Origin of the sequence: Micromonospora sp. NBRC 101691 (assembly GCF_030269285.1) — a bacterium.
GTDB classification, from domain to species: Bacteria; Actinomycetota; Actinomycetes; order Mycobacteriales; family Micromonosporaceae; genus Micromonospora; species Micromonospora echinospora.
This window is the reverse complement of the sequence record NZ_BSTB01000026.1, coordinates 55,912-100,306: the sequence shown is the minus strand read 5'-3', so window position 1 is coordinate 100,306 and position 44,395 is coordinate 55,912. Positions and strand designations below refer to the sequence as shown.

Genomic DNA, 44,395 nt, shown 5'->3' with positions numbered 1-44,395 from the left:
GGGGGGGGGGGGGGGGGGGGGGGGGGGGGGGGGGGGGGGGGGGGGGGGGGGGGGGGGGGGGGGGGGGGGGGGGGGGGGGGGGGGGGGGGGGAGGAGGAGGGTGGGGGCGACGGTGGTGGGGCGGTCGCTGACCTGTCCGTCCCCGAGCTCGACCACCCGCCAGACACCGTCGTCGCGTCGGGCCAGGTCGACCGTGACGAAGGGCAGCCCGAGGGCGGCCACCAGCGGTGCGACGGTGGTCAGGTCGGGCTCGGTGGCGGGCAGGTGGTCCGGGGTGTCCGGGTGCGGGCCGACGAGCACGCAGCGGCCGTCGCGCCACCAGGTTCGTACCTCCGCCGAGGTGAACCGCTCGAAGCGGCGTAGCACGAAGCCGCCGACGAAGTCGTCCTCGCGCAGTTCGCGGAACCGTCGGGCCACCCGCCAGGCGGCCTCGGTGTCGGCCAGGTCGGGGATGAAGGCCGCCTCGTCCCAGTGGTGCTTCATCGACTTGCAGTAGTCGCGGAGCACGGCCGGGCCGTCGCCCAGCTCGGTGCGGGCCCGGTCGAAGGCCGCACGCCCGTCACCTGAGGTCCAGGTCGTCGCCGGCGTCACCGCCGCCAGGTCCGGGTACCAGCCGGGCAGTTCGTGCGCCCGGCGGTACTGCCCGCTGCCGGTGCGCAGGAAGACCCTCCGGGCGGCCAGCGCTTCCGCGAAGGCCGCGTACCGCTCGGCGCGGAGCATCCAGCCCCGGTAGACCGCCTCGCCCTCACCGGTCAGGCGCCGCAGTGCGGCGTCCGTGTCGCCCCGGGTGAGCGCGTCGTGGTCCACCGCCACGACCGGTACCCCGGCCTCCCGGGCCGCCGTCGCCTCCGGCGCGAAGTGCTGGTCGGGGCGGTGCGGACGAAGCGGATCGGCGGGCACCAGCAGCAGCATCCCGCCATCCTCGCCGAGCCCCGCCGCTCCGGTCAGGCCGGTCAGCTCGGGGCCTTGACCTGACCGTCGTAGGCGATGCTGCGCCACAGGTCGAACTGGCGGTCGTTGCCGACCAGGGGGTTGCCGGCCAGGGCGACGGCGGCGTGCACCTCCTCGTCGTTGCGCAGTTGCCGGAAGTAGCCGGGACCGACCAGGGCGATGCCCCGGCCGGGCGACTGGATCAGCTTCATGTCGTCCTTCCACAGGTCGAGGGGTGGGTTACCGGTGAGCTGACGGGCCACGTCGGCGCGCATCGAGTCGAGGTCGATGAAGGAAGGGTCGATCTTCCCGCTGGTGCTGGTCTCCCGGTGACCCCGGGCGTGGCTGGCGTCCCGGCCGAGCCGGCGCAGTACGGCGGCGGTGGCGAGCACCGAGGCGGAGTACTGGGCGGGGGTCATGGCCTGGTTGACCCCGTTGTAGTCGATCTCCCAGCCGATGAGCATCGTGTTGCCGTCCCCGGCCGGGATGGGTCCACTGCCCCGGCTGGTGCCGGCGTGGTTGGCCCGCCCGTCGGAGATGACGTGGAAGACACCGTGGTAGTCGACCAACGCCTGACAGAGCGGCCCGGGCAGGTCGGAACGGCCGTTGACGCAGATGTTCAGCGCGGGGTGCGGGTTGCTGGCGCTGGAGGTGGCGGCGGTGTGGTGCCAGAGCACGCCGATCGGGTTGAACGAACTGCCGGCGACCCGCCCGAGCCAGTTGCCGTGCTCGACCACGCGGACCCCGGCGGAGCGGAGCACGTCGGCGAGCCAGGGAATGGTCGCCATCAGGCCGCGCCCGCCAGGACGGTTCCGCCGGTGGGTGCCGGTCGGCAGCGGCAGCCGGACGGAGCGGGACGGGCGGCTGCGGATCGTTCGGCAGACATGCCGGCGATCGTAGTCGATCAATGCCTCGACGGAGCGGGTGTCAGTCGGGCCGCGCGGGGTCGGAACGGAGGTGGGCGGTCCGGCGGGTCAGGTCGGAACGGTGTTCGACCACGATCACCCACGTGCTGTCGTGCGTCCGTCGGTGCGGTCTGGGTCACCTGGTCGGAGGGGCGTGCCGGTGATCGAACGACCGACGTAGGCTCGCAGGTGTGAGTGTGAGCCGGGAGATCGACGACATCCTGCAGCGCGGCGCGGACGGCGGGCGGATCACGCCCGAGGAGGCGCTGCTGCTCTACACCGAGGCGCCGTTCCACGCCCTCGGTGAGGCGGCCGACGCGGTGCGGCGGCGGCGGTACCCGGACAACATCGTCACGTACCTCATCGACCGCAACATCAACTACACCAACGTCTGCGTCACCGCGTGCAAGTTCTGCGCGTTCTACCGCGCGCCGAAGCACAAGGAGGGCTGGACCCACCCGACCGAGGAGATCCTGCGCCGCTGCGGCGAGGCGGTCGAGCTGGGCGCGACGCAGGTGATGCTCCAGGGCGGCCACCACCCCGACTACGGCGTGGAGTACTACGAGGAGTTGTTCTCCTCGGTCAAGAAGGCGTACCCGAACCTTGCGATCCACTCGATCGGGCCGAGCGAGATCCTGCACATGGCGAAGGTCTCCGGGGTGAGCCTGGACGAGGCGATCGCGCGGATCAAGGCCGCCGGGCTGGACTCGATCGCCGGGGCCGGCGCGGAGATGCTGCCGGAGCGCCCACGGCGGGCGATCGCACCGCTGAAGGAGTCCGGCGAGCGTTGGCTGGAGGTCATGGAGCTGGCCCACCGGCAGGGGGTCGAGTCGACCGCCACCATGATGATGGGCACCGGCGAGACCGTCGCCGAGCGGATCGAGCACCTGCGGATGATCCGTGACGTCCAGGACCGGACGAAGGGCTTCCGCGCCTTCATCCCGTGGACGTACCAGCCGGAGAACAACCACCTGAAGGGGCGCACCCAGGCGACGACCCTGGAGTACCTGCGCCTGGTCGCGGTGGCCCGGCTCTTCTTCGAGACCGTGCCGCACCTCCAGGCGTCCTGGCTGACCACCGGCAAGGACGTCGGTCAGCTCGCCCTGCACATGGGCGTGGACGACCTCGGCTCGATCATGCTGGAGGAGAACGTCATCTCCTCGGCCGGCGCCCGGCACCGCTCCAACCTGCACGAGCTGATCGCGATGATCCGCTCGGCCCACCGGATCCCGGCCCAGCGGGACACCCTCTACCGGCACCTGGCGGTGCACCGTACGCCGGCCGAGGACCCGACCGACGACCGTGTCGTGTCGCACTTCTCGTCGATTGCGATTCCGGGTGGCGGGGTCGGCCGTTCACTGCCTTTGGTGGATGCCCGGTAAACGGTCGGTAATCATCGTCATTATTGCGGGATCGACCGAACGGGCAATGGTTGTCCGGCGGGCGGGCCGATCGCGGTAACCATTGGGGCCAGTGTCACCTGCGATTCCGCCCAGCAAGCGCATCAATTCGGACAATCCTTAAGTGGTTCTTAGCCGAGCAGCTCACTGCGGGTCTCCCCAGGGGGTGGCGGGGGCGACCGTGGGCCGCTAACGTCCCGTTCGGCGGTGCCGGGTGGACGTCGCGCCCGGGCGCATTCTTTCCCGTCTTCCATAGGGGAACACCTCGATGATCTTCCGTAACCGAGCGTTGGCGGCGCGGGTCGGCACTGCCGCACTGCTGGCCTCTGGCGTGTTCACCGCGCTCGGCGTTCCGGCCCACGCCGCCGGCACCGAGACCGACCTCTCCCTCGACGTGGTCGGCACCCGGGTCGCTGCCGGCAGCGAGGGGAAGGTCGCCTTCGCCAAGGTCACCAACCGGGGCGAGAACACTCCGCGAGACCTGTCGATCGACGCGGACTTCTCGGGGTTGGACACCAGCAAGGCCGTCCCCGTTTCGGCCATCCCGGGCTGCGACCCGAACGTGGGCGGCTGGAACTGCAAGGTGCCGACGGAACTGCTGCCGGGTCCGGGCGAGACGGTCGAGCTTCCGGTGGTGCTCTTCAAGCAGGACGGCTTCGAGGGCACGTACAAGGGGTCGGTCACCTTCGCCATCGGCTCCACCGACGACACCGACGCCAGCAACAACACCAAGGTCGCCACGATCGAGCTCACCGACGAGAGCGGCCCGGACCTGCTCGTGCTCGCCGGTGACGTGAAGCAGGCGGTGGAGGTCGACGAGAACGGCGAGCTGTCCGTGGTCGGCGACCTGCACGCCGGCGAGACCGGCGTGCTCCAGTACTTCGTGGTCAACCAGGGTGACCGGGCGGCCGGGGGCCTCACCGTCACGGTCAAGCTCCCCAAGGGCGTGACCTTCACCGAGGCGGAGCCGGACTGCGAGTACAACGCCGCCGACACCGAGGCCGTCTGCACCTACCGCCAGCTTCCGCTGGTCCCGATCGACGAGGACACCGACGAGAGCGACGACGTCTTCTCCGCCGGTGACTTCCACCACCTGCTCTCGGTCGACGCGGACGTGAAGGCCGGCAGCCTCACCGGCGGCAGCGTGAGCGTCGAGCCGATCGTGGCGACGCAGCCGCTGCGGGGTTCCGCCCGGGAGGCCACCAAGCTGCCGGAGAACGTCACCGGCCTCCAGGGCGCCGACGTGGACGCCAGCGACAACACCGACGGCTACGCGGTCGTCGTGGCCGCCGAGGGCGGTTCCGGTGGCGGCGACGGCGGCCTGCCGGTGACCGGCCCGCAGGCCGGCCTGATCGGCGGGATCGGCGGTGCCGTGCTGCTCGCCGGTGGTGCCATGTTCCTGGCCGCCCGTCGTCGCCGGGTGGTCCTGGTGACCCCGGGCGACGAGACGTCGACCGTCTGACGGTCGTCCTCAACCGGCCCGTGCGGGCCGTCTACATAACGCACCGCGACGGGGGCGGGATGGGTGACCGTCCCGCCCCCGTCGTTTCCAGACGCGGTCCGACCCGGGCCGTTTCCACCTCACGCTCGCAACTCCGAGGGACCGCATGAACCTGTTCACCCGCGCGGCGCTGGCCCGAACCGGCGCCGTGACCCTGCTCACGGCCGGGATGGTCGCGGTCGGCATGCCGGCCCAGGCGGCCGACCAGGTCGACCTGGCGCTCATCCCGCTCAGCGGCCAGCTCGCCAAGGGCGTCTCCGAGGCCAAGGCCAAGCCCTTCAAGTTCACCGTGGACAACACCCGTAGCACGGCGGACGCCCGCAACGTCACCGTCACGGTGGACGCCCGGAAGGTCAAGCAGAAGAAGGTCGGCTTCTTCGTCCCGGACGGCTGCCAGCAGCAGGAGAAGGCCGTCTACTCGTGCGTCCTCGGCGACCTCACCGCCGGGACCAGTGAGGACTTCGGCATCCCGCTGTTCAGCACCGGTGCGCGTGGTGCCGCCGGCACGCTGGTGGTCACCATCACCTCCACGACCGCCGAGGCGGACCCGGAGGACAACACCGTCGAGGTCGACCTCACCGTCACCAAGCCCGGCTACGACCTGGTCACCTGGGCCCAGGACGTCTACGCCGACGTCGAGGTCGACGGTGACGAGGAGACCGGCCTGCGTCCGGTCCGCCCGGGTGAGACCGCCCCGCTGGACTGGGCCGTCTACAACGGGGGCAGCCGGCGGGCGACCGGGCTGTTCTACGGCATCACCCTGCCGGCCGGGGTCAGCTTCGCCGAGCTGCCGGAGAACTGCGTCCAGGAGGACTTCCTCGGGTTCGCCCAGGCGTTCTGCGACGACCCGGCGGTGGTGCTGAAGCCGGGTGAGTTCTACACGGACAGCATCCGGGTGACGGTGGCCAAGGAGGTCACCGAGCCGGTGCTGCGGATCGGCAACATCTTCGCCGCCGGCCTGGACCGGGCCGTCGAGGGCGAACCGGAGAGCGAGCCGCAGGTCGCCGGACCGGCCCAGCGCCGGACGTTCGACGAGGTCGACGAGATCGACAACAGCGCGCTCTTCGACGTCTTCGTCGACCTGACCACCCCGACGCCGGGCCCGAGCGCCTCGCCGTCCGTCTCGCCGAGCGTCCCGCCGGCGGCCGGTGGCGGTAGCGGTGGCGGCGACGGCGGGCTGCCGGTGACCGGTGTCCAGGCTGGTCTGATCGGTGGCGTCGGCGGCACCGTCCTGCTGGTCGGGGGCGCGCTGCTGGTGCTCTCCCGCCGCCGTCGGGTGGTGCTGGTGACCCCGGCCGACGAGAAGTCCACCAACTGACGTCCGGTGAGACGCCCGGGGCCGGGCGGGATGGTCACCCATCCCGCCCGGCCCCGTCGTGCGTGGGGCTGGCAGAGTGGGGGAGTGAGCCGTACCCCGCAGGGCCAGCGCGCCAGTCTGGACAAGCAGCCGCACGAGGTCGCCGCGATGTTCGACGGCGTGGCCGCCCGATACGACCTGACCAACACCGTGCTCTCCTTCGGTCAGGACCGGGGGTGGCGCCGGGCGACCCGGGCCGCCCTGGCCCTGGAGCCCGGCGAGCGGGTGCTGGACGTGGGCGCCGGCACCGGGGTCTCCACCGAGGAACTGGCCCGCAGCGGGGCGTACGCCGTCGGCGCCGACCTGAGCCTGGGCATGCTCGCCGCCGGGCGGCGGGTGCGGCCGGAGGTGCCACTGCTCGCCGGGGACGCGCTGCGGCTGCCCTTCGCCGACGCGACCTTCGACGCGGTGACCATCTCCTTCGCGTTGCGCAACGTGTCGGACCCGGACGCGGCCCTGCGCGAGCTGGCCCGGGTCACCCGTCCCGGCGGGCGGCTGGTGGTCTGCGAGTTCAGCACCCCCACCAACCCCGCGTTCCGGACGGTCTACCTGTCGTACCTGATGCGGTCGTTGCCCACGGTGGCCCGGTCGGTCTCCAGCAACCCGGACGCCTACGTCTACCTCGCCGAGTCGATCCGGGCCTGGCCCGACCAGCCGGCGTTGGCCGCGCGGATCGGCGCGTCGGGGTGGGGTCGGGTGGCCTGGCGCAACCTCACCGGTGGCATCGCGGCGCTGCACCGGGCGGTCCGCGACTAGTCACCCTCACGTTCCCTGTTATCCCTTTTTGGTGGCCTTTGCCCCCGTAGGCTGTCCGCCATGACGGGAGCAGACGAGGCGTACCGGGCGGTTGCCGACGAGGACGACACGCGCGAACTCGTCGACCAGCTCCGGCAGCTCGCCGGCGCCGACCCGGCCACCGTCCGGCAGGTGGTGGCGGAGGTGCTGGCCGCGCTGGACCGGGTGGCCGGCGGGGCGCTGCGCGACCAGTTGCCCGAGGCGATCCGGCTCGACGTGGGCCTGGACAGGGTCACTCCCGGTCATCCCTGAGTGCTCACTCAGGTCCCCAGGACCCCCCTCCAGGCAAGTTAGGGTCACCTAACCCTGGGCGGGGGTAATGACGGTCATAGACTCCTCCCCGACTGGCTTGTGAAGCGTTTCACGAGCGTATGGGGAGGAGGCCCGGATGACGACGGTGGAACACGACGCCGACGTGATCGTCGTGGGCGCCGGACCCGGCGGCTCGGCGACCGCGTACCACCTGGCGCGGCACGGGGCCCGGGTGCTGCTGCTGGAGAAGACCGAGTTTCCCCGGGAGAAGGTCTGCGGCGACGGGCTGACCCCGCGCGCGGTCCGGCAGCTCATCCGGATGGGCGTGGACACCTCGCCCGAGGCCGGCTGGCTGCAGAACCGGGGCCTGCGGGTGATCGGCGGCGGCCTCCGGCTGGAGCTGGACTGGCCCGACCTGGCCAGCTTCCCCAACTACGGGCTGGTGCGCACCCGGCTGGACTTCGACGACCTGCTCGCCCAGCGGGCCATCGCGGCCGGCGCCGAACTGCGCACCGGGGTGAACGTCATGGGCCCGGTGCTCGACCCCACCGGTCGGGTCGTCGGCGTCGAGGCCGAGGTCGGCCCGGACAAGGCCCCGGCCACCTTCCACGCCCCGCTGGTGGTCGCCGCCGACGGCGTCTCCGGCCGGTTCCCCCTCGCGCTCGGCCTGGCCAAGCGGGAGGACCGCCCGATCGGCGTGGCGGTCCGGCGGTACTACCGCTCCCCGGCCAAGCACGACGACAACTACCTCGAGTCCTGGCTCGAACTGCGCAGCAAGGGCAGCGACGCGCTGCTGCCCGGGTACGGCTGGATCTTCGGCCTCGGTGACGGCCGGGTCAACGTCGGCCTGGGCGTGCTCAACTCCTCCTCCGCCTTCGGCAAGACGAACTACCGGCGGCTGCTCACCGACTGGCTGGCCAACACCCCGGCCGACTGGGGCATGACCGACGAGGCGAACGCCGAGGGACCGATCCTCGGCGCGGCGCTGCCGATGGGCTTCAACCGGGTGCCGCACTACACCCGGGGTGTGCTGCTGGTCGGCGACTCGGGCGGCATGGTCAACCCCTTCAACGGCGAGGGCATCGCGTACGCGATGGAGTCCGGCGAGCTGGCCGCGGAGATCGCGGTGCAGGCGCTGGCCCGGCCGGTGGGCGCGGAGCGCGAGCGGGCGCTGTCGGCGTACCCGACGGAGCTGAAGGCGCGGTTCGGCGGCTACTACCGCCTCGGCGGGATCTTCGTGAAGCTGATCGGCCGACCGGAGATCATGCGGATCGCCACCAAGCACGGCATGCCGCACCCGATGCTCATGCGCTTTGTGCTGAAGCTGCTGGCCAACCTGACCGACCCGCGTGGCGGGGACGCGATGGACCGGGTCATCAACGCGATGACGAAGGCGGCCCCAGCGGTCTAGCCGCACCCCCGGCGCAGGTTGCCGGAGGTGAAGTTAATAGTGTGATTTCGCCAACCACCGAGGGCAGGGAAGGACGAGCAGGAGACCACAATGACGCTCTCGCCTTACGCACCCATCATCGGGCTGTTCGCCCTCGCCGCGGCGTTCGCGCTCTTCTCGATCGCGGCCGCCCGTCTCACCGGCCCGCGCCGCCTCAACAAGGCCAAGCTCGAGGCGTACGAGTGCGGCATCGAGCCGAGCCCGCAGCCGGTCGGCGGTGGCCGGTTCCCGATCAAGTTCTACCTGACGGCGATGCTCTTCATCGTCTTCGACATCGAGATCATCTTCCTCTACCCCTGGGCGGTCTCGTTCGACGCCCTGCCGATCTTCGGCTTCGTGGAGATGGTCCTGTTCATCGTGGCGGTCTTCGTCGCGTACGCCTATGTCTGGCGGCGCGGCGGCCTGGACTGGGACTGAGGGAGGAACCGCACATGGGTATCGAGGAGAAACTTCCCTCCGGCATCCTGCTGACCTCGGTGGAGAAGCTGGTCAACTGGTCGCGGAAGTCGTCGGTCTGGGGTGCCACCTTCGGCCTGGCCTGCTGCGCGATCGAGATGATGGCCGCCGGTGGTCCGCACTACGACATGGGCCGCTGGGGCATGGAGGTGTTCCGCGCCTCGCCCCGGCAGGCCGACCTGATGATCGTCGCCGGTCGGGTGAGTCAGAAGATGGCCCCGGTCCTGCGGCAGATCTACGACCAGATGGCCGAGCCCCGCTGGGTGCTCTCGATGGGTGTCTGCGCCAGCAGCGGCGGGATGTTCAACAACTACGCCATCGTGCAGGGCGTCGACCACGTCGTCCCGGTCGACATGTACCTCCCCGGTTGCCCGCCCCGCCCGGAGATGCTGATCGACGCGGTCCTCAAGCTGCGCGAGAAGATCGGGCACGAGCCGCTCGGCCCGAACGGTCGCAAGATGCTGGAGGCCCGCAAGGCCCGCGGTGACGTGCCGGTCGTCCCGTACGGCTCGATGCCGTCGTCGTACCGCGAGGACAAGGCCCGTCGCGCCGAGTGGACCCAGGCGGTCCGGGAGGGGCGCGAGGAGCAGCTCCGGATCGAGAACTGGATGAACGCCCAGAACCACCTCCACCCGTACGGGGGCATCAAATGACGGCTCCGAACGACAAGCCGAACGACGGGGGCGTCCCGGTGCCGGTGACGCCGGCCGGGGCGAGCAGCACCGCGCCCGCCGAGTACCCGCCGGCCAGTCCGGCCGGCCGGGGCATGTTCGGCATCCAGGGGTCCGGTGACACCTCCGGCTTCGGTGGCCTGGTCCGGCCGCGTCGGCCGATCGAGGAGGCCGCCCGGCCGTACGGCGGCTACTTCGACGAGGTCCGCGACGCGCTGGAGGAGGCGTACCCGGCCTTCGGCGAGGCGATCGAGAAGGTCGTCGTCGACCGGGGCGAGCTGACCCTGCACGTCCGTCCGGAGAAGATCGCCGAGGTCTGCCAGGTGATGCGGGACGACCTCGCCCTCCGCTTCGAGCTCTGCTCCTCGGTCTCCGGGGTGGACTACCTCGGCGCGGACGAGCGCCGGCTGCACGTGGTCTACCACCTGACCTCGATGACCTACCGCCGCCGGGTGCGGCTGGAGGTCGCCGTGCCGGCCGAGAACCCGCACCTGCCGAGCGTCACCGCCGTCTACCCGACCGCCGACTGGCAGGAGCGGGAGACGTACGACATGTTCGGTGTCCTCTTCGACGGCCACCCCAACCTGACCCGGATCCTGATGCCGGACGACTGGGAGGGGCACCCGCAGCGCAAGGACTACCCGCTCGGCGGTGTCCCCGTCGAGTACAAGGGCGCGGAGATCCCACCGCCAGACCAGCGGAGGTCCTACCAGTGAGCACCCCGAGCTACGCCACCGAGCGCGAGACGACCGAGGGTCGGGTCTTCACCGTCACCGGCGGGGACTGGGACCAGGTCGTCTCCGGCACCGACCCGATCAACGACGAGCGGATCGTCGTCAACATGGGTCCGCAGCACCCGTCCACGCACGGCGTGCTGCGGCTGATCCTGGATCTGGAGGGTGAGACCGTCCGCGAGATGCGGTCGGTCGTCGGCTACCTGCACACCGGGATCGAGAAGAACCTCGAGTACCGCAACTGGGTGCAGGGCTCGACCTTCGTGACCCGGATGGACTACCTCGCGCCGATCTTCAACGAGACGGCGTACTCCCTGGCGGTGGAGAAACTGCTCGGGATCGAGGAGCAGATCACCGAGCGGGCCACCACGATCCGGGTCCTGATGATGGAGCTGAACCGGATCTCCTCGCACCTGGTCTGGCTGGCCACCACCGGCATGGAGCTGGGCGCGATCTCGATCATGCTCTACGGCTTCCGGGAGCGGGAGTACATCCTCGAGATCTTCGAGCTCGTCACCGGCCTGCGGATGAACCACGCGTACGTCCGGCCGGGCGGGGTCGCCCAGGACGTGCCGGACGACGCGATCGTCAAGATCCGCAAGTTCCTCAAGGAGATGCCGAAGAAGCTCGACGAGTACGAGGACCTCCTCTCCGGCCAGCCGATCTGGCTCGAGCGCACGAAGAACGTCGCAGTCCTCGACGTGACCGGCTGCGTGGCACTCGGCGTGACCGGGCCGGTGCTCCGCTCCGCCGGGCTCCCCTGGGACCTGCGCAAGACCGATCCGTACTGCGGTTACGAGACGTACGACTTCGACGTCCCGACCCACCCGGACGGCGACGTCTGGGGCCGCTACCAGGTCCGGCTCGCCGAGATGCGGGAGTCGCTCAAGCTCGTCGAGCAGGCGCTGGACCGGCTGAAGCCGGGACCGGTGATGGTCGCCGACAAGAAGATCGCCTGGCCGGCGCAGCTCGCCATCGGCGTCGACGGCATGGGCAACTCGCTGGAGCACGTCGCGAAGATCATGGGTCAGTCGATGGAATCGCTGATCCACCACTTCAAGCTCGTCACCGAAGGGTTCCGGGTCCCGCCGGGCCAGGTCTACGTGGCGATCGAGGCGCCCCGTGGCGAGCTGGGCGTGCACGCGGTCTCCGACGGCGGCACCCGGCCGTACCGGGTGCACTACCGGGAGCCGAGCTTCGTCAACCTCCAGGCGCTCCCGGCCATGGCCGAGGGTGGCCTGATCGCCGACGTGATCGCCGGTGGCGCCTCGCTGGACCCCGTGATGGGTGGTTGTGACCGATGAGTGTTTTCACCGAAGAGACCCGGGCCCGGGCACGGGAGATCATCGCCCGTTACCCGGCCGACCGGTCCCGTTCCGCGCTGCTCCCGCTGCTGCACCTGGTGCAGTCCGAGGAGGGGTACGTCTCCCCGGCCGGGGTCGAGTTCTGCGCCGAGGTGCTCGGCCTGAACAAGGCCCAGGTCGGCGCGGTGGCCACCTTCTACACCATGTACAAGCGCCGGCCGACCGGTGACTACCTGGTCAGCGTCTGCACCAACACGATGTGCAACGTGCTCGGCGGTCAGGACGTCTACGACACCCTCGCCGAGCACCTGGGCGTGGGGCACGACGAGACGACCGCCGACGGGAAGATCACCCTGGAGCATGCCGAGTGTCTCGCGGCCTGCGACTACGGCCCGGTGATGACGGTCAACTACGACTTCTTCGACGGGGTCGACCCGCAGACGGCCCTCGGTGTGGTCGAGGAACTGCGTTCGGGCGGCCGGCCGATGCCGACCCGGGGCGCCCGCCTCTGCACCCTGAAGGAGATGTCGGTCCAGCTCGCCGGCTTCGCCGACGAGCGGGAGGGCGCGGTGGCCGACGGCGGACCGGGCGAGCCGACGCTGCGCGGGCTGCGCCTGGCGCAGCAGCACGGCATCTCGGTGCCCGGCTTCGACCCGAACACCCCGATCCGGAGCAAGGCCGAGGCCGACAAGGCCGCCGCCGAGGCGAAGGCGAAGGCCGAGGCCGCGAAGCCGGCCGCGGCGCCCGAGCCGGCGACGCCGAAGGCGGCCTCCGGCAGCACCGCCCCGGACGTGAAGGCCCCGGACGACAAGTCGCCCGAGGTGCGGGCCGCCGAGACCCGGCAGCCGGACGCGAAGACCGCCGTCCCGGACGCGCCGGGCACCAAGGTTCCGGTCGACGGCGCGCCGCCGGCCCCGCGCGACGCGCGGGCGGCCGAGGCCGAGGGCGCGGCGACCAACGCGCCGGCCGGCGACGGCAAGCCCGCCGGTGACGACGCCGCTGCGCAGGAGCGCTCGCTCAAGGAAGCGGAGGCCAACAAGTGACCACGCCTCGGCCGGAGACGCTGGCCAAGCTGACCCCGGTGCTCACCAAGCGGTGGCTCTCGCCGGACGCCTGGCGGATCGACACGTACCAGAAGCTGGACGGCTACGCCGCCCTGCGCAAGGCGCTCAAGGCCCACCCGGACGACCTCATCCAGCTCATCAAGGACTCCGGGCTGCGCGGTCGGGGTGGCGCGGGCTTCCCGACCGGCCTGAAGTGGGGCTTCATCCCGCAGGGCGACGGCAAGCCGCACTACCTCGTGGTCAACGCCGACGAGGGCGAGCCGGGCACCTGCAAGGACCTGCCGCTGATGACGCACGACCCGCACTCGCTGGTCGAGGGCGTCATCATCGCGTCGTACGCGATCCGGGCCAACCGCGCGTACATCTACATCCGCGGCGAGGCCGTGCACGCCGCGCGGCGGCTGCGCAGCGCGGTGCGGGAGGCGTACGACCGGGGCTACCTCGGCCGGAACATCCAGGGCTCCGGGTTCGACCTGGACCTGGTGGTGCACTCCGGCGCGGGGGCGTACATCTGCGGCGAGGAGACCGCCCTGCTGGACTCGCTGGAGGGCTTCCGGGGCCAGCCCCGACTGCGCCCGCCCTTCCCGGCGACGCACGGCCTCTACGCCAGCCCGACGGTGGTCAACAACGTCGGCACCATCGCCAGCGTGCCGTACATCGTGCTCGGCGGGGCCGAGTGGTGGAAGACCATGGGCACCGAGAAGTCCTCCGGGCCGATGATCTACTCGCTCTCCGGCCGGATCGCCAACCCCGGCCAGTACGAGTGCTCGATGGGCATCACCCTGCGCGAGCTGCTGGAGCTGGCCGGGGGCATGCAGCCCGGCCACAACCTGCGGTTCTGGACGCCGGGTGGATCCTCGACGCCGCTGCTCACCGACGAGCACCTCGACGTGCCGCTGGACTTCGAGGGCGTCGCGGGGGCCGGCTCGATCCTGGGCACCACGGCCACCCAGATCTTCTCCGACCAGGACTGCCCGGTCTACGCGACGTACCGGTGGCTGGAGTTCTACCACCACGAGTCGTGCGGCAAGTGCACCCCGTGCCGGGAGGGCAACTACTGGATGGTCCGGGTCTACCGGCGGATTCTCGCCGGCCGGGGCACCCACGAGGACCTGGACACCCTGCTCGACACCTGTGACAACATCCTCGGCCGCTCGTTCTGTGGTCTGGGTGACGGGGCGACCAGTTCGGTGACCTCGTCGCTGAAGTTCTTCAAGCAGGACTACCTCGACTACATCGAGGGACGGACTGCTCCCAAGTTGTCGGAGAAGACCCTGGTAGGGGCGCACTGATGACCGACGTAGCGAAGCAGACCGAGACGGTCACCCTCACCATCGACGGCATCGAGGTCACCGCCCCGAAGGGGGCGCTGCTGATCCGGGTCGCCGAGCAGATGGGGATCGCGATCCCCCGGTTCTGCGACCACCCGCTGCTGGCCCCGGCCGGCGCGTGCCGGCAGTGCCTCGTCGACGTGGAGGGGCAGCGCAAGCCGGTCGCCTCCTGCACCCAGACGGTGGCCGAGGGCATGGTGGTCAAGACCCAGCTCACCTCCCCGGTGGCCAAGAAGGCGCAGGAGGGGGTGATGGAACTGTTGCTGATGAACCATCCGCTCGACTGCCCGATGTGCGACAAGGGCGGCGAGTGCCCCCTGCAGAACCAGGCGATGTCCACCGGCCGCACCGACTCCCGCTTCCACGAGCACAAGCGGGAGTACGAGAAGCCGCTGAACATCTCCACCCAGGTCCTGCTGGACCGGGAACGGTGCGTGCTCTGCCAGCGGTGCACCCGCTTCTCCGAGGAGATCGCCGGGGACAAGTTCATCGACCTGATGGGCCGGTCCTCCGCCGAGGAGATCAACATCTACCGGGACGAGGCGTACGGGGCCGCCGAGGGCGAGGACGACGGCGACGTGCCGTTCAACTCGTACTTCTCCGGCAACACCGTGCAGATCTGCCCGGTCGGCGCGCTGACCGGTGCCCAGTACCGCTTCCGCGCCCGCCCGTTCGACCTGGTCTCCACCCCGAGCGTCTGCGAGCACTGCTCGGCCGGGTGCTCGCAGCGCACCGACTGGCGGCGGGGCAAGGTGCTGCGCCGGCTCGCCGGTGACGACCCGCAGGTCAACGAGGAGTGGAACTGCGACAAGGGCCGGTGGGGCTTCCAGTACGCCCGCGCCTTCGACCGGATCACCACCCCGCTGGTGCGGGACGCGAAGACCGGCGAGCTGCGCGAGGCGTCCTGGAGCGAGGCGCTCACCGTCGCGGCCGAGGGGCTGGCCGCAGCCCGGGACGGCGGGCAGGGCACCGCGGTGCTCACCGGTGGCCGGCTGACCGTCGAGGACGCCTACGCGTACGCGAAGTTCGCCCGGGTCGCGCTGAACACCAACGACATCGACTTCCGGGCCCGTCCGGTCTCCCGTGAGGAGACCGAGTTCCTGGCCAGCAACGTCGCCGGGATCACCGAGGTCACCTACGCCGACGTCGAGAACGCCTCGGCCGTCGTGCTGGCCGGCCTGGAGCCGGAGGAGGAGTGCCCGATCCTCTTCCTGCGGCTGCGCAAGGCGTACCTGAAGAAGAAGCTGAAGGTGTACGCGCTGGCGCCGTTCGCCACCCGGGGCCTGGAGAAGCTCGGCGCGAAGCTCGCCCGGGTGGTGCCGGGCGAGGAGGCGCTGCTGCTCGCCGAGCACGACACGGTCCGCGAGGCGCTCGGCGCCGAGGGCGCGATCCTGCTCGTCGGCGAGCGGCTGGCCAGCGTTCCCGGTGGCCTCTCCGCCGCCGCCGACGTGGCCCGGCGTACCGGCGCGAAGCTGGCCTGGGTGCCGCGGCGCGCGGGTGACCGGGGCGCGGTCGACACCGGCTGCCTGCCGAACCTGCTCCCCGGCGGACGCCTGGTCACCGAGCCCGGTGCCCGCGCCGAGCTGGGCGAGGCGTGGGACATCGCGGCCGGGGTGATCCCCAGCCAGGCCGGTCGGGACACCGACGGCATCGTCGCGGCGGCGGCGGCCGGCAAGCTCGGCGCGCTGGTGGTGGCCGGGGTCGACCCGGCCGACCTGGCCGACCCGCGCCTGGCCGAGCAGGCCCTCGACGAGGTGCCGTTCCTGGTCAGCCTGGAGCTGCGGATGAGCGCGGTGGCCCGCCGGGCGGACGTGGTCTTCCCGGTCGCCCCGGTGGTCGAGAAGGCCGGTAGCTTCCTGGACTGGGAGGGACGGCTGCGGCCGTTCGACGCGGTGCTCCAGACCCCGGCGATGTCCGACGGCCGGGTGCTCGACGCGATCGCCGACCGGCTGGGCGTCCGGCTCGGCACCGGTGACGTGCTCAGCGTCCGCCGTGAACTGGGCTCCCTGCCGGCGACCCGCACCGACCGCCCGTCGGTCCCGTCCGTGGAGCCGCAGCCGGCGCCCCGCACGGGCGACGGCGAGGCGGTCCTCGCCACCTGGCACCAGCTCATCGACCTGGGCAGCCTCATCGACGGCGACGAGCACCTGGGCGGCACCGCCCGGCCGCCGGTGGTGCGGCTGGGCAAGGGCACCGCCGAGGCGCTCGGCGTCGCCGACGGTGACGCGGTGACGGTGGGGACCGACCGGGGGGCGCTGACCCTGCCGGCGGCCATCACCGAGATGCCGGACGGCGTCGTCTGGCTGCCGACCAATTCACCCGGTTCGACCGTCCGGCGCAGCCTCGGCGCGACGTCCGGCTCGGTGGTACGTGTCTCCGCCGCGACGGAGCCGGCCACCGCGACCGAACGCGTCGCTGCGGACGCCGCCGACCGCCCGGGTCCGCTCCTCAACACCGGGGGTGTATCCCAGTGAACGCGGTCTACCTCGCGCAGGACCCGACGCTGGCCGACTTCGGCAAGGACCCGTGGTGGCTGGTCCTGGTCAAGATTCTCTTCGCGTTCGTCTTCGCGGTGCTCGCCACCCTGCTCGGCGTCTGGTTCGAGCGGCGCGTGGTGGGTTACATGCAGGTCCGGCCGGGTCCGAACCAGATCGGCCCGCTCGGCCTGCTCCAGACCCTCGCCGACGGTCTGAAGCTGGCCTTCAAGGAGGACATCCTCCCGAAGGCGGCGGACAAGGTCGTCTACTTCTTCGCCCCGGCCATCTCGGTGATCTGCGCGGTCACCTCCCTGGCGGTGATTCCGTTCGGTCCGATGGTGAGCATCTTCGGGCACCGGACCCCGCTCCAGGTCACCGACGTGTCGGTGGCGGTGCTGGTGGTGCTGGCCTTCTCCTCGCTGGCGGTCTACGGCATCGTGCTCGGCGGCTGGGCCTCCGGCTCGACGTACCCGCTGCTCGGTGGGCTCCGCTCCACCGCCCAGCTGATCTCGTACGAGGTGGCGCTCGGGCTGAGTGTGGTCGCCGTCTTCATGACCGCGGGCACGATGTCCACCAGCGGGATCGTCGCGGCCCAGGCGCACGGCTCCCAGCTCAACGTCTTCGGGATGGAGTTCTCCGCCCCGGGCTGGTACGCGATCCTGCTCCTGCCGAGCTTCATCATCTTCTTCATCGCCACCGTCGGTGAGACCAACCGGGCGCCGTTCGACCTGCCGGAGGCGGAGTCGGAGCTGGTCGCGGGCTTCCAGACCGAGTACAGCTCGCTGAAGTTCGCGCTCTTCATGCTCTCCGAGTACGTCGCGATGGTCACCATGTCGGCCTTCACCGTGACGCTGTTCCTCGGCGGCTGGCGGGCCCCCGCGCCGATCACCACCTTCTGGGAGGGGGCGAACTCCGGCTGGTGGCCGATGCTGTGGTTCTTCGGCAAGGTCGTCCTGCTGGTCTTCGTCTTCGTCTGGCTGCGGGGCACCCTGCCCCGGCTCCGGTACGACCAGTTCATGCGGCTGGGCTGGAAGGTGCTGCTCCCGATCAACCTGGTCTGGATCCTGGTGCTGGCCTGGCTGCGCTCGATCGAGGACTGGGACAGCCGGGGCCGGTTGACCGGCATCGGCGTGCTGGCCGGTGTGCTGCTGCTGGCCGTGCTGCTCTGGCCGAGCCGCAAGCCGGAGCGGAAGCTCACCCCGCAGGAGCAGGTCGACAAGCGCCCGCACGGCAGCTTCCCGGTACCCCCCATGGACCTGCAGGTGCCACCGAGCCCGCGCACCAAGCGGGTGGTGGCCGAGCGGGAGCCGGCCAACATCGGCACCGGCCCGGACTCGAAGGAGGTGTGACGTGGGCGGGATCACCGGAACGTTCAAGGGCTTCGGCGTCACCTTCTCGCACATGTTCAGGAAGGTCGTCACGACCGACTACCCGTTCAAGCCGCCGACCCCGGCGCCGCGCTACCACGGGCGGCACATCCTCAACCGGCACCCGGACGGGCTGGAGAAGTGCATCGGCTGCGAGCTGTGCGCCTGGGCCTGCCCGGCGGACGCGATCTACGTCGAGGGCGGCGACAACACCGACGAGCAGCGCTTCTCGCCGGGTGAGCGGTACGCCAGCACCTACCAGATCAACTACGCCCGCTGCATCTTCTGCGGGCTCTGCATCGAAGCCTGCCCGACCCGTTCGCTGACCATGAGCAACGAGTACGAGCTGGCCCGGGACAACCGGCAGGACCTGATCTTCACCAAGGAGCAGCTGCTCGCGCCGCTGCTGCCCGGGATGGAGCAGCCGCCGCACCCGATGCGGCTGGGTGACAGCGAGAAGGACTACTACGTCGGAGCGCTGGAGAACCCGGGCACCTCGGCCGGGGCCGAGCGCTCTTCGATGGGCCCCGGCCGGTACGCGCTCGACGAGACCCCGGGCGTGACCTTCCCCGGCGCCGAGCAGGCGGCCCAGCGGGCCGAGGCGGCCAAGGGCAGCAAGGGAGACAGGGCATGACCACGGCTACGGTGCTGGCCGCGGCGGGCGAGGTGTCCAGCGGCGAGGAGATCACCTTCTGGATCCTCGCCCCGCTGGCGCTGCTCGGCGCGATCGGCATGCTCTGGGCGCGCAACGCGGTGCACTCGGCGCTCTGGCTGGTGCTGACCATGCTCTGCCTGGGTGTCTTCTACGTGCTCCAGGCGGGCCCGTTCATCGGCATGGTGCAGATCATCGTCTACACCGGCGCGATCATGATGCTGTTCCTGTTCGTGCTGATGCTGGTCGGCCGGGACTCGTCCGACTCGCTGATCGAGACGCTGCGCGGCCAGCGCGTCGCGGCGATCCTGCTCGGCCTCGGCTTTGCCGGTCTGATCGGCGGTGGTCTCGCCCGCGCGCTGGACGGCACCACGCCGGTCGGCCTGGACGAGGCCAACGCCGAGGGGAACGTGCAGGGCATCGCCCGGCTGCTCTTCACCAAGTACGTCTTCGCCTTCGAGCTGACCTCGGCACTGCTGATCACCGCCGCGGTGGGGGCGATGGTGCTGGCGCACATCGAGCGGCGCCGGGAGGACAAGGTCGACCAGATCACGACCATGAAGGCCCGCTTCGCCCCCGGTAACTACCCCGGCCCGAAGCCCGGCCCGGGTGTGTTCGCCACCTCCTCCTCGGTGGCCACCCCGGCCCGCCTGCCCGACGGCCGGCTGACCGAGCGCAGCATCCCCGAGATCATGCCGGTCCGGGAGCTGTCGGCGGAGGAGACGACCTTGAAGGGGACCGACCGGTGAGCGCGAGGAGTGCAGCGGAGCGGAGCCCCGCAGTCGCGAACGAAAGGCGGGCCCCGGTGAGCGCGAGGAGTGCAGCGGAGCGGAGCCCCGCAGTCGCGAACGAAAGGCGGGCTCAGGGATGACCCCCGACTACTACCTGATCCTGGCCGCGGTGCTCTTCACCATCGGCGCGGTCGGGGTGCTCATCCGCCGCAACGCGATCGTGCTGTTCATGTGCATCGAGCTGATGCTCAACGCGGCGAACCTGACCCTGGTCACGTTCGCCCGGATCAACGGTGACCTGAACGGGCAGATCATGGCCTTCTTCGTGATGGTGGTGGCCGCCGCCGAGGTCGTGGTCGGACTCGCGATCATCATGTCGATCTTCCGGACTCGACGCTCGGCGAGCGTCGACGACGCCAACCTGCTCAAGTACTAGAGGGGCCGACGCAGTGGAAGAAACTGTGCGTTACGCAGAGGCCACGGGTTTGCTCGGCAGCGTCTGGCTGCTGGTGGCCATCCCCCTGGTCAGCGCGGCGATCCTGCTGCTGCTGGGCCGGCGGGCCGACCGGTGGGGACACTGGCTCGGCGTGGCCGCCATCGGTGCCGCCTTCGTCCTCGGCCTCACCTACTTCTTCCAGCTGCGTGGCCTGGAGAACAAGTCGGTCGAGCGGAGCCTCTGGGACTTCATCGCCGTCGGTGACTTCCGGGTGGACTTCGGCCTGCTCTTCGACCCGCTGGCGGCGGTCTTCGTCCTGCTGATCACCGGCGTGGGCTTCCTGATCCACCTGTACGCGGTGGAGTACATGGCCCACGACGCGGGGCGGCGACGCTTCTTCGCGTACTTCAACCTGTTCGTCGCCGCCATGCTCCTGCTGGTGCTCGGCAACAACTACGTGATGCTCTACTTCGGCTGGGAGGGCGTCGGTCTGGCGTCGTACCTGCTGATCTCCTTCTGGTCCGACCGGCCGAGCGCGGCCACCGCCGGCAAAAAGGCGTTCCTGATGAACCGGGTCGGCGACGCCGGCCTGGCCATCGGCATCTTCATCATGTTCGCCACCCTGGGCACCACCCAGTACGACGAGGTGTTCAACGGGGTGAGCGGCCTGGCCGGCGGCACCGTCCTGGTCCTCGGTCTGCTGCTGCTGCTCGGCGCGACCGGCAAGTCCGGCCAGTTCCCGCTCCAGGCGTGGCTCCCGGACGCGATGGAGGGCCCGACCCCGGTGTCGGCGCTCATCCACGCGGCCACCATGGTCACCGCGGGCGTCTACCTGATCGCCCGGTCCAACCCGGTCTTCTCCGCCAACGAGACGCTCCAGCTCGTGGTGGTCAGCGTCGGCGCGCTCACCCTGCTGCTCGGCTGCATCATCGGCGCGGCCAAGGACGACATCAAGCGGGTGCTCGCCTGGTCCACGGTGAGCCAGATCGGCTACATGTTCCTCGGCGTGGGGCTCGGTGGCGCGGCGTACGCGCTGGCCATCGTGCACCTGCTGGCGCACGGCTTCTTCAAGGCCAACATGTTCCTCGGCGCCGGCTCGGTCATGCACGGCATGAAGGACCAGGTGGACATCCGACGCTTCGGCGGGCTGTCGAAGCACATGAAGATCACCTGGATCACCTTCATGATGGGCTGGCTCGCCATCATCGGCATGTTCCCGTTCTCCGGCTTCTTCTCCAAGGAGCCGATCATCATGGCCGCCTTCGAGCGGGACGACTGGACGGCGTGGCTGTTCGGCGGGGCGGCGCTGCTCGGCGCCGGGCTGACCGCCTTCTACATGACCCGGCTCTTCGTGCTCACGTTCCACGGCCCGAAGCGGTGGACCGAGGACATCGAGCACCCGCACGAGTCGCCGGCCCTGATGACGATCCCGCTGATCCTGCTGGCCGTCGGCTCGGTCGGTGCCGGTTTCCTGCTCTCCACCTCCGTGCCGGACTGGCTGACCGCCACCGCCGGCCTGGGCGGCGAGGAAGGGCACCACGAGGCGGTCCTGTCGCACACCGTCGTCACGGTGCTCTCCCTGCTGGTCACCGTGCTCGGTGTCGGGCTGGCCTGGATGCTGTTCCGCAACGGCACCGCCACAACGCCGCAGCCGGCCGGGGTGCTGGTCACCGCCGCCCGGCGCAACCTCTACACCGACGCGGTCAACGAGGCGGTCTTCGAGAAGCCGGGCATCTTCCTCACCCGGGCGCTCGTCTACCTGGACAACCGGGGCATCGACGGACTGGTAAACGGCCTCGCCGCAGCGGTCGGTGGAGGCTCCGGCCGGCTCCGGCGGCTCCAGACCGGCTTCGTCCGGTCGTACGCGACGTCGATCCTGACCGGCGCGCTGCTGGTGGTGGCGGCGTTCCTGGCCGTACAGGCGGGGTGGTTGGCGTGATCGACCTCTTCCCGGGGGCCGCCGCTGCCGGCGGACCGCGCAGTCACGACGGAGGTAAGGCCGCATAATGTCCGACTTCCCGTTCCTCTCGGTGCTGACCGTGGCGCCGCTGGTCGGCGCCCTGATCGTGGCCTTCCTGCCGCGTAGCCGGCCGGAGTTCGCCAAGCAGGTGGCCCTGGTCTGGTCGCTGGCGGTGCTGGCGCTGACCGTGGTCATGTGGGTGGCCTTCAAGACCGGTGGCGAGCGGTTCCAGTTCCGCGAGTCCTACACCTGGATCCCGCAGTGGGACGCCCGGTTCACCTTCGCCGCCGACGGCATCGCCCTGGTGATGTTGATGCTGATCGCGGTGCTGGTGCCGCTGGTGATCCTGGCCTCCTGGCACGACGCCGAGCAGTCGAAGCGGTCCGTGCCGGCCTACTTCGCGCTGCTGCTGGTGCTCGAGAGCACGATGATCGGCGTCTTCGCCGCCGCCGACGTCTTCCTCTTCTACCTGTTCTTCGAGGTCATGCTGGTGCCGATGTACTTCATCATCGGCAGCTACGGCGGTCACCAGCGCCAGTACGCCGCGGTGAAGTTCTTCCTCTACTCGCTGGTCGGCGGTCTGTTCATGCTGGCCGCGGTGATCGGACTCTGGGTCGTCGGCGGGAAGACCTTCGACTGGCAGACGCTGGTGCAGGCGGACATCTCCGCCGGTACCGAGCGCTGGCTCTTCCTCGGCTTCTTCATCGCCTTCGCGATCAAGGCACCGTTCTTCCCGTTCCACACCTGGCTGCCGGACGCCGGTGGCGCGGCCCCGGCCGGCTCCGCCGCGCTGCTCGTCGGCGTCATGGACAAGGTCGGCACCTTCGGCATCCTGCGCTACTGCCTGCCGATGTTCCCGGAGGCGTCGAAGTGGTTCGCGCCCTGGGCGCTGGCGCTGGGCGTGATCGGCATCATCTACGCCGCGCTGTTGGCGGTCGGGCAGAACGACCTGAAGCGGCTCGTGTCGTACACCTCGATCGCGCACTTCGGCTTCATCGGCGTCGGCATCTTCGCCTTCACCACCCAGGCCGGCACCGGCGCGGTGCTCTACATGGTCAACCACGGCCTCGCCACCGGTCTGCTCTTCCTGGTGGTCGGCATGTTGATCGCGCGGCGCGGCTCGGCGCTGATCAGCGACTTCGGTGGCGCGGGCAAGCTGGTCCCGGTGCTGGCCGGGGTGCTCTTCTTCGCCGGTCTCGCCTCGCTGGCGCTGCCCGGCACCGCGCCGTTCATCTCCGAGTTCCTGGTGCTGATCGGCACCTTCACGGTGAACAAGCCGGTCGCGGTGATCGCCACGCTCGGCATCATCCTGGCGGCGGCGTACGTGCTCTGGATGGTGCAGCGCACCACGCAGGGCACCCTCAACCCGGCGCTGACCGAGGTCGAGGGCATGAAGCGTGACCTGAACCTGCGCGAGAAGGTCGTGGTCGCCCCGCTGATCGCGCTGATCGTGCTGCTCGGCTTCTATCCCAAGCCGCTCACCGATGTCATCAACCCCGCCGTCCAGGCGACCATGCAGGACGTCGGCAAGACCGACCCCGCTCCGACGGTCGGCAGCGTCCAGGAGGCAGCAAAGTGACCGAGCAGCTCGAGTTGCCCTCGATCGACTATCTGGCGCTCCTGCCGATCCTGATCATGCTGGGCGCGGCCCTGTTCGGCGTCCTGGTCGAGGCGTTCGTGCCACGCCGGGGCCGACACCCGGTCCAGCTCATGCTCGCCCTGGTGGCGGTGGTGGCCGCCTTCGTGGCGGTGGTCTTCGCGAACGACCGGCGCGGCATCACCATCGGTGGGGCGATCACGGTGGACGGGCCGACCCTGTTCCTCCAGGGCGGCATCCTGCTCCTCGCCGCGGTGGCGCTGCTGCTGATCGGCGAGCGGACGGTGGAGCGGGGCGGGGCGTTCGTGGCCCAGGCGGCGGTCCGGGCCGAGTCGGCCGACGACCGCCGGCAGGCGGACGGGCAGAACGGGGCCACCGAGGTCTACCCGCTGACCACGTTCGCCATCGCCGGCATGCTGATCTTCGTGGCGGCGAACGACCTGCTGACCATGTTCATCGCCCTCGAAGTCTTCTCGCTGCCGCTCTACCTGCTCTGCGCGCTGGCCCGCCGGCGTCGGCTGCTGAGCCAGGAAGCCGCGCTGAAGTACTTCATGCTCGGCGCGTACGCCTCGGCGTTCTTCCTCTTCGGAGTGGCGCTGATCTACGGTTTCACCTCCGGCACGCCGGGCCGGGAGGCTGGGGTCGACCTGAACACGGTCGCCGCCGCGGTCGGCGAATCCACCTCCAGCCGGGTGCTGCTCTTCGCCGGTATCGCGCTGCTCTCCATCGGCCTGCTCTTCAAGGCCGCGGCCGCCCCCTTCCACGTCTGGACCCCGGACGTCTACCAGGGCGCGCCGACCCCGATCACCGGCTTCATGGCGGCCTGCACCAAGGTCGCCGCCTTCGGCGCCCTGCTGCGGATCTTCCACGTCGCCTTCGGCGGGGCCGCCTGGGACTTCACCCCGGTGCTCGGCGGGGTGGCGGTGCTCACCATGCTGATCGGCGCGGTGCTGGCGGTCACCCAGACCGACATCAAGCGACTGCTGGCGTACTCGTCCATCGCGAACGCCGGTTACCTGCTGGTCGGTGTGCTCGCCCCCGGCAAGGACGGGGTGGCCGGCACGATGTTCTACCTGGTCGCGTACGGCTTCTCGGTGCTCGCCGCGTTCGCCGTGGTGACCCTGGTCCGGGACGCCGACGGCGAGGCCACCCACCTGTCCCGCTGGGCGGGACTGGGCCGGCGGTCGCCGTTCTACGCGGCGCTGTTCACCCTCATCCTGCTGGCCTTCGCCGGTATTCCGCTGACCAGCGGCTTCATGAGCAAGGTCGCGGTCTTCGGTCCGGCCCTGGACGGCGGGCAGGCGTGGCTGGTGATCGCCGGTGTGCTGACCAGCATGGTGCTGGCCTTCCCCTACCTGCGGGTCGTGGTGATGATGTGGCTCTCCGAGCCGGGCGACTCCACCCCGACGGTCACCGTGCCGGGTGGGCTGACCGCCGCCGCCCTGATGATCGGCGTGGCCGCCACCGTGCTCCTGGGGGTGGCTCCGGCCCCGCTGCTCGACCTGGCGGACGGGGCCTCGCAGTTCATTCGATGACCCAGTCGATCGGCCGGTCCCGGCCACCGTCGTCGCCTCCGGTCCACCGGACGCCACGGCAGTGGTCGGGACCGGCCGTTTCGGTGTTCGGGCGGGTGTCGCCGGGCCTGCCCCGACCGGAACAGGTCGAGCGGGTGTGGCATGGTTGAGGGCGTGGAGACAGCGGCTGGCCAGCGAACAGGTGCCCCCGGCTCCGGCGGTCGTCGGACCCGGCCGGGAACGGGGCAATTCGACTCGCTCGGTCTCTACCTCGCCGACGCCCGGCTCGAAGCCTCCGTCCTCGGACTGCTGGAGGCCGTCGAGGCCGACCTGAGGTCGAGCGTGGCGAGCGCCGACCCGCTCGTCACCGAGGCCGCCCGGCACCTGGTGGAGGCCGGCGGCAAGCGGTTCCGGCCGCTGCTGGTGGCACTCGGCGCCCAGTTCGGCGACCCGGCCGGTCCGCAGGTGGTGCCGGCGGCGGTGGTGATGGAACTCACCCACCTGGCGACGCTCTACCACGACGACGTGATGGACGAGGCGTCGGTGCGCCGGGGCGCGCCCAGCGCCAACTCCCGGTGGACCAACTCGGTCGCGATCCTGGTCGGCGACTACCTCTTCGCCCGCGCCGCGGACATCGCGGCCGACCTGGGCACCGAGGCGGTCCGCCTCCAGGCGCGCACCTTCGCCCGCCTGGTGCACGGCCAGATCGCCGAGACCGTGGGTCCGCGCGCCGGGGACGACCCGGTCCAGCACTACCTGCGGGTGATCGCCGAGAAGACCGGCTCGCTGATCGCGACCTCGGCCCGTTTCGGCGGCATGTTCGGCGGCGCTCCGGCCGCCCACATCGAGGCGCTCGCCGGGTACGGCGAGACCATCGGCCTGGCCTTCCAGCTCTCCGACGACCTGCTCGACATCTCGTCGGAGTCGGTGCAGTCGGGCAAGACCCCGGGCACCGACCTGCGCGAGGGCGTTCCCACCCTGCCGGTGCTCTACGCGCTGGCCTCGGACGACGCGGACGCCGCGTCGGTGCGGCTGCGGGAGGTCCTGGCCACCGGTCCGCTGACCGACGACGACCTGCACGCGGAGGCGCTCGGGCTGCTCCGGGAGAGCCCGGCGCTGAAGCGGGCCCGGGAGACCGTGCGCAGCTACGCCGAGGAGGCCCGGGAGCAGCTCTCACCGCTCCCGGACGGCCCCGCCCGTCGGGCCCTCGAATCCCTCTGCGACTTCGTGGCCGACCGCACCAGCTGACCCGCACCCCACCCCGGCCCACGGGCGGTGACGCCGCTCAGTGGTGACGGTCGTGGTCAGCGCGGCAGGGCCCGGGTCGCGGTGAGCATGAGCGCGGCGGCCAGGAGCATCGCGACCGAGGCGGCACCCCACATGGTGGGGTAGCCGGAGCGGTCGGCCAGCAGGCCGAGCGCCAGCGGGCCGAGGCAGCCGCCCGCGTACACGCCGGTCTGGGTGATCGAGGTGGCGGCGGCCGGGGCCTGCGGGTAGAGCCGGACCACGCCGAAGGTCATCACCCCGGGCCACGCCCAGCCCAGGCCGAAGCCGAGCACCACGCCGACCACCAGCGGAACCGTTCCGGCCACGGCGAGCAGCACCAGCCCCAGCGCGCCCACCCCCAGCATCCCGGCGACGACCACCACGTGGCTGCCGGTGCGCCGGTCGGCGAACCAGCCGGCCGACACCCGGGCCAGTACGCAGACCGCGCTGCCCAGGGTCAGCGTCAGACCGGCCAGTCCCGGATCCAGCCCACGGGCGGCGGCGGAGTCGACCAGGAAGGTGCCGAGCGCGTTCGCGGCAGCGGCGGCGAGCGTCGCGGCCATCCCGATCAGCACCAGCGGCGCCGGGGGGCGTCCCCGCTGACCGGTGCCCGCACGTCGTACCGGGCGGGCCTCCCCACCGGGTACGGCGAACAGCGCCGCCACCGCCGCGCCCGCCGCGACGGCGAACGCCCAGCGCCAGCCGGCGGTCAGCGCGACCGCCGGTACGGCGGCACCGGCCAGCAGGGTGGCGACCGGGATCGCCGCCTGCTTCACGCCGAACGACAGCCCCTGCCGGTGGGCGGGCACGTGCCGGGCCAGCGTGGTGTTGCTGGCGAGCTGCCCGAGCGCGTTCGCGGCCGCGCCGACCGCCAGCAGAACCACCAGAACCGGGTACGATCGCGCGACCGTCGCCACGGCGAGCAGCGACCCGGCGGAGAGCAGGATGCCGGCGCGGGCTGTCCGGGCGGGGCCGTACCGCTCCACCAACGCCCCGGAGGGGACCGAGGCGAGCGCGCTCACCCCGAAGTAGACGGCGACGGCCACGCCCAGTCCGGTGGCGGAGAAGCCCAGCTCCGAGCCCATCTGCACGGCCATGCCACCGACCAGGAAGACGGGCAGCACGCAGGCGACGGTGGTGGTGACCGCGCCGACGCCGACGCGTACCGGACGGGCTGGGGCCGGGCGGACGGGGGCGGCGGAGGCGGTGTCGGTCATGGTGCGGCCAACCTACCCAGCGCGGGTCAACTCGCGATGAATTCGGGCACGGATCACAGTCGATCAACCCACGGTGTCTGTCGGTGCACACACAGTCGATGGATATCTGGCATCCTCGATCGGGCAGGCATTTCCTACGAGGCCTGTTTTTCATATGGTGTAGACCCCGGCGGCGGAGGTGGTTGTGCGCGACCCCTTGGCGGAACCTTCCGATCTCATCCGGAGCGTGTCCCGCGCGCTACGAGTGCTCGAGGCGGTCGGTCGCGCCCCGAAGGGCCTGACCGTCAAACAGATCGCCCGACGCTGCGAGTTGACGGTGGCCACCACCTACCACCTCGTCCGGACCCTCGCCTATGAGGGATACGTGATCCGGCGTGAGGACGGTACGTACATCGTCGGGCTGGAGATCGCCGACCGGTACCGGGAACTGGTGACCGCCTTCCGCGGTCCCGCCGTGGTCGGCGAGACGTTACGCCGGGCAGCCCTGGACAGTGGGTACAGCCACTTCCTCGGCCGGTTCGTGGGCGGCCAGGTGGCGATCACGGCGGTGGTCGAGGGGGCGCGCTCGCCGTACCTGGAGGACCTGATGCCCGGCTTCGACGAGGCCGCCCACGCCACCGCGCTCGGCAAGGCCATGTTGGCCACGCTCACCGCCGAGCAGCGCTTCCGCTACCTGCGGGAGTACGGCATGCGTCCGTTCACCGCCACCACGCTGACCACGGTCGAGGCGTTCGAGGCCGACCTGGCCGCCGGTGACCGGCGCGGCATGCAGATGGAACTGGGCCAGTTCCGGCAGGGGGTGGCCTGCGCGGCGGTGCTCGTGGCGCCGGACAAGGACATCGAACGCCGGGTGGTGCTCGCCTGCGCGATGCCCGCCGGCGAGCTGATGACCTCCGCCCGGGTGGTCCGCGCCAAGCTGCTCACCGTGGCCCGGACCGTCGCCGAGGGCCTCACCACCGAACCCTGACCCACCGAGCGCTGCACCGAACACCGAGCGCTGCACCGAACACCGAGCACTGCACCGAGCAGCAGGCGCAGCACCGGGTGCCGCGCTGAGCACTGCGCCGCCGACCCGGGTGGTAGCAGGGGCCCCTTGTTACTCAAAAAGCGGTAACAAGGGGCCCCTGCATACACCTCAGGCGCCGATGTGGCTGCCGTCGAGGCGCCAGGTCACGACCACGCCGGGCTTGGCGAAGTCGCCGTCCGGCCAGTTCGAGGCCGGGTTCTCCAGCGAGGCGCCGCTGATCTCACCGGGGTGCTGCACGGCCACGAAGACCGAGCGGTCGTCGGTGGTGATGAACGGGCCACAGGCCTCCGCGCCGAGCGGCACGGTGAGGAACTGCTTGAGGTGACCCCGCTCCGGGCCCTCGATCGGCGCGGCGAAGAGGCCGTCGTTGCTGCCCAGTGCGTTGCCGTCGGTGGAGATCCAGAGGTTGCCGGTGCTGTCGAAGGCGACGTTGTCCGGGCAGGAGATCGGGGAGACCTTCGCCTTGTCGTACCCGGCGAAGTAGGTCGACGGGTCGGTCGGGTCACCGCAGACGATCGGCAGCGACCAGGCGAACGCCTCGGCGGTGTTGTCGCTCCGGTCCTCGACCAGCTCCAGGATGTGCCCGTGCTTGTTGGCGTTGCGCGGGTTGGCCTCGTCCGCCTTCGGGTTGCTGCCCACACCCCGGTTGGTGTTGTTGGTCAGCGCCACGTACACCTTGCCCGTGGCGAGGCTCGGCTCGACGTCCTCCGGGCGGTCCATCTTGGTGGCCCCGACCTTGTCCCCGGCGAGCCGGGTGAAGGTCAGCACGTCGGCGGCGGTCATCCCGTCGACGTACGAGCGGTTGCCGCTGACCAGCTTGATCCACCGGCCACGGCCGTTGAACGCGCCGTCGGAGGGGAGCTTGCCCGAACCGTCGATCTCGCCGGCACTGGTCTCGTCGAGCTTCGCCACGTAGAGCGTGCCCGACTCCAGCAGCGTCAGGTTGTGCCGGCGGGCGTGCCAGGAGTTGCCCTTGAGGTACTTCTTGTCCGACACGAACTTGTAGAGGTAGTCGAACCGCTCGTCGTCGCCCATGTACGCCACCACGTGGCCGTTCTTGGCGACGATGACGTTCGCGCCCTCGTGCTTGAACCGGCCCAGTGCGGTGTGCTTGCGCGGCCGGCCGTCCGGGTCGAACGGGTCGACCTCGACGATCCAGCCGTGCCGGTTCGCCTCGTTGGGGTGCTTGGCGAGGTCGAAGCGCTCGTCGGCCCGCTCCCACTTGCGGCTGCCCGACGGGTACCGCTTGGCGGTGTCGATGCCGTACCGGGCGAGCTTCGCCTTCACGTCCGCCGGCACGGCGTCGCCGCCGACGAAGTACTGGTTGAAGTTCTCCTCGCCGGAGAGCACGGTGCCCCACGGGGTGATCCCGCCGGCGCAGTTGTTCAGCGTGCCGACGACGGTCCGGCCCTTCGGGTCGGCGGCGGTCTTCAGCCACGCCGAGCCGGCCGCCGGGCCGGTCACGTCGAACTTGGTCGCCAGCGCGGTGATCCGCCGGTTGTACGGACGCGCGCCCCGGGCCACCGGGCGCCACTCGCCGGTGTCACCGACCCGCTCGATCTCGACGACCGAGAGCCCGTGCGCGGCCATGGCGGCCCGCACCTGCTCCACGGTCAGCGCGTCCTGGCTGGTGAAGCCGGGGAACATCAGGTCCTCGTTGGTGTACTCGTGGTTGACCACGAGCAGCGCGCGCTTGCCGCGCCGGTCCAGCGGGAGCACCCCGACGAAGTCGTTGTTGTAGCCGAACTGCTTCGACTGGCGGGCCCCGGTCTGGTTGTGCACGTCCAGATCGGGCGCGCCCGGCACGACCTCGTCACCCCAGCGGATGACCACCGCGTGGTCGTAGCCGTTCGGCACCACGAAGGTGTCCAGCTTGTTCGGCGGGACGGCCCGGAAGGTCAGCGCGCCGTTGCCGGCCCGCTGGCGGGCGGCGAAGTTCTCCACCTCGGGCAGCGCGGGAGCGGCGGCACCGGCCGGGGCGGCGGAGGCCACGCCGGCTCCGGCGAGCGCGCCGCCGACGCCGAGGACGAGCGCGCCGACCGCGCCGGCCCGGACGACGCCGCGCCGGGACACCTCGGCGCTGACGATGTCACCGAGGTACGGGTTGTCGGAGGTGTTGGGCACCGGGTGGTCGCAGGCGTTGCCGCAGCGGTACAGGCAGGTCATCGAGTCGCGGCTGCCGTGGCGGTTCGCGCCCAGCAGGGGAAGCAGCCGGCGTCGGTCGCTCATGGGGAGGAGCCTCCTGGAGGGTGGGTGCGCGCAGGACACGTCTGGGCGCGCGTACTGCCGGACGCTAGGAGGGCAGGTTGAGCGGGCGTCGGCCTCGGCGTTAACCGGACGTGAACACCTGCAGCTCAGTGAACCGATCGGGTGGATGACGCGTATCTTCCGGCGTACGCCCCGCTGCGGCGACTGCGAGGAGACCGCCATCAGCGACCACGAAGCCCACCTGCTCCGTGCCCTGCACGACGAGCACGCCGACGCGCTCCACGCGTACGCCCTGCGCCTGGTCGACGGCGACCGGCAACGGGCCGAGGACCTGGTGCAGGAGACCCTGCTCCGGGCCTGGCGCAGTCCCGCGTCCCTGGACCCGGAACGCGGATCGGTGCGTGCCTGGCTCTTCACCACCGCCCGCAACCTGGCCATCGACGCCTGGCGGCGGCGGTCCACCCGGGTGGGTGAGGTGGTCACCGACGAGGTGCCCGAGCCGCCGCCGACGGTCGACGAGACCGAGCGGGCGGTGGAGGCGTGGACGATCGCCGAGGCGCTGTCCCGGCTCAGCCCGAGCCACCGGGAGGTGCTGGTGGAGTGCTTCTACCGGGGGCGGTCGGTCACCGAGGCGGCGGCCCGGCTCGGGGTGCCGCCGGGCACCGTCAAGTCCCGCACCCACTACGCGTTGCGATCACTACGGTTGGTGCTGGCCGAGATGGGGGTGACGCAGTGACGGGCTGCGAGTTCGCGTACGACGACGGCGCGTACGTGCTCGGTGCCCTCGCTCCGGCCGAGCGGGCCGCGTACGAGCGACACCTGGCCGGCTGTGCGGCCTGCCGGGCGGCGGTCGCCGAGGTCGCCGCCCTGCCGGGTCTGCTCGGCCGGCTCGATCCGGCCGAGGTGGAGCACCTGGTGCCGGCGCCGGAGCAGCCCCGGGTGCCGGCGCTGCTCGCCGCCGCGGACCGGCAGCGCCGGCACGAGCGGCGCCGGGCCCGCTGGCGGTACGCCGTGACCGTGCTGACCGCCGCCGTGTTCACGCTGGTGGTGGGCTTCGGCGTGGCCGCGCTGCGCTCCGTCGGGGAGCCCGACGACGGGCCCCGGATGGTGGCGATGCGGCCGGTCGCCGGGGCCGCCCCGGTGCGCGCCGAGATCGGGCTGACCGGCACCGAGTGGGGCACCGAGATCACCATGCGTTGCGGGTACGATCCGCGCCCCGACTACGTCAAGGCGTACGTCTTCCGGCTGGTGGCGTACGGCCCGGACGGGGCGACCGAACAGGTCGGGTCCTGGCGGGCGGCTCCCGGCGACGAGGTCCGGTTCACCGGGGCGACCCGGTTCACCGACGCGGAACTGGTCCGGCTGGAACTGCTCCGCGCCGACGGAACCCCCGTGCTCGGCTACGACGTCCGTTGAGCCGGCCGGGGCGGTGCCCCACGGCCGCCGTCCGGGGTCCCGTCGGCCTGTTCCCTGGTGTCCGGCTCGGGACCGGTGTGGTCCCCGGCAACGGCGTCCGGCTCGGGACCGGCCCGTTCTCCGGCATCCTGGCCGGAACCGGCGTGGTCCACGACGCTGGGGTCGGGGGCGGTCGGCGCGGTGGCGGCGCGGCGGCGGGCGTGCCGGAGCGCGTCCACGGTGAACACCACGAGTGCCGCCCACACCAGCCCGAAGCCGGCCAGCCGGGCCGGCGGCATCGGCTCGTGCAGGATCAGCACCCCGCAGGCGAGCTGGAGGGTCGGGGTGAGGTACTGCATCATGCCCAGCGCGGTCAGCGGCAGCCGGTTGGCGGCCCCCGCGAAGCAGAGCAGCGGGACGGCGGTGGCCGCACCGAGCAGCACCAGCAGCGCGGTGTGGCCGGCGGAGATCCGGCCGAAGGTCAGCCCACCGTCGGACCAGAGCCAGGCCAGGTAGCCGACGGCGGGCAGGAGCAGCACCGCCGACTCCATGAACAGGCCCTCCGCGGCGGGCAGCCCGAGCCGCTTCTTGACCAGGCCGTACCCGCCGAAGCTGAGCGCCAGGAGCAGCGCCAGGTAGGGCGGACGGCCGTAGTCGACGGTGAGCACGGCCACGGCGAGCCCGCCGACGCCCACCGCCGCCCACTGCGCCGGCCGCATCCGCTCCCGCAGCACGGTCACCCCGAGCAGCACCGACACCAGCGGGTTGACGAAGTACCCGAGCGCGGTCTCCACCACCTGGTCGGTGTCGACCCCGTAGACGTAGACGCCCCAGTTCACCCCGATCAGCGTGGCCGCGAGCGTGATCCCGGCCAGCGCGCGGGGACGGCGCAGCAGGTCCCGCAGGACGGTGATCCGGCGCAGCGCGGCCAGCAGCAGCGCGACCACGGCCACCGACCAGACGATCCGGTGGGCGAGCACCTCGACCGGTCCGGCCGGGCGTAGCAGGCGCAGGTAGAGCGGGAAGAATCCCCACACCAGGTACGCCCCGAAGGCGTAGAGGTAGCCCAGCCGTGGTGGGGTCACGACCGGTCGCGCCGGTCGAGCTGCATCCAGCGGTCCGGGTGGTCCATCGGGGCGAAGCCGACCTTCGCGTACACCCCGTGCGCGTCGTTCGTGGCCAGCACGAGCCGGCGTACGCCGAGCCCGGTGACGTGGTCGCGGACCGCGCCGGCCAACCAGGTGCCCAGCCCGCGACCCCGCTCGGCCGGGTCCACGTAGACGTCGGCGAGCCAGGCGAAGGTGGCCCGGTCGGTGACCACCCGGGCCACCGCCACCTGGCCGCCGTCACCCGGCCGGTACACCCCGAACGGCAGGGAGTTGGCGAACGCGCGTTCCACCGTCTCCCGGTCCCGCCCCATGGCCCAGTACGTGTCGGTGGAGAGCCAGTGGTGGACGCGGTCCAGGTCGATGCGGGTCGGGTCGGTGGAGATCCGGTAGCCGTCGGCGCGGGTCAGGTTCAGCACGAGCGCAGGCTAACCCCGGTCACGGGCATGCTGAACAGCCACTTCCCGGGATGCGGCTCGCGCCACCCGGTGGCCCGGAGGTCAGTCCCGGTCGAGCAGGGCGCCGAGTAGCCAGGTGACCACGCTGACCAGGAGCGCGCCGAGCACCGCCTCCGGCCAGAAGCCGTCCACCTCGAACGGCAGCCCGGCCTGGCCGGCGATCCAACTGGTGAGCAGGAAGAGCAGCCCGTTCACGACCAGCGCGATGAGACCGAGCGTCAGCAGGTAGAACCCGCAGCCCACAGTCTTGATGATCGGCTGGAGGACGGCGTTGACCACGCCGAAGATCACCGAGACCAGGACGAGCGTGGTGACCGTCTCGGCGGCCGAGTCGGAATTGAGGGCGATCCCCGGAATCAGGAGGGTGGCCAGCCAGAGAGCCACCACCGTGCTTCCCAGCCGGATCAGCAGAGAGGTCATGGCGGCGATGGTGCCATGCCGGGCCAACCGGTGGAACCCACCCGGTGCGGGTCAGCGGCGGGTGGGCGCACCGATGAGCTGTGCCTCGATCGGGGTCGGGGCGACCAGCGCCCAACGCAGCGCCCGCCGGTTCACCACCGCCACCATGTCCTTCCGGATCCGGGTCAGCCACTCGGCGGAGCCACCCAAGCCGAGCGCGGCACCGGCGACGGCGGCCTCCGCCGGGTCCAGGGGTTGCAGCACGGCCAGGTCGGCCCGGCCGAGGGTGTCAGCGTCGGACGGGGTCAACTCGTCCCGGAGGACGAGGGTGGCCTGCCACCCCGGTCCGGGTGCCGGATCGGCGGTCACCGGGCCGCCGGCGTCCACCACCAGGAGCAGCGGGTGCAGCGCCGTGCCGGTCGCCCCGTCCGGATGCCGTCCGGGCGGGAGCATCACGACCGCGCCGCCGGGAACGCCCACGCCCCGGACGAACGGCTCCCATGCCCGGGGGCGTGCGGTCTGCACCACGACCCGGGCGCCCAGCGCCACCGCCCGCAGGACCACCAGTTGGGCGGCGCGGACCCCGCCGACCAGGACGATCCGGGTGGCCTCCGGGCGGAACATCCGCAGGGTGACCGGACGACCGTGCCGGTTCGCGCCGATCATCAGACCGGCGCTGCCGAGCGGCAGCCCCACCCCGTCGCGGGGAGCGCCGGAGGTGGAACCCGCGACTCCGACGCGGGCCAGCGGCAGGGTGGCGGTGAGTCCGGGAAGCTGGTCGCCGTCGAGCCGGCGTACCTCCCCGCCCAGGCCGTCGACCAGCCGGCGCAACGCCTGCTCGGCCACGGAGAGGTCGCCGGGGGTGTCGGCGGCCAGTCGCACCGACAGCTCGACCGGCGTCGTGCCCGGGTCGCCGTCGCACGGGCCGGCGCAGAGCGAGACGGTGATCGCCGTGGCGGGCAGTTCCCGCAGTCGCGGCACCAACCGCCGGCCAGCCTCGGTGTGTGGATCGGGCCAGCGCCGCAGCCGGTGGGTGGACTGGAGCAGGCCGCCCAGGCGGAGCACCTGCCAGCTCTCCCGCCCCGGCTGGCCGCCGTCGTGGTGGGCCAGCTCGGCGAGCACGCGCAGGACGGCCTGTTCGCCCAGCGGACGGGCGGTGACCGGGGCGAGGCGCCGGACCACCTTGCGTACCGCGCCGGAGAGCGCACGCCGTAGCTCCGCGTCGGACCAGCCCTCGACCCGCAGCGCCCGGACGGCCAGCACCGCCCGTTCGGATCCGGGCACCCGTCCCTCGGTGAGCTGGCGGTACGAGATCGCCACCTGGCTGCCACCCGGTCCCGGGGCGGGAGCGGGCGTGCCGGCGAGCAGCAACTGGATCCGCAACGGCGGCGTGTCCGGGCCGACCGGGGGGAGCAGCGCCGCCGGGGTGGGCAGGTCCCGCTCGCCGTCCCCGAGCAGTCCGCCCGGATCGGTCAGTTCGAGCAGGGCGGTCAGCCCCTCCGCGTCGTCGACCACGGCGGCCGGGTCACCGGCCAGCTCGGCACCGTGGACCGAGGCACCCGGCGCGACCAGGGCGAGGAGCGCGGTCGGGGCGGCGGCCGGCGGCAGGACCCGTCGCCGGGTCAGGTGACCGGCGGCGGTGCCCAGCCACTCGAAGAGCCACCGTCGGCGGATCCGCAGCCAGGCGACCGTCAGCAGCAGCGCCGCGACCAGCACCGCGCCGGCGGCGGCCGGCACGCCCCGGCCGAGGGCGGCGACGAGCAGGGCGAACGCTACCTGGGCGGCGACGACCTGGCCGGCCCGTACGCCGTGCGCCGGGCGACGGCGCGCGTGCCACCGGGACGGCGGCGGTGGCCGGGACACGGAACCGGTGGTGGGGATCCCGCCGGCGTCCGGTAGCCCGGTCGGGGTCGGTCGCCCGGCTGTCGGGACCGGCCGCTCGGTCGTCGCCACCGTCACCGTGCGCCTCCTCCGTCGTCACGACCGGTTGGTACAGCGGCCCATGGTAGGGGGTTCGAGCGGTCGGGAGGGCGGCGCGTCCGTCCACAGGCGACCGGGGCGGGGTAGCAGAAGCAGATGTCGACCGCTACCGTCAGCGACGAGTTCCGCTGGCCCGCCGCGGCTCGCCGACCCGGCGGGCGGCCGACGCGTCCGCACCGGGCGTCGGCGGGCAGCCACGACCACACGAGACGAGGTGACGTCCGGGTGTCCCAGACCCAGGCAGAAGCCGCGGTGATGCAGCAGACCGCCGCGAAGTTCGAGCAGGTCGACCAGTCGTTGCAGACGATGCTGACCCAGCTCATGGCCGAGTTGGAGGTGTTGCAGCAGGCCTGGCGCGGGGCCGGTGGCCGGTCGTTCGAGCAGGTCCGGCAGCAGTGGTCGCAGGACCAGGCGGCGTTGCAGCGGGCCCTGCGGGAGACCGCCCAGGCGATCCGCACCGCCGGCACGCAGTACGACGCCTCCGACGCCGAGGCCGCCAGCCGGGTGGCCGGCACCAACCGTGGCATCCAGCTGCCGCTCTGACCGATCCGTGACCGAGGGGAAGATCCGATGAACAACGGTGTGCTGGTCGTCAACTTCGCCGCGCTCCAGCAGGCGGGCGCGGACATCCAGCGGGCGCTGAACACGCTCGACTCGCAGCTCGGCCAGCTGGAGCGGGACGCCGCCCCACTGGTCGCGAGCTGGACCGGTGAGGCCCGGGAGGCGTACGCGGTGCGTCAGGGGCGTTGGCGTTCCGCCTCGCAGGACCTCCAGGCGATGCTGCGCGACATCAAGGTCGCCGTGGACGACTCCGCCACCGACTACCTCGACACCGAGAAGCGCAACGTCAACCTCTTCCAGTGAGAAGCGGCCGGTCCCGGTGGACGCTTCCACCGGGACCGTGCCGCGGTGACGTGTCCCGGTCAGCCGGATCAGCCGGGTCAGCCCGGTCAGCCCGATCAGCCGGGTCAGCCCGGTCAGCCCGGCCGCCAGCGGCGGCGGGAGCCGCGCGGCACGATCACCGCCAGCAGCGACGCGACGACGGCCAGGGCGGCGGCCACGGCGGCGACCAGCAGCGCCCGGTCCCGGGCGTCGGCCCGCTGGGCGTCCCGGGCCACCTCCGCCGGGTCGACCCACCGGGCCGGGAGCGCCTCGGTTCGTCGGGGCGTGCCGGCCGTACCGGCCCCGGTCTCGGTGACCGCCCGGTACGGGTTGAGCACCCCGGCGCCGTACCCGGCTCCCCGCCCGGGAGCGGGGTCGGCGGTGGCCACGATCCGTTGCGTGACCTGGGCGGCGGTCAGCTCCGGCCGGTAGCCGCGCAGCAGGGCGGCGGTGGCCGCCACGAACGGGGTGGCGTAGCTCGTCCCCTCCGCCCGCCGGTGCCCCCGGCCCGGCGCGGCCATCAGCACGTCGCTGCCCGGGGCGACCACGTCGACGTAGCCGCCGACCTGGGAGAAGTCGGCGCGGATCCCGCTCGCGGTGATCGCGCCGACCCCGATCACCCCGTCGTAGGCGGCCGGGTATGGGAGGGGGTCGCCCTCGGCGTGCAGGTTGCCGGCGGCGGCCACCACCACGACGTCCCGCTGCAGCGCGTACGCGACGGCCGCCCGGACGGCCGGATGGTCGGCGTACAGCACGACGGAGAGGTTGAGCACGTCCGCGCCCCGGTCGACGGCCCACCGGATCGCCCGGGCGAAGACCGCCGCGCTGACCGTACGCCCCGACTCCCGGCCGTCGACGATCTGCTGTTCGCTGACGCGTACCGGCAGGATGTGCGCCTCGGGGGCCAGCCCGCGGAAGGCGATCCCCGCCCGTGGCGCGGCGGCGACGACGCTCGCCACCCCGGTGCCGTGCCCGGCGCAGTCCCGGCTGCCGTCGTCGCCCGGGTCGAGGAAGTCCGTCCCGTCGAGGACCTGGCCGGCGAGCTGCGGGTGCCGGCGGTCCACCCCCGAGTCGATCACCGCGACGACCGTTCCCGCGCCGGTCGCCAGCGGGGCCAGCCGGTCGGGGGCGTACCGTACCTGTGGCCAGGGTGCCTCGGTGACCGGTCGGGTCGGCGTGAGCGGGGCGGCGCAGCCCGGGGCGGCCACGGCCGGCACGGCCGGGAGCGTGGCCGTGAGGAGGGCGGCCAGCGCGGCGGCGACCGGGCGCGGAGTCGCTCGCGGCATTCGTCGCCTCCGTATCGTGTCGGCTCCGGGACGGCATGTTATCGACTCGAAGTCATCGATGCGGATCGCGCCGGTCAGACATTGTGATCTTGTTACTACCTTGTAGGTTGTACGCGATGCCTATGGCCTGTTCACGGGAGGAGAGGTGGCCGTGACCGACTGGGAGCCGGCTACCGAGGCCGAGGCGGCGATGCGGGACGCGCTCCGCGCCAACGACCAGGAACTCTACTTCCGGATCCTGGCCCGGACGGACCTGCTGCTGCCGGTCTCCGCCGAGGCCCTGGCGGGGCAGGCCCCGATGGGCTGGGGTACCTGGACCACCAACGGCCGGACCCATGTGCTGGCCTTCACCTCCGACGTCGCGCTCCGGGCCTGTCTGGGTGCCAACGGCGGGTCGAGCCGGCGCTGCGCGTACCACGACCTGGCGGCGGGCTGGCCCAACCACGAGTGGTGGCTGGCGGTCAACCCCGGCCTGCCCATCGAGGGCTACCTGCCCGCCTGGTTCGTGTCGCAGCTCTCCCGGGGTGATGTCCGGCTGCCCGGCCGCACGCTGGGCGCGCGGGCGCGTCTGGAGCAGGTGGAACAGCTCGCCCGCAGCCGGGCGGCCGGCGGTGAGCCGCCCGCGCCGGAACCGCCCCGGGGATCGCCGCCGGCACCGCCGTACGGAGCCACCCGGCCGCCGGTCGCGACGCCGCCCCGCCGGGGACTGCCCGACCCGTCCGCCGAGGAGACCGAGGCGCTCCGGATGGGTCAGCCCGACCCGCGTGCGGCCGAGCCCCCACCGTCGAACGGGGCTCCCGAGCCGGGATCGAGCTGGTTGACCAACCCGCGCCGCCAACTCCGCGCAGACCCGGCGCACCCCGACCCGGGAGCGACCCCGCCGCCCAACGGCCAGCCCAGCGGCCGGAACTCCTTCTTCGAACCGGCGCCGCCAGCGCGCGGCACCGGTCCGGCACCGGTCTCCCCACTGCGTTCCCAGGACCGGACCGTTCCCCCGTCCCGGCTGGGCGAACCGGGCCGCGCCTTCCCCCGGCGGCGGCCCTACCGGCCGGACCAGGCCGGAGACGAGCCCACCCGGGCGTTCCGGTTCACCGACCCGGCTCCCGCCGAGCAGCCCACCCCGCCGCACAACCAGGTCGCGGCGGGAGTCCCGGCCGCCGACCAGACCCAGGCCCTGCCCCGACGCCAGCCGCGACCGGAGCCGGCGGTCAGCGAACCGACCCAGGCCCTGCCCCGCCGGATGCCGCCCCAACCGGCCGGTGAGCCCGTCCAGGCACCCGGCGAGCCCACCCAGCCGTTGCCCCGGCCGATGACGCCGGTCGGCAGCGATCCGGTGGGCCAGGAGCCGACCCAGTCGATTCCGCAGCCGGTCGGGCCGGTGCACCCCACCGACCCCCTGCCGGCCGAGCCGACCGTCCGCGTCGACCAGCCCATGCCGGCCGGCTACGCCGACAGTGCCTTGTCGGCCGGTCACACCGACGGTGTCCTGGCGGCCGGCTACGCCGACGGTGTCCTGGCGGCCGGTCACACCGACGGTGCCTTGTCGGCCGGTCACACCGACGCCGACGGTGCCGCGGCGGCCGGTTACGCGCACGTCGACCAGGTCCCGCCGGCCGGGTACGCCGGGGCCGAGCAGGCTACCGAAGCGGCGGGGTTCGCCGAACCGGCCCGGTCGCCGTCGCCGCTGGTCATCGAGGGGACCGTCGTGGAGTCCCGCGACCTCGCCGACGTCGCTCCCGGGTATCCGGCCGAGCACGACGCCGTCGGGTATCCGGCCGAGCCGGACGCCGGTGCCGGGTACCAGTCGGACACCGTCGGCCAACCGGACCCGGTGACCGGGCCGGGGCACGAGCCCGCCGGGTACGAGCCCGCCGCCTCGGCGTACGAGCCCGCCGCCTCGGCGTACGAGCCCGCCGCCTCGGTGTACGAGCCCGCCGCCTCGGTGTACGAGCCCGCCGCCTCGGCGTACCAGACGGGCGTGGCGGAGTCGGAACCGGCGGACGGACCCGGGGTTGACCCGACCGGGACGCCTCCGCCGGTGCCCCCGGCGCTCGATTTCCACGCCGCCAACGACGTCGAGGAGGAACTGCTCGCCGCCGCCGGTACCGGCAGCACCGACACGTTCCTGTCGACCCTCCTCCTGGCCCGCGTGCTGCTGCCCGTGGCCCCGGACGCCGCGCCGGGCAGCCGCCCCGGCGAGACCGGTTTCGTCTGGCGGACCGAGCAACTCGACGGCGAGCCGTACGTGATCGTCTACACCTCACCGGAACGGCTGGCCGACCATGTCGACCCTCCGGTCGAGACGGTCCAGGTCAAGTTCGTCCAGCTGATCCGACGGTGGCCGGACGAACAGTGGTCGTTCGCCGTCAACCCGGGCACCCCGGTCGGCGCGAAGCTGCCCGGGGAGCAGATCGTCGCGCTGGCCAACTGGGCCGCCGAGGTCGGGCTGGGCGACGACGTCGAGCCGGAGCCGGTGGAGCCGGCGGTCACCGCGCCGGCCGAGGAGCCGGCCGGTCCCGCCCGGTACGCCACCACACCCGAGGACCCGAACCGTCCGCCGATGATGCAGAAGACGGTCGCCCCCAGCCAACTGGCCTACTACCTGGAACGGGGCTACGACCGGGTTTCCGGCTTCGTGCACCGGGCCGGCGAGGTCGGTCACCTGAACACCCCGGCGAAGCTGTACGCGGCGCTGGGACTCGGCTATCCCGACTCCCCGTACTCCCCGGGCGCGGACGAGATCTACGTGCTGCGTTGGCCGGCGTACCGGCCGAGCCTCTACCGGATCCCCTACGGCGGGCAGAACGAGAGCGCGATGCGGGCCATGGAGGGCTGGGTGATCGAACGGCCACCGTTCCGGGGCAACGGTTTCGCCCCGGGTGAGAGCAGCGACGTGGTGGCGGAGTTCAAGGTGGACAGCGCGCGGCTGCCGCACGGCACGCAGCTCTGGCGGATCGGCGCGGACGGCAGCGAGCGGGTGATCGCCACCCTGGACACCGACGCCCTGCTCTGGCGTCCGACCGGGGAGCGGTGATGCGCGACGGTTACGTGGCCCGCTGGCGCGGACGGGAGTACCAGGCCAGCCCGGACGGCAGCGACGTCCGGATCTACCAGCCGGAACCAGGGGACGGCTTCGAGGAGGTCCGGTCCGGCCGGTACGTGCGGGTGCTGCCGGCGGACGAGGTGGACGAGGTGGCGTACATCCGCACCACCTGCACCTGGCAGGGGCAGCCGTTCATCGTCCTCGCCGAGCACGACGGCTGGCTCCGGGTGGAGTACACCGGCGGTCGCTGGCCGGTCGCGCAGGCGATGGGGCTGGAGGTCTTCGACTTCGGCGTCTACCAGGGCTGGGCTCCGGCCAGCGAGGTCGCCGACCTGCGCGAGCACCGGATCTGACCCGGCGGTTCCCGATGCCGGGGCGGGTCGGTCAGGACTTCGCCCAGCGGAGAACCTCGCCGAGCACCACGTCCGGTGCCTCCAGGTGCGGAAAGTGCCCGACGCCGTCGAGCAGCCGCCACTCGTACGGGGCGATCACGTAGCGGCCGGAACCCTGGGCGGTACGCGGCAGCGAGGCGACGTCCTCCGCGCCGTGCAGTTGCAGGGTCGGGGTGACCAACGGCTTCTGCATCAGCTTGACGAAGCGGTAGCCGTGCAGCCGCAGCACCGAACGGAACGCCCACCGGTACGTCTCCAGCGCGCAGAAGGCGGCCTGCGGGATCCGCATCGCCTCCCGGCAGCGGGCCGCGTACGGGGCGAAGGCGGCGCTCTCCACCCAGCGCTGGCCGCCCCACCGGCGCAGCATGTGCTCGACCCGGACCGCGTCGTCCCGGGTGAGCATGTGCTCGTAACGGGGAAGCTGGAACTTGAGGGTCGGGGTGGCGGCGCTGAACTGGCCCCGGGGGTCGGCGAAGATGCCCGCCCGCAGGCGCAGCGGGTGCGGCGCGCCGAGCACCACCAGCCGCCGGACCAGTCTCGGGTGGAACGAGGCGGCGGTCCAGCCGAGCAGCCCGCCGGCCCCGGTGCCGACCACCGTCGCGGAGCGTTCGCCGAGCGCCCGGATCAGGCCGGCGACGTCGGCGGCGAGGGTGTAGCCGTCGTACCCACGGGGTGGCTTGTCGGTCGCGCCGTAGCCGCGCAGGTCCACCGCGACGGCCCGGAAGCCGGCGTCCGCGACGGCGGGCAGCATCTCGTGCCAGGCCCACCAGAACTCGGGAAAGCCGTGCAGGAAGAGGACCATCGGTCCGGTGCCGGCCTCGACCACGTGGAACCGGCTGCCGTTCGCCCCGACGAACCGGTGCGTCCACGGTCCGTCGGTCAGGACGCAGGACTCGTCGATCGGCCCGTCATGCTGGTCGGTCATGTCGACAGCCTAGGACCCGGAGGCATCCGGGCTGCTCCTGCGGGTCGTCGGACCGGAGGAGGGTCGTCCGCGCCGGGGTCCGCGACGCGCAGGTGGGGCAGGAACGGGGACGGCGCCCGGGGCGGGTGCCCCGGGCGCCGTCGGATGACCGGTCGGATCAGGAGAAGCGGACCTTGATGGAGGTCCCGTCCTGCTCCAGCACCTTGATCTTGGTGCCGGTCGCGGGGAGCTTGACGCCGTGGTTCGGCAGCTCCGGGTACCAGTACTGCTTGGTGTCGTCGAACAGCGGCTGCGCCGCCTGGCCGCGGATGTACTGCGGCTGGCTGTTGTGGTGCAGCGTGAACGAGTCCGCCTTCTTCAGGCTGAACGGCGCGTCGTAGACCTGGACGCGGGCCCGCCAGGGCTGCCCGGTCAGGTTGTAGATCGGCCGCGGGTGCGCGTCGATGATCATGTTGCGACCCTCACCCGGGTGCTCGAACGTGTCGTTGTCCGGCCACCGCAGGTTCCAGTACGAGATCAGCAGACCCTCCTGGTACGCGTAGTGGTCCACGTAGTCCGGGCGGGTGTTCGCGTAGCCGAAGTAGTACGGGCCGGTCTTCAGGTACTTGTCGTACGAGACGTACGAGCGGTGACCGGCGATGTAGTAGTTGTCGAAGAGGCGCTTGTAGGTCTCCTCGACGATCGACCAGCCGGCGACGGTCCAGTCGCCCGTGCCGTTCTCGGCGCCGTCGGAGAAGACGGTGCCACCGTCGGCGGTCACCGTGATCGCGTCACCGAAGAAGCCACCCGAGGAGACACCGCCGTCGGTCTGGTAGCGGAGCCGGAACTGCACCGTCTTGCCGGCGGCGAAGTCCATCGGGATGACGATGTCGACCCACTGGTCGTTGCTGGAACCGTCCAGCGCGGGGCGACCCGGGGTGACCTCGGGGAGCGGCTCGCCGTCCACCGTGCCCGGCAGGGCGGACCAGGTCTGTCCACCGTCGACCGACGCCTCGAAGAAGAGGTAGTCGTACCCGGCCTCGATGTTGTAGCGGCCCTTCATCGACAGCGACGCCGACGACTTCCCGGTCAGGTCGATCGTCCGGGTCATCGTGTTGTTCAGGTCGTCGTCGTTGCCCGAGAAGAACTGCTTGGTGCCCTCGAACGGCTTGCCGTTGTCGAAGGAGTACTCCCGCTGCGGGAGGACCACCACGGCGGCCTGCGGCTTGTCGGAGTTGTACTCCTGCGGGCCGAGGGTCATGGTGCGCTTCTGCCCGGCCACGACCACCTCGTAGTCGAGCCAGCCGAGCTGGAGCTTGTTCCACGCGCCGAGGTCGCCACCGCGCTCGCCGATGCCGTGGTCGTCCTTGGCGCCGAGCCGGCTCTGGGCCATCAGGGTCCAGTGCTCGTTGTTGTTGTCGCCGCCGTTGTACAGGTTGTAGTCGTCCGGCAGGCCCAGGTCGTGGGCGTACTCGTGGTAGAAGACCGCCCGGCCGCCGTTCTCCGGCTGCACGGTGTAGTCGCCGATCCAGATGCCGGTGCTGCCGATCTGGGTGCCACCGCCCAGGAAGTTCGGCGGGCCGGTCACACCCTGGTCGCTGGCGTAGGCGTACCAGCGGTGGCTCCAGATGGCGTCCTCACCCTGCCACGGGTCGCCGTCGGCCTGGTCGCCACCGGCGTGCACGATCTGGAAGTGGTCGATGTAGCCGTCCGGCTCGTTGAAGTTGCCGTCGCCGTCGTGGTCGTACCGGTCCCACTTGTCGAAGGACTTCATCTCGGCGGCGATCTGCGCGTCGGTGCGGCCGGCGGCCTTCTGGTCGGCGACCCACTGGTTCGCGGCGTCCCGGACCAGCGCCCACATGTTGCTGCAGGTGGTGTCCGGGCACGGGTAGCCGTTGGAGCGGCCGTACCGGGCCTCGTTGTACCGGACCTTCACCCAGTCGGTGAC

39 protein-coding genes (1 of these 39 cut by a window edge) are annotated in these 44,395 nt (G+C 71.9%); 28 read left to right on the top strand and 11 right to left on the bottom strand.

Features of this window, described 5'->3' with window-relative positions; translation table 11 throughout:
- A partial coding sequence (locus tag QSK20_RS29080) for an ATP-grasp domain-containing protein (protein WP_285791801.1) occupies positions 1 to 912 on the bottom strand: 912 nt, incomplete at its 3' end.
- 41 nt (positions 913 to 953) lie between these two features.
- Positions 954 to 1,718 carry a peptidoglycan recognition protein family protein gene (locus QSK20_RS29075; RefSeq protein WP_285791800.1) on the bottom strand — a complete coding sequence of 255 codons (765 nt, stop codon included), beginning with the start codon at positions 1,716 to 1,718 and terminating at the stop codon, positions 954 to 956.
- 308 nt (positions 1,719 to 2,026) lie between these two features.
- Here QSK20_RS29075 and mqnC point away from each other — a divergent pair, with 308 nt between their 5' ends.
- From mqnC to QSK20_RS28970, 21 genes are all read left to right on the top strand, one after another.
- On the top strand, positions 2,027 to 3,217 hold the full coding sequence (gene mqnC, locus QSK20_RS29070; RefSeq protein ID WP_285791799.1) for a cyclic dehypoxanthinyl futalosine synthase: 1,191 nt from the start codon (positions 2,027 to 2,029) through the stop codon (positions 3,215 to 3,217).
- Between the two features lie 286 nt (positions 3,218 to 3,503).
- Positions 3,504 to 4,697, top strand: coding sequence for an LPXTG cell wall anchor domain-containing protein (locus QSK20_RS29065; protein WP_285791798.1), 1,194 nt, complete (start codon positions 3,504 to 3,506; stop codon positions 4,695 to 4,697).
- A gap of 145 nt (positions 4,698 to 4,842) precedes the next feature.
- Positions 4,843 to 6,054 carry an LPXTG cell wall anchor domain-containing protein gene (locus QSK20_RS29060; RefSeq protein ID WP_285791797.1) on the top strand — a complete coding sequence of 404 codons (1,212 nt, stop codon included), beginning with the start codon at positions 4,843 to 4,845 and terminating at the stop codon, positions 6,052 to 6,054.
- An 84-nt stretch (positions 6,055 to 6,138) separates the two neighbouring features.
- Positions 6,139 to 6,849, top strand: a complete 711-nt coding sequence (locus QSK20_RS29055) for a demethylmenaquinone methyltransferase (RefSeq protein ID WP_088981089.1) — start codon at positions 6,139 to 6,141, stop codon at positions 6,847 to 6,849.
- Between the two features lie 60 nt (positions 6,850 to 6,909).
- Entirely contained in the window at positions 6,910 to 7,140 is a 231-nt protein-coding gene (locus tag QSK20_RS29050) for a hypothetical protein (RefSeq protein ID WP_285791796.1), read from the top strand.
- A gap of 136 nt (positions 7,141 to 7,276) precedes the next feature.
- Positions 7,277 to 8,551 (top strand): geranylgeranyl reductase family protein, encoded by a 1,275-nt coding sequence (locus QSK20_RS29045; protein ID WP_285791795.1) that lies wholly within the window; start codon positions 7,277 to 7,279, stop codon positions 8,549 to 8,551.
- A 90-nt stretch (positions 8,552 to 8,641) separates the two neighbouring features.
- On the top strand, positions 8,642 to 9,007 hold the full coding sequence (locus QSK20_RS29040; RefSeq protein WP_285791794.1) for an NADH-quinone oxidoreductase subunit A: 366 nt from the start codon (positions 8,642 to 8,644) through the stop codon (positions 9,005 to 9,007).
- 14 nt (positions 9,008 to 9,021) lie between these two features.
- Positions 9,022 to 9,699 carry a NuoB/complex I 20 kDa subunit family protein gene (locus QSK20_RS29035; protein WP_285791793.1) on the top strand — a complete coding sequence of 226 codons (678 nt, stop codon included), beginning with the start codon at positions 9,022 to 9,024 and terminating at the stop codon, positions 9,697 to 9,699.
- Entirely contained in the window at positions 9,696 to 10,433 is a 738-nt protein-coding gene (locus QSK20_RS29030; RefSeq protein WP_145834513.1) for an NADH-quinone oxidoreductase subunit C, read from the top strand. Before QSK20_RS29035 ends, QSK20_RS29030 begins: the two co-directional genes overlap by 4 nt.
- Positions 10,430 to 11,755, top strand: coding sequence for an NADH-quinone oxidoreductase subunit D (locus tag QSK20_RS29025; protein WP_285791792.1), 1,326 nt, complete (start codon positions 10,430 to 10,432; stop codon positions 11,753 to 11,755). The genes QSK20_RS29030 and QSK20_RS29025 overlap by 4 nt, the downstream gene beginning before the upstream one ends.
- Positions 11,752 to 12,798: an NADH-quinone oxidoreductase subunit NuoE gene (gene nuoE / locus QSK20_RS29020; RefSeq protein ID WP_285791791.1), complete on the top strand. Its 1,047-nt coding sequence runs from the start codon at positions 11,752 to 11,754 to the stop codon at positions 12,796 to 12,798. Before QSK20_RS29025 ends, nuoE begins: the two co-directional genes overlap by 4 nt.
- Entirely contained in the window at positions 12,795 to 14,111 is a 1,317-nt protein-coding gene (gene nuoF, locus QSK20_RS29015; protein WP_285791790.1) for an NADH-quinone oxidoreductase subunit NuoF, read from the top strand. Before nuoE ends, nuoF begins: the two co-directional genes overlap by 4 nt.
- Complete coding sequence (locus QSK20_RS29010) at positions 14,111 to 16,624, top strand: NADH-quinone oxidoreductase subunit G (RefSeq protein ID WP_285791789.1); 2,514 nt, start codon at positions 14,111 to 14,113, stop codon at positions 16,622 to 16,624. Before nuoF ends, QSK20_RS29010 begins: the two co-directional genes overlap by 1 nt.
- Positions 16,621 to 17,976, top strand: a complete 1,356-nt coding sequence (gene nuoH / locus QSK20_RS29005; RefSeq protein ID WP_285791788.1) for an NADH-quinone oxidoreductase subunit NuoH — start codon at positions 16,621 to 16,623, stop codon at positions 17,974 to 17,976. The genes QSK20_RS29010 and nuoH overlap by 4 nt, the downstream gene beginning before the upstream one ends.
- 1 nt (position 17,977) lies before the next feature.
- Positions 17,978 to 18,628 carry an NADH-quinone oxidoreductase subunit NuoI gene (gene nuoI, locus QSK20_RS29000; protein WP_285791787.1) on the top strand — a complete coding sequence of 217 codons (651 nt, stop codon included), beginning with the start codon at positions 17,978 to 17,980 and terminating at the stop codon, positions 18,626 to 18,628.
- Entirely contained in the window at positions 18,625 to 19,395 is a 771-nt protein-coding gene (locus QSK20_RS28995) for an NADH-quinone oxidoreductase subunit J (RefSeq protein ID WP_285791786.1), read from the top strand. The genes nuoI and QSK20_RS28995 overlap by 4 nt, the downstream gene beginning before the upstream one ends.
- A gap of 118 nt (positions 19,396 to 19,513) precedes the next feature.
- The gene (gene nuoK / locus QSK20_RS28990; RefSeq protein ID WP_088981076.1) at positions 19,514 to 19,813 is read left to right on the top strand and encodes an NADH-quinone oxidoreductase subunit NuoK; all 300 of its coding nucleotides are present in this window, start codon (positions 19,514 to 19,516) and stop codon (positions 19,811 to 19,813) included.
- A gap of 13 nt (positions 19,814 to 19,826) precedes the next feature.
- On the top strand, positions 19,827 to 21,752 hold the full coding sequence (gene nuoL / locus QSK20_RS28985; RefSeq protein WP_285791785.1) for an NADH-quinone oxidoreductase subunit L: 1,926 nt from the start codon (positions 19,827 to 19,829) through the stop codon (positions 21,750 to 21,752).
- Positions 21,753 to 21,819: 67 nt separating this feature from the next.
- Positions 21,820 to 23,352 carry an NADH-quinone oxidoreductase subunit M gene (locus QSK20_RS28980; RefSeq protein WP_285791784.1) on the top strand — a complete coding sequence of 511 codons (1,533 nt, stop codon included), beginning with the start codon at positions 21,820 to 21,822 and terminating at the stop codon, positions 23,350 to 23,352.
- Positions 23,349 to 24,905, top strand: coding sequence for an NADH-quinone oxidoreductase subunit NuoN (gene nuoN / locus QSK20_RS28975; RefSeq protein ID WP_285791783.1), 1,557 nt, complete (start codon positions 23,349 to 23,351; stop codon positions 24,903 to 24,905). The genes QSK20_RS28980 and nuoN overlap by 4 nt, the downstream gene beginning before the upstream one ends.
- Positions 24,906 to 25,046: 141 nt before the next feature.
- Positions 25,047 to 26,132 carry a polyprenyl synthetase family protein gene (locus tag QSK20_RS28970; protein WP_285791782.1) on the top strand — a complete coding sequence of 362 codons (1,086 nt, stop codon included), beginning with the start codon at positions 25,047 to 25,049 and terminating at the stop codon, positions 26,130 to 26,132.
- A 56-nt stretch (positions 26,133 to 26,188) separates the two neighbouring features.
- Here QSK20_RS28970 and QSK20_RS28965 read toward each other — a convergent pair whose 3' ends face one another.
- Positions 26,189 to 27,367 (bottom strand): MFS transporter, encoded by a 1,179-nt coding sequence (locus tag QSK20_RS28965; protein WP_285791781.1) that lies wholly within the window; start codon positions 27,365 to 27,367, stop codon positions 26,189 to 26,191.
- Between the two features lie 184 nt (positions 27,368 to 27,551).
- Here QSK20_RS28965 and QSK20_RS28960 point away from each other — a divergent pair, with 184 nt between their 5' ends.
- Positions 27,552 to 28,334: an IclR family transcriptional regulator gene (locus tag QSK20_RS28960; RefSeq protein WP_285791780.1), complete on the top strand. Its 783-nt coding sequence runs from the start codon at positions 27,552 to 27,554 to the stop codon at positions 28,332 to 28,334.
- A gap of 168 nt (positions 28,335 to 28,502) precedes the next feature.
- On the opposite strand, the gene QSK20_RS28955 is transcribed toward QSK20_RS28960, so the two are convergent.
- On the bottom strand, positions 28,503 to 30,623 hold the full coding sequence (locus tag QSK20_RS28955) for a PhoX family protein (protein ID WP_285791779.1): 2,121 nt from the start codon (positions 30,621 to 30,623) through the stop codon (positions 28,503 to 28,505).
- Positions 30,624 to 30,843: 220 nt separating this feature from the next.
- Here QSK20_RS28955 and QSK20_RS28950 point away from each other — a divergent pair, with 220 nt between their 5' ends.
- On the top strand, positions 30,844 to 31,338 hold the full coding sequence (locus QSK20_RS28950) for a sigma-70 family RNA polymerase sigma factor (protein ID WP_231931816.1): 495 nt from the start codon (positions 30,844 to 30,846) through the stop codon (positions 31,336 to 31,338).
- Positions 31,335 to 32,018, top strand: a complete 684-nt coding sequence (locus QSK20_RS28945) for an anti-sigma factor family protein (RefSeq protein WP_285791778.1) — start codon at positions 31,335 to 31,337, stop codon at positions 32,016 to 32,018. Before QSK20_RS28950 ends, QSK20_RS28945 begins: the two co-directional genes overlap by 4 nt.
- On the opposite strand, the gene rarD is transcribed toward QSK20_RS28945, so the two are convergent.
- The 4 genes from rarD to eccE all read right to left on the bottom strand — a co-directional run bounded on the left by rarD (position 32,003) and on the right by eccE (position 35,919).
- The gene (gene rarD, locus QSK20_RS28940) at positions 32,003 to 33,082 is read right to left on the bottom strand and encodes an EamA family transporter RarD (protein ID WP_285791777.1); all 1,080 of its coding nucleotides are present in this window, start codon (positions 33,080 to 33,082) and stop codon (positions 32,003 to 32,005) included. The two genes, QSK20_RS28945 and rarD, sit on opposite strands and share 16 nt — an antisense overlap.
- On the bottom strand, positions 33,079 to 33,522 hold the full coding sequence (locus QSK20_RS28935) for a GNAT family N-acetyltransferase (RefSeq protein ID WP_285791776.1): 444 nt from the start codon (positions 33,520 to 33,522) through the stop codon (positions 33,079 to 33,081). Before QSK20_RS28935 ends, rarD begins: the two co-directional genes overlap by 4 nt.
- A gap of 81 nt (positions 33,523 to 33,603) precedes the next feature.
- Positions 33,604 to 33,981 (bottom strand): phage holin family protein, encoded by a 378-nt coding sequence (locus QSK20_RS28930; protein WP_285791775.1) that lies wholly within the window; start codon positions 33,979 to 33,981, stop codon positions 33,604 to 33,606.
- A gap of 51 nt (positions 33,982 to 34,032) precedes the next feature.
- Positions 34,033 to 35,919 (bottom strand): type VII secretion protein EccE, encoded by a 1,887-nt coding sequence (gene eccE, locus QSK20_RS28925; RefSeq protein WP_502889053.1) that lies wholly within the window; start codon positions 35,917 to 35,919, stop codon positions 34,033 to 34,035.
- Positions 35,920 to 36,165: 246 nt separating this feature from the next.
- Here eccE and QSK20_RS28920 point away from each other — a divergent pair, with 246 nt between their 5' ends.
- Positions 36,166 to 36,483 (top strand): WXG100 family type VII secretion target, encoded by a 318-nt coding sequence (locus QSK20_RS28920; protein ID WP_285791774.1) that lies wholly within the window; start codon positions 36,166 to 36,168, stop codon positions 36,481 to 36,483.
- A 27-nt stretch (positions 36,484 to 36,510) separates the two neighbouring features.
- Complete coding sequence (locus QSK20_RS28915; RefSeq protein WP_285791773.1) at positions 36,511 to 36,804, top strand: WXG100 family type VII secretion target; 294 nt, start codon at positions 36,511 to 36,513, stop codon at positions 36,802 to 36,804.
- 113 nt (positions 36,805 to 36,917) lie between these two features.
- Here the strand turns inward: QSK20_RS28915 and mycP are convergent, their stop codons facing one another.
- Complete coding sequence (gene mycP, locus QSK20_RS28910) at positions 36,918 to 38,108, bottom strand: type VII secretion-associated serine protease mycosin (protein ID WP_285791772.1); 1,191 nt, start codon at positions 38,106 to 38,108, stop codon at positions 36,918 to 36,920.
- 151 nt (positions 38,109 to 38,259) lie between these two features.
- On the opposite strand from mycP, the gene QSK20_RS28905 reads away from it, so the two are divergent.
- Positions 38,260 to 41,142 (top strand): SseB family protein, encoded by a 2,883-nt coding sequence (locus QSK20_RS28905; protein WP_285791771.1) that lies wholly within the window; start codon positions 38,260 to 38,262, stop codon positions 41,140 to 41,142.
- Positions 41,139 to 41,504 carry a UCP033725 family protein gene (locus QSK20_RS28900; RefSeq protein WP_088981062.1) on the top strand — a complete coding sequence of 122 codons (366 nt, stop codon included), beginning with the start codon at positions 41,139 to 41,141 and terminating at the stop codon, positions 41,502 to 41,504. Before QSK20_RS28905 ends, QSK20_RS28900 begins: the two co-directional genes overlap by 4 nt.
- Positions 41,505 to 41,535: 31 nt before the next feature.
- On the opposite strand, the gene QSK20_RS28895 is transcribed toward QSK20_RS28900, so the two are convergent.
- Positions 41,536 to 42,468 carry an alpha/beta fold hydrolase gene (locus QSK20_RS28895; protein ID WP_285791770.1) on the bottom strand — a complete coding sequence of 311 codons (933 nt, stop codon included), beginning with the start codon at positions 42,466 to 42,468 and terminating at the stop codon, positions 41,536 to 41,538.
- Positions 42,469 to 42,625: 157 nt separating this feature from the next.
- Positions 42,626 to 44,395, bottom strand: partial view of an immune inhibitor A domain-containing protein gene (locus QSK20_RS28890; RefSeq protein ID WP_285791809.1) — the 3' portion only. 621 nt of this gene lie beyond the right edge of the window; only the last 1,770 of its 2,391 coding nucleotides appear in the window; its start codon lies beyond the right edge, outside the window; the stop codon is at positions 42,626 to 42,628.

Bases quoted from the DNA above. Each gene is read 5' to 3' on its own strand.
- QSK20_RS29075 (WP_285791800.1), bottom strand. From the start codon at position 1,718: ATGGCGACCATTCCCTGGCTCGCCGACGTGCTCCGCTCCGCCGGGGTC.
- QSK20_RS29065 (WP_285791798.1), top strand. From the start codon at position 3,504: ATGATCTTCCGTAACCGAGCGTTGGCGGCGCGGGTCGGCACTGCCGCA.
- QSK20_RS29060 (WP_285791797.1), top strand. From the start codon at position 4,843: ATGAACCTGTTCACCCGCGCGGCGCTGGCCCGAACCGGCGCCGTGACC.
- QSK20_RS29050 (WP_285791796.1), top strand. From the start codon at position 6,910: ATGACGGGAGCAGACGAGGCGTACCGGGCGGTTGCCGACGAGGACGAC.
- QSK20_RS29045 (WP_285791795.1), top strand. From the start codon at position 7,277: ATGACGACGGTGGAACACGACGCCGACGTGATCGTCGTGGGCGCCGGA.
- QSK20_RS29040 (WP_285791794.1), top strand. From the start codon at position 8,642: ATGACGCTCTCGCCTTACGCACCCATCATCGGGCTGTTCGCCCTCGCC.
- QSK20_RS29035 (WP_285791793.1), top strand. From the start codon at position 9,022: ATGGGTATCGAGGAGAAACTTCCCTCCGGCATCCTGCTGACCTCGGTG.
- QSK20_RS29030 (WP_145834513.1), top strand. From the start codon at position 9,696: ATGACGGCTCCGAACGACAAGCCGAACGACGGGGGCGTCCCGGTGCCG.
- nuoE (WP_285791791.1), top strand. From the start codon at position 11,752: ATGAGTGTTTTCACCGAAGAGACCCGGGCCCGGGCACGGGAGATCATC.
- QSK20_RS29010 (WP_285791789.1), top strand. From the start codon at position 14,111: ATGACCGACGTAGCGAAGCAGACCGAGACGGTCACCCTCACCATCGAC.
- QSK20_RS28995 (WP_285791786.1), top strand. From the start codon at position 18,625: ATGACCACGGCTACGGTGCTGGCCGCGGCGGGCGAGGTGTCCAGCGGC.
- nuoK (WP_088981076.1), top strand. From the start codon at position 19,514: ATGACCCCCGACTACTACCTGATCCTGGCCGCGGTGCTCTTCACCATC.
- QSK20_RS28980 (WP_285791784.1), top strand. From the start codon at position 21,820: ATGTCCGACTTCCCGTTCCTCTCGGTGCTGACCGTGGCGCCGCTGGTC.
- QSK20_RS28970 (WP_285791782.1), top strand. From the start codon at position 25,047: ATGGTTGAGGGCGTGGAGACAGCGGCTGGCCAGCGAACAGGTGCCCCC.
- QSK20_RS28965 (WP_285791781.1), bottom strand. From the start codon at position 27,367: ATGACCGACACCGCCTCCGCCGCCCCCGTCCGCCCGGCCCCAGCCCGT.
- QSK20_RS28955 (WP_285791779.1), bottom strand. From the start codon at position 30,623: ATGAGCGACCGACGCCGGCTGCTTCCCCTGCTGGGCGCGAACCGCCAC.
- QSK20_RS28930 (WP_285791775.1), bottom strand. From the start codon at position 33,981: ATGACCTCTCTGCTGATCCGGCTGGGAAGCACGGTGGTGGCTCTCTGG.
- QSK20_RS28915 (WP_285791773.1), top strand. From the start codon at position 36,511: ATGAACAACGGTGTGCTGGTCGTCAACTTCGCCGCGCTCCAGCAGGCG.
- mycP (WP_285791772.1), bottom strand. From the start codon at position 38,108: ATGCCGCGAGCGACTCCGCGCCCGGTCGCCGCCGCGCTGGCCGCCCTC.
- QSK20_RS28895 (WP_285791770.1), bottom strand. From the start codon at position 42,468: ATGACCGACCAGCATGACGGGCCGATCGACGAGTCCTGCGTCCTGACC.